Origin of the sequence: Cellulosimicrobium sp. Marseille-Q4280, from assembly GCF_943181405.1 — a bacterium.
Taxonomy (GTDB): domain Bacteria; phylum Actinomycetota; class Actinomycetes; order Actinomycetales; family Cellulomonadaceae; genus Cellulosimicrobium.
In genome coordinates, this window is the sequence record NZ_CALPBY010000008.1 from 230,686 (window position 1) to 286,730 (window position 56,045).

Consider the following 56,045-nt stretch of genomic DNA (forward strand, 5'->3'; position numbering starts at 1 on the left):
CCGGACGCGGTGCTCCTGTCCGTGCGCGCCTTCGGCGGCTCCGGGGACGTCCCCGAGTGGGAGGTCCTCCACACGCTGTGGCGCCTCCTCCGATTCCACCGGCTCGGTCTGCGGGGCACGAAGGACTACCACCCGGTGGACGTCGTGGTCCTCGCGATGGGCTACTACCACGAGCAGCCCGAGGACTACGGCTACGACGGTCCGCTGCGCCGCGTCCTGCGCGCCCTGCGCAAGGCCGGCGTCGTGGTGGTCGTCGCTGCCGGGAACGACGGGACGACGCGACCGATGTTCCCTGCTGCGTGGACGCCCAGGGTCGACCGCACCGTCGACGGGGCCGTGCCCCGGAAGCCCGCGGACCTCAAGCCCGACTACACCCCGATCGTCGCCGTCGGCGCGACGAATCCCGACTCGACCGTCGCGGTGTTCAGCAACGACGGTCCCTGGGTCACGGCCGTGAAGCCCGGTGCCGCCGTCGTGAGCACCATGCCGACGACCATCGACGGTCCGGTGACGCCGTCCGTTCGGCTCCCGGAACGCCTCGGCCCGGGTGTGCGCGCGTCCGTCGACCCCGACGACTTCAAGGGGGGCTTCGCGACCTGGAGCGGTACCTCCTTCTCCGCGCCCTATCTCGCCGCGGAGATCGCTCGAGAGATCCTCGAGGAGCGTGCGCGACGGACGAGCGAGGCGGAGAAGGCCGAGGCCGCGCCGGAGTCCGCCGCGGCTGCCCAGGACGCCGTCAGGCAGCGCACGGCGAGCGCGTGGGATGCTGTGCGACGTGTACCGGGACTGTTCGCGCAGGGGGTCACCACCGCCTGACCACGGGCGGGGGGCGGTCGGATGAACGACGACGTGCGTCGTGGGTTCACCGACCGCCTCCGGGGCGCGCAGGAGATGAACGCGCTCTCGAAGGTGCGCCCCGCCTCCCGCGAGTTCCGTCGCCTCGTCCGCGACGTGGAGCGGTGGGAGGGGGCCAACGGGGCGACCCGTTGGTCCCGGGAGGTCCGGGTCCGTGCGCTCGTGGGCGAGGCCGCCTGCGCCTACGCGCTCACGGGGAGCGTGGACGCGGGCCGAGACGTGCTGGCGACGGCGCAGGCTGCGGCAGGTCCGCTGGACGGCCGGCTCCGTGGTCTGGTCCACGGCCAGCACGGCGTGCTCCTGCTCCGCTCGGGCGACAGCAAGGCGGCGGTCCGTCCGCTGACCGTGGCGCTCGATCTCGCGGACCCCGCCGACCACCGTGACCTGACGGTGCTGAGCCTGAACCGCGGGTCGGCGCTCGTCGACCTCGGCGTCATGGACGCGGCGCTCGCCGACTACGAGCGCGCGCTGGAGCACGCGCGCCTGCTCGACAACGATTACTACGTCTCCTTCGCGATGCACAACATCGGGTACATGCACCACGTGCGGGGCGACATGCCCGCGGCCCTGAAGTACTTCGACGACTCCGTGACGTACCTGCCTGAGGGACCGGACGGCGTCGCGCTCGTCGGCAGGGCACGCGTGCTCTACGAGGTCGGGCTGCTCTCCGAGGCCGAGGTCGCGCTGGAGGAGGCGGCTTCTCTCCTCGCCGGGGACGGGTTGGCCCAGGAACGCGCGGAGGCGCTGCTGGACCGTGCCCGATGCCTGGTGGGACTCCGGCGGTACGACGACTCGCGGGCCCTCGCGGGCCAGGCCCGCCGGCTGTACGTGCGGGCGGGCAACACCACGTGGGGCCTGTATGCCCGGGTCGTGGAGCTGGAGGCGATGCTCGCCGCGGACCGCACGGAGCAGGTGTCGCGCACGCGTGTGTCCCGGCGCATCGACCTCGCCCTCGAGGTCGCGCGCGAGGGCGACGCCCGCGGCGCGGTCGCTCGGTTCGGGGTCAGCGTGCCGGCCCGGCTCCAGGCCGCGGAGTGGTCGATCCTCGCCGGCCGCCTGGACCATGCCCAGGACGTCCTCGCCGAGATCCGGCGGCTCCCCGAGTGGGCCCCGTTCCCCGTCCGTGTGCAGCACCAGGTCGTCCGAGCGCAGCTGGCGTTCGCCCGCGGTGACCGCCGCAACGGGGTCCGTGCGGTCCGGCACGGTCAGCGGGCGATCGCCGAGCACCGGGCGCGGCTCGGCTCGGTCGACGCGGTGACGGCGACGGCGGTCCACGGCGTGCGGCTCGGGAACCTGGACGTCGACGCGGCGCTCGGCACGGGCCGGCCGGCCGACGTCTTCGACGCGGTGGAGCGAGGGCGCGCGACGTTCGCGGGATCCGGGCGCGTGCGGCCACCCGCCGACCCGGAGCTGGCCGCGCTGCTCACCGCCGCGCGCCGCGAGGTCGAGGCGGCGCGGGACATCGGGTCCGACGGCGAGGGAGCGGCCCAGCTCCGGCGCCAGCAGCACCTGCGAGAGGCGAGGCGACTCCAGGACGACGCGCGGCGACGGTCCTGGCGGCACGAGGGCGAGGCCGGCACCCCGACGCCGACGACGACGCGCGAGCTGCGGTCGGCGCTCGCCGACAGCGGGTCCGGGGCCGTCGTCGCGGACCTGGTGCTCTCGGGCGGCGACGTGATGGCGGTCAGGGTGTCGCGGGACGGCTCGCGCCTCCTCCGCCTCGCACCGCTCGGCGACGTCGCCGAGCGGGTGCGGCGGGCGCGCGCGGACTTCGCGGTGCTCGCCAACGCTCTCATCCCCGTCCCGATGCGGACGGCGGCCGTGTCGTCGCTCCAGCGTTCGCTGACCTGGCTCGACGACGCGCTGGTCGCTCCGCTCGCGGCGGACGGCGACCTTCACATCGCGGCGCGGAACCTCCTGCTCGCCGTGCCGTGGGCGTCCCTGCCGTCCAGGAAGGGACGTCGGACCTGGGCGAACTCGTGGGTCGACCTCCAGCAGGGCCTCCCCGTCCGTCGCCAGGGCGAGGCGCTCGTCGTGGCCGGACCGGGACTGCGGTTCGCCGCCGCAGAGGCGAAGCTCGTGGCGGGCGTGTGGGAGGACGCGCACCTGATCTCGGGGGAGGGCGCGACCTGCAGCGCCGCGGTGGAGAGGCTCCCCGACGCCGGCGTCGTGCACCTGGCCGCGCACGGCACGCACGACATCGACAACCCGCTGTTCTCGTCGCTCCGTCTCGCCGACGGGCCGCTGTTCGCCCACGAGCTCGACGGCATCGACCTGAGAGGGGTGGTCGTCGTCCTGTCGGCGTGCGAGGTGGGCCTGTCGACGCCGCGCATCGGCGGGGAGTCGCTCGGGCTCACGAGCGTCCTGCTACGACTCGGCGCGCGAGCGGTGATCGCCAGCGTCGGCCCGCTGCGCGACGACGTCGCGGCGCGGGTCATGCCGGCCCTGCACGCCGAGCTGCGAGACGGCGCGATGCCCGGGACCGCGCTCGCGCGCGCCGTCGCGGACGAGCCGGAGCCCGTGCCCCTCGTCTGCTTCGGGCCGCTCGTCGTGTGAGCCGTCGTGTCGCCGCTGCGTCCTCCACGACGCCGCCGAGCGAGGCCGTCGTCCTGCTCGGGCCGCGGTTTGGACCACGCGCCGTCGTCCCGTACGATGGACGCGTACCCAAGACCGCCGGTCGTCCGACGCTGCCCGCAGACTCCTCTGCAGGACGTGAAGGCCGAAGTCCCACCACGAGGTGGAGGCCAGCGCAGGTAGCGAATCGACGACGTCCGCCCGGCCCCGCCGTGCGAGCGACACCGAGCCCCGCGCCTGCGCGGGGCTCGTTCTCGTTCCGGGGCCACGCCGGTGGTACCACCACCGGAAGGATTGCCATGGCGAGGCCGGACAAGGCAGCCGCAGTCGTCGAGCTCTCGGACAAGTTCCGCGACTCGAACGCTGCCGTGCTGACCGAGTACCGCGGGCTCACCGTCGCGCAGCTCAAGCAGCTGCGTCGGTCGCTCAGCGGCAACGCAACCTACGCCGTGGTGAAGAACACGCTGACCGCCATCGCGGCCAAGGAGGCCGGTGTCGAGGGACTCGACGCCGACCTGCAGGGCCCGTCGGCCATTGCCTTCGTCACCGGGGACCCGGTCGAGGCAGCCAAGGGTCTGCGTGACTTCGCCAAGGCGAACCCCGCGCTGGTCATCAAGGGCGGTGTCCTCGACGGGCGCCCCCTGACCGCTGCGGAGGTCACGAAGCTCGCGGACCTCGAGTCCCGCGAGGTCCTGCTGGCCAAGGCGGCCGGCGCGATGAAGGCCAAGCTGTTCCAGGCCGCGTACGTCTTCACCGCGAACACCGCCCAGGCCGCCCGCGTCATCGATGCCCTGCGTCAGAAGCAGGAATCGGAGGGCGCTGCCGCCTGATCCCGTGCCGGTCCTCTGACTGGTTCGTGATCACGACAGCGCAAGCACACACCCCGCTTCTGGCAGGCCCGCCACGGGCCGTGGCCGAGCACCAACCGAAAGGAACGCCATCATGGCGAAGCTCAGCACCGAAGAGCTCATCGAGCAGTTCAAGGACCTCACCCTCATCGAGCTCAACGAGTTCGTGAAGGCCTTCGAGGAGACCTTCGAGGTCACCGCGGCCGCCCCCGTCGCCGCTGCCGCCCCGGCCGCTGCCGGTGGCGCTGCCGCCGCCGAGGAGGCCGAGGAGAAGACGGAGTTCGACGTCGTCCTCGAGGCCGCCGGCGACAAGAAGATCCAGGTCATCAAGGAGGTGCGCGCGCTCACGTCCCTCGGTCTCAAGGAGGCCAAGGACCTCGTGGACGGCGCCCCGAAGCCCGTCCTGGAGGGCGCGACCAAGGAGGCCGCGGACAAGGCCAAGGCTGCCCTCGAGGGCGCCGGCGCCACGGTCACCGTCAAGTGATCTCGCCGGTCCCGTCCTGACGGGACCGGTCGTCACGCCGCACGAGGCCCGCACCCCGCTGGGGTGCGGGCCTCGTCGTGTCCGTCGACGTGCCGGGGCGCGGCGGCCGGCAGCCGGCCGCGGCGCGCGCAGGGCGCCGACCGGCTTCCCGGATGGGCGTGGTGTGTGCCACCATGTGCGGGTCGACGATGCAGAGCAGCAGGACAGCACAGGACAGCACCACACAGCGGAGCCGACGAACGGCCGGGCACCAGTGCCCGGAGAGCGTGCGGCGGGCGACGAGGCCCGCCGGAGGAGTACCGGGCAGGGTGCCGGACGGCGCCGGGTCGAGCCCGGCAGGTCGGTGCGCGGTCGGGGTGGACGTGCACGCTCGCAGGGGGTATGCTAACGCTTTGCGCTGTCCTGTGCCCACGATCTCAGATACCCCCGACCCCCTCGACGACGTACGTGCGCGTCCGCGAGGAGTCGTGGCGGCGGTGATCGCGACCAGCCGGGTGGTGCAGCGTTCTTTCGATCTGCAGGGAAGGACCCCTCTTGGCTGCCTCGCGCACCCCTTCTGCTCCGTCCGCCGACGCCATCGCGAACCGCACCGCTTCTCGGCGCGTCTCCTTCGCCAAGATCTTCGAGCCCCTCGAGGTCCCCGACCTGCTGGGCCTCCAGACCGAGAGCTTCGACTGGCTCCTCGGCAACGAGGCGTGGCAGGCCCGCGTCGCCGCGGCGAACGCGGCCGGACGCCAGGACGTCCCCGCGACGTCCGGGCTCGAGGAGATCTTCGAGGAGATCTCGCCGATCGAGGACTTCGGTTCCTCGATGTCCCTCTCGTTCTCCAACCACCGTTTCGAGCCGCCGAAGTACACGGCCGACGAGTGCAAGGAGAAGGACTTCACGTACGCCGCGCCGCTGTTCGTCACCGCGGAGTTCGTCAACTACAACACCGGTGAGATCAAGAGCCAGACGGTCTTCATGGGCGACTTCCCGCTCATGACCGCGCGCGGCACCTTCATCATCAACGGCACCGAGCGCGTCGTCGTCTCGCAGCTCGTCCGCTCGCCCGGCGTGTACTTCGAGCGCACGGCCGACAAGACGAGCGACAAGGACATCTTCTCCGCGAAGATCATCCCGTCGCGCGGCGCGTGGCTCGAGTTCGAGATCGACAAGCGCGACGCCGTCGGCGTGCGCGTCGACCGCAAGCGCAAGCAGTCCGTCACGGTCCTCCTCAAGGCCCTCGGCCTCACGGAGTCCGAGATCCGCGAGGAGTTCTCGGACCTCCCCTCGGTGCTCGACACGCTCGAGAAGGACCACGTCCACACGCAGGACGAGGCGCTCGTCGACCTCTACCGCAAGATCCGCCCGGGCGAGCCGCCCACGGTCGAGGCCGGTCGCGCGCTGCTCGAGAACTTCTACTTCAACCCGAAGCGCTACGACCTCGCGAAGGTCGGTCGCTACAAGGCGAACAAGAAGCTCGGCATCGACGCGCCGCTGACCGACTCGACGCTGTCCGTCTCGGACGTCGTCGCGACGATCAAGTACCTCGCGGCCCTGCACGCCGACCACGCGACCATCCCGGGCAAGCGCGCCGGCGAGGCCGTGGACGTGCGTGTCGAGACCGACGACATCGACCACTTCGGCAACCGTCGCATCCGCGCCGTCGGCGAGCTCATCCAGAACCAGGTCCGCACGGGCCTGTCCCGGATGGAGCGCGTCGTGCGCGAGCGCATGACGACGCAGGACGTCGAGGCGATCACGCCGCAGACGCTGATCAACATCCGCCCGGTCGTGGCGTCGATCCGCGAGTTCTTCGGCACGTCGCAGCTCTCGCAGTTCATGGACCAGAACAACCCGCTCGCGGGCCTGACGCACAAGCGTCGCCTCTCCGCGCTCGGCCCGGGCGGTCTGTCCCGCGACCGCGCCGGCATGGAGGTCCGTGACGTCCACCCGTCGCACTACGGCCGCATGTGCCCGATCGAGACCCCTGAGGGCCCGAACATCGGCCTCATCGGCTCGCTCGCGTCCTACGGCCGCATCAACCCGTTCGGGTTCATCGAGACGCCGTACCGCAAGGTCACCAACGGCAAGGTCACCGACCAGGTCGAGTACCTGACCGCCGACGACGAGGACCGTCACGTCATCGCGCAGGCGAACCAGGTGCTCAACGCCGACGGCTCCTTCGCGGACGAGCGCGTGCTCGTGCGCACGAAGGGCGGCGAGGTCGAGATCGTCCCCGGCGCGCAGGTCGACTACATGGACGTCTCGCCGCGCCAGATGGTGTCGGTCGCGACCGCGCTCATCCCGTTCCTCGAGCACGACGACGCCAACCGCGCCCTCATGGGTGCGAACATGCAGCGCCAGGCCGTGCCGCTGGTCCGTTCCGAGGCCCCGCTCGTGGGCACCGGCATGGAGTGGCGCGCCGCGGTCGACGCCGGTGACGTCATCGTCGCGACCAAGCCCGGTGTCGTCACCGAGGTCTCCGCGGACCTCATCGTCGTCGCGAACGACGACGCGACCACCACGAGCTACCGCGCCGCGAAGTTCCGCCGCTCGAACCAGGGCACGAGCTACAACCAGCGCGTGCTCGTCGACGAGGGCCAGCGCGTCGAGGTCGGCTCCGTCCTCGCGGACGGCCCGGCGACGGACGAGGGCGAGCTCGCGCTCGGCCGCAACCTCCTCGTGGCGTTCATGTCGTGGGAGGGCCACAACTACGAGGACGCGATCATCCTCAGCCAGCGTCTCGTGCAGGACGACGTGCTCTCCTCGATCCACATCGAGGAGCACGAGGTCGACGCGCGCGACACCAAGCTCGGCCCCGAGGAGATCACGCGGGACATCCCGAACGTCTCCGAGGACGTCCTGGCGGACCTCGACGAGCGCGGCATCATCCGCATCGGTGCCGAGGTCGGCGCGGGCGACGTCCTGGTCGGCAAGGTCACGCCGAAGGGCGAGACCGAGCTGACCCCGGAGGAGCGCCTGCTCCGCGCGATCTTCGGCGAGAAGGCGCGCGAGGTGCGCGACACGTCGCTCAAGGTGCCCCACGGCGAGTCCGGCACGGTCATCGGCGTGCGCGAGTTCAACCGGGAGGACGGCGACGAGCTGCCCGCCGGCGTGAACCAGCTCGTGCGCGTCTACATCGCGCAGCGCCGCAAGATCACGGACGGCGACAAGCTCGCCGGCCGTCACGGCAACAAGGGCGTCATCTCCAAGATCCTGCCCGTCGAGGACATGCCGTTCCTCGAGGACGGGACGCCGGTCGACGTCGTCCTCAACCCGCTCGGTGTCCCCGGCCGCATGAACGTCGGCCAGGTCCTCGAGACGCACCTCGGGTGGATCGCGAAGCAGGGCTGGGACATCAGCCTCGCCGAGGACACCGTCAGCAAGGACGGCTCGAAGTGGAAGACCCACGTCCCGGACATCGCGGCGTCGTCCGAGCCCGGCCGGCCCGTCGCCACCCCGGTGTTCGACGGCCTCCAGGAGGACGCGCTCACGGGTCTGCTCTCGTCGACGATCCCGAACCGCGACGGCGACCGCATGGTCGGCGGCGACGGCAAGGCCCGTCTCTTCGACGGCCGCTCCGGCGAGCCGTTCCCGGAGCCGGTGTCGGTGGGCTACATGTACATCCTCAAGCTCCACCACCTGGTCGACGACAAGATCCACGCGCGCTCGACGGGCCCGTACTCGATGATCACGCAGCAGCCGCTGGGTGGTAAGGCGCAGTTCGGTGGTCAGCGCTTCGGCGAGATGGAGGTGTGGGCCCTCGAGGCGTACGGCGCGGCCTACACGCTGCAGGAGCTCCTCACCATCAAGTCCGACGACGTCCCCGGCCGCGTGAAGGTCTACGAGGCCATCGTCAAGGGCGAGAACATCCCCGACTCGGGCATCCCGGAGTCCTTCAAGGTGCTCCTCAAGGAGATGCAGTCGCTGTGCCTGAACGTCGAGGTGCTCTCGAGCGACGGCGTCCAGATCGAGATGCGGGAGTCCGACGACGACGTGTACCGCGCGGCGGAGGAGCTCGGCATCGACCTGTCGCGGCGTCCGAACGCTGCCGCGAGCGTCGACGAGATCTGATCTCGGGCAGGCGGGGGCGTCGGCCCGGTCCTCTGACCGGGCCCCGCTCCCGCCCTCCCCGCACCCCATTCGTTCCACCCCGTCTTGATGAAGCCGACGGCGACGGTCCCCTCGGAGGGACCGCGCCCCGGCAGACGAAGGAAGTAGGACACCTTGCTCGACGTCAACGTCTTCGACGAGCTGCGCATCGGCCTGGCCACGGCCGACGACATCCGTGCGTGGTCGCACGGTGAGGTCAAGAAGCCCGAGACCATCAACTACCGCACCCTCAAGCCCGAGAAGGACGGACTCTTCTGCGAGAAGATCTTCGGCCCCACCCGGGACTGGGAGTGCTACTGCGGCAAGTACAAGCGCGTGCGCTTCAAGGGCATCATCTGCGAGCGCTGCGGCGTCGAGGTGACGCGCTCGAAGGTCCGCCGTGAGCGCATGGGCCACATCGAGCTCGCCGCGCCCGTCACGCACATCTGGTTCTTCAAGGGCGTGCCCTCGCGCCTCGGCTACCTGCTCGACCTCGCCCCGAAGGACCTGGAGAAGGTCATCTACTTCGCGGCGTACATGATCACGTCGGTCGACGACGAGGGTCGCCAGGAAGACCTCCCGAACCTCCAGAACGAGATCGACCTGGAGAAGAAGGAGATCGCGGACGCCCGCGACAACGACATCAACGCCCGCGCCCAGAAGCTCGAGGCCGACCTGGCCGAGCTCGAGGCCGAGGGTGCGAAGGCCGACGCGCGCCGCAAGGTCCGCGACTCGGCCGAGCGCGAGATGACGCAGATCCGCAAGCGCGCGGACGCCCAGCTGGACCGCCTGGACCAGGTTTGGGACCGCTTCAAGAACCTCAAGGTCGCCGACCTCGAGGGCGACGAGATGCTGTACCGCGCCCTCCAGGACCGCTACGGCACCTACTTCGAGGGCTCGATGGGCGCCGCGGCGATCCAGAAGCGCCTCCAGGACTTCGACCTGGAGGCCGAGGCGGACTCGCTGCGCGAGACCATCCGCTCCGGCAAGGGCCAGCGCAAGACGCGCGCGCTCAAGCGCCTCAAGGTCGTCAACGCGTTCCTCACGACGACGAACTCGCCCACGGGCATGGTGCTCGACGCCGTCCCGGTCATCCCGCCGGACCTGCGCCCGATGGTGCAGCTCGACGGTGGCCGCTTCGCGACGAGCGACCTCAACGACCTGTACCGCCGCGTGATCAACCGGAACAACCGGCTCAAGCGCCTGCTCGACCTCGGTGCGCCGGAGATCATCGTCAACAACGAGAAGCGGATGTTGCAGGAAGCTGTGGATTCGCTCTTTGATAACGGCCGCCGTGGTCGCCCGGTCACGGGCCCCGGTAACCGTCCGCTGAAGTCGATCTCCGACATGCTCAAGGGCAAGCAGGGTCGTTTCCGTCAGAACCTGCTCGGCAAGCGCGTCGACTACTCGGGCCGTTCGGTCATCGTCGTCGGCCCGCAGCTCAAGCTCCACCAGTGCGGCCTGCCCAAGCAGATGGCGCTCGAGCTGTTCAAGCCGTTCGTCATGAAGCGGCTCGTGGACCTCAACCACGCGCAGAACATCAAGAGCGCGAAGCGCATGGTCGAGCGTGCGCGCCCGGTCGTGTGGGACGTCCTCGAAGAGGTCATCACGGAGCACCCGGTCCTGCTGAACCGTGCGCCGACGCTGCACCGTCTGGGCATCCAGGCGTTCGAGCCGCAGCTCGTCGAGGGCAAGGCGATCCACCTGCACCCGCTCGTGTGCGCCGCGTTCAACGCGGACTTCGACGGTGACCAGATGGCCGTCCACCTGCCCCTGAGCGCGGAGGCGCAGGCCGAGGCGCGCATCCTCATGCTCTCGAGCAACAACATCCTCAAGCCGTCGGACGGTCGTCCGGTGACCATGCCCTCGCAGGACATGATCATCGGCCTGTACCACCTGACGAGCGACAAGGCCGGCGCCCAGGGCGAGGGCCGCGCGTTCGCGTCCGTCGCCGAGGCCATCATGGCCTTCGACCAGGGATCGCTCGACCTCAACGCCCCGGTGAAGATCCGCACCACGGACCTCGTCCCGCCGGTCTCCGGCTTCGAGGCGCCCGAGGGCTGGGAGCCCGGTCAGCCGATCCTGTTCGACACCACGCTCGGTCGTGCGCTGTTCAACGAGACGCTGCCGGTCGACTACCCGTACGTGAACTCGGTGGTCGACAAGAAGCGCCTCTCGGCGATCGTCAACGAGCTCGCCGAGCGGTACCCGAAGGTCGAGGTCGCCGCCTCGCTCGACGCCCTCAAGGCCGCCGGCTTCCGCTGGGCGACCCGTTCGGGCGTCACGATCGCGATCTCCGACGTCGCCACCCCGACGGAGAAGGCCGAGATCCTCGAGCAGCACGAGGAGCGCGCGCTCAAGGTCCAGCAGCAGTACGACCGTGGTCTCATCACGGACGACGAGCGCCGTCAGGAGCTCATCGAGATCTGGACCCAGGCGACGGACAAGGTCGCGTCGGTCATGCGCGAGAACCTCGAGGCGAACGACCGCAACACGGTCTACCGCATGGTCGGCTCGGGTGCCCGTGGTAACTGGATGCAGGTCCGTCAGATCGCCGGTATGCGCGGTCTCGTGGCGAACCCGAAGGGCGAGATCATCCCGCGCCCGATCAAGTCCAACTACCGCGAGGGCCTGTCCGTCCTCGAGTACTTCATCGCGACGCACGGCGCCCGCAAGGGTCTGGCGGACACCGCGCTGCGGACCGCCGACTCGGGCTACCTCACGCGTCGTCTCGTGGACGTGTCGCAGGACGTCATCGTCCGCGAGGAGGACTGCGGCACGGAGCGCGGCCTGACGATGCCGATCGCCGAGGAGCTCGGGGGCATCCTCGTCCGCCACCCCAAGGTGGAGACGAGCGTGTACTCGCGCACCCTCGCGTCCGACCTGGTCGACGCCGACGGCAACGTCATCGGCAAGGCCGGCGACGACGCGGGCGACGTCCTCATCGACGCCGCCGTGGAGGCAGGCGTGCGCGAGGCGAAGGTCCGTTCGGTCCTGACGTGCGAGTCGCGCGTCGGCACGTGCGCCAAGTGCTACGGCCGGTCGCTCGCGACGGGCAAGCTCGTCGACATCGGCGAGGCCGTGGGCATCATCGCGGCCCAGTCGATCGGTGAGCCGGGCACCCAGCTGACGATGCGTACGTTCCACACCGGTGGTGTGGCGTCCGCGGACGACATCACGCAGGGTCTGCCGCGTGTCACGGAGCTCTTCGAGGCCCGCACGCCCAAGGGTGAGGCGCCCATCGCCGAGTTCCCGGGTCGCATCACGATCGACGACTCCGAGCGTTCGCGTCGACTCGTGCTCACGCCGGACGACGGCTCCGAGGAGATCGCCTACCCGGTGACCAAGCGTGCGCGCCTGCTCGTGCAGGACGGCGACCACGTCGGCGTCGGCATGCAGCTCGTGCAGGGTGCGGTGGACCCGAAGAAGGTCCTGCGCATCCTCGGCCCGCGCGCCACGCAGAAGCACCTGGTGGACGAGGTCCAGGAGGTCTACCGCTCCCAGGGCGTGGACATCCACGACAAGCACATCGAGGTCATCGTGCGGCAGATGCTGCGCCGGATCACGGTCCTGGACTCGGGCGACGCCCCGCTGCTCCCGGGCGAGCTGGCCGAGCGCGGCCGGTTCGAGGACGCGAACCGTCGCACCGTGGCGGAGGGTGGCCAGCCGGCCTCCGGCCGCCCCGAGCTGATGGGCATCACGAAGGCGTCGCTCGCGACCGACTCGTGGCTCTCGGCCGCCTCCTTCCAGGAGACGACCCGCGTGCTCACCGAGGCGTCGATGAGCGGTCGTCGTGACCCGCTGCTCGGCCTCAAGGAGAACGTCATCATCGGTAAGCTCATCCCGGCCGGTACCGGTCTTCCCCGGTACACGAAGGTCACGGTCGAGCCCACCGAGCAGGCCAAGACGGAGCTCTACCCGAGCTTCGGCTACGACGAGATCGACTTCCCGGCGCTCGGCATGGGCTCCGGCGAGGCGATCCCGCTCGAGGACCTGGACTTCGGCGACTACCGCTGACGTCCCGCACCAGCGGGGCGGCACCTGACGGGTGCCCGACGACGCAGGCCCGGCCTGCGTCGTCGGGCACCCGTCCGCGTTCCCCGCCCCGCCGGTCCCACCCAGCGCGTCCGGCCAGGACGCCGACCAGCGCCTTTGACTACCCCCCGGGTGGCAGGTAACCTGGTAAACCGTGCCCGCGCCGTCGGGCCCTCCGTGATGTCCCTGGCGGGACCGTGCTCAGCGAGCGATCGCCGGCGCACTGTCGCTCATCGCCACGCTGGATCTCCGGACGGGCCGATGTGAGTGCCCGGGCATTCCGGATCCGGTCCTGACAGCGCCTCGCGCCGCAGGGCAGGAGATGGACCATCGGGCCGGTGGTAGGTGGCTGCTGCAGCGTGTCGAGCGCTGCGGGTGCCTCGTGCGATCGGCTCCACCAGCCAGCACGACCACCACCGGGGATCGCCCCGGTACAGCTCGAGAAGACACGGAGACGTAGTGCCTACGATCCAGCAGCTCGTCCGCAAGGGGCGGACCTCGAAGGTGGGGAAGTCCAAGACTCCCGCCCTCAAGGGTTCCCCGCAGCGGCGCGGTGTGTGCACGCGCGTGTACACCACCACCCCGAAGAAGCCGAACTCCGCGCTGCGCAAGGTCGCTCGCGTGAAGCTCTCCTCCCAGGTCGAGGTCACGGCCTACATCCCCGGCGTCGGCCACAACCTGCAGGAGCACTCCATCGTGCTCGTCCGCGGTGGTCGTGTGAAGGACCTCCCGGGTGTGCGCTACAAGATCGTGCGCGGCGCGCTCGACACGCAGGGCGTGAAGAACCGCAAGCAGGCCCGCAGCCGCTACGGCGCCAAGAAGGAGAAGAGCTGATGCCTCGCAAGGGCCCGGCCCCGAAGCGGCCGCTCATCGTCGACCCCGTCTACGGGTCGCCCGTCGTCACGCAGCTCATCAACAAGGTGCTGCTCGACGGCAAGAAGTCCACCGCCGAGTCGATCGTCTACGGCGCCCTCGAGGGCGTCCGGGCGAAGACCGACGGCGACCCGGTCGTCGTCCTCAAGCGCGCGCTCGAGAACGTGCGCCCCGCGCTCGAGGTCCGCTCGCGCCGCGTCGGCGGTGCGACCTACCAGGTCCCCGTCGAGGTGCGCCCCACGCGTTCCACGACCCTCGCGCTGCGCTGGCTCACGGACTACTCGCGCGCCCGTCGCGAGAAGACCATGACCGAGCGCCTCATGAACGAGATCCTCGACGCGAGCAACGGCCTCGGCGCCGCGGTCAAGCGTCGCGAGGACATGCACAAGATGGCGGAGTCCAACAAGGCCTTCGCCCACTACCGCTGGTAGTCCGCCCGACCGGCCCCGTGGACTCGCGTCCCCGGGGCCGTCGGCGGGTCTCCGGCCGGCCACCCCGGTCCGAGCAGCGCCCCCGACTCAACCCACCTAGCGAGGGAAACAGACCGTGGCACTTGACGTGCTCACCGACCTGAACAAGGTCCGCAACATCGGCATCATGGCCCACATCGATGCCGGGAAGACCACGACCACCGAGCGCATCCTGTTCTACACCGGTGTGAACTACAAGATCGGTGAGACGCACGACGGCGCGTCGACGATGGACTGGATGGAGCAGGAGCAGGAGCGCGGCATCACGATCACGTCGGCCGCGACGACCTGCTACTGGAAGAACAACCAGATCAACATCATCGACACCCCGGGCCACGTCGACTTCACGGTCGAGGTCGAGCGCTCCCTGCGCGTGCTCGACGGCGCCGTCGCCGTCTTCGACGGCAAGGAGGGTGTGGAGCCGCAGTCGGAGACGGTGTGGCGCCAGGCCGACAAGTACAACGTCCCGCGCATCTGCTTCGTCAACAAGATGGACAAGCTCGGCGCGGACTTCTACTTCACGGTCGACACTATCGTGAACCGCCTCAAGGCGAAGCCGCTGGTCATCCAGCTGCCGATCGGCTCCGAGAACGACTTCACGGGCGTCGTCGACCTGCTCGAGATGAAGGCGCTCGTCTGGCACGGCGAGACGAAGCTCGGCGAGGCCTACGACACCGAGGAGATCCCCGCGGACCTCCAGGAGAAGGCCGAGCAGTACCGCGCGGAGCTCGTCGAGGCCGTCGCCGAGGCGGACGACGAGCTGCTCGAGAAGTTCCTCGGGGGCGAGGAGCTGTCGATCGCCGAGATCAAGTCCGGCATCCGCAAGCTCGTCATCGCCGGCGAGGCCTTCCCGGTCCTGTGCGGTTCCGCGTTCAAGAACAAGGGCGTCCAGCCCATGCTCGACGCGGTCATCGACTACCTGCCGTCGCCGCTCGACGTCCCCGCGATCGAGGGCCACGACGTCAAGGACGAGGAGAAGGTCGTCGAGCGTCACCCCGACGCCACCGAGCCGTTCTCCGCGCTCGCGTTCAAGGTCGCGACGCACCCGTTCTTCGGCAAGCTCACCTACGTCCGGGTGTACTCGGGCAAGGTCGCGCAGGGCGCCCAGGTGCTCAACTCGACCAAGGGCAAGAAGGAGCGCATCGGGAAGCTCTTCCAGATGCACTCCAACAAGGAGAACCCGGTCGAGGACGCGACGGCTGGTCACATCTACGCGTTCATCGGCCTCAAGGACGTCACGACGGGCGACACGCTGACCGACCCGGCGAACCCCGTCATCCTCGAGTCGATGACGTTCCCCGAGCCGGTCATCGACGTGGCGATCGAGCCGAAGACGAAGGCCGACCAGGAGAAGCTCTCGACGGCGATCCAGAAGCTCGCCGAGGAGGACCCGACGTTCCGCGTGAAGCTGGACGACGAGACCGGCCAGACCGTCATCGGCGGCATGGGCGAGCTCCACCTCGACATCCTCGTCGACCGCATGCGTCGCGAGTTCAAGGTCGAGGCGAACGTCGGCAAGCCGCAGGTCGCGTACCGCGAGACGATCCGCCGCACGGCGGAGAAGATCGACTACACGCACAAGAAGCAGACCGGTGGTTCGGGGCAGTTCGCGAAGGTCCAGGTCACCTTCTCGCCGCTCGACACGTCCGAGGGCGAGCTCTACGAGTTCGACAACGCCGTCACCGGCGGTCGGATCCCGCGCGAGTACATCCCCAGCGTCGACCAGGGCATCCAGTCGGCGATGCAGCACGGCGTCCTCGCCGGCTTCCCGCTGGTGGGCGTCAAGGCCACGCTGATCGACGGCGCCTACCACGACGTCGACTCGTCCGAGATGGCGTTCAAGATCGCCGGCTCGATGGTCCTCAAGGAGGGCGTCAAGCGGGCGGACCCGGTTCTGCTGGAGCCGGTGATGGCGGTCGAGGTGCGTACGCCCGAGGAGTACATGGGCGACGTCATCGGCGACCTGAACTCACGTCGTGGAATGATCCAGTCCATGGAGGACGCGACGGGTGTGAAGGTCGTCCGGGCCCACGTACCGTTGTCAGAGATGTTCGGGTACATCGGTGACCTCCGGTCGAAGACCCAGGGTCGTGCCGTGTACTCGATGCAGTTCGACAACTACGCCGAGGTTCCTCGGAACGTTGCCGAAGAGATCATCAAGAAGACCCGGGGCGAGTGAGACCCCACAGGTCGTAGTAGTCCCGCACAACCATCAACCTGTAGGCAACCGCAACGCCCCGTGGATGTAGGATCTTTCGGTCGACATTCGCAAACGTTCGGCACATCTACCCAAGTCCCAGGAGGACCCCAGTGGCTAAGGCCAAGTTCGAGCGGACCAAGCCGCACGTCAACATCGGCACCATCGGTCATGTCGACCACGGTAAGACGACGCTGACGGCGGCGATCTCGAAGACGCTCGCGGACACGTACCCGGACCTGCCGGCGAACGTCCAGCGCAACTTCGACGAGATCGACGCGGCTCCCGAGGAGAAGCAGCGCGGTATCACGATCAACATCGCGCACATCGAGTACGAGACGCCGAAGCGCCACTACGCGCACGTCGACGCCCCGGGTCACGCCGACTACATCAAGAACATGATCACCGGTGCCGCCCAGATGGACGGCGCGATCCTGGTCGTCGCCGCGACCGACGGCCCGATGGCCCAGACGCGCGAGCACGTCCTGCTCGCCCGCCAGGTCGGCGTGCCCTACCTGCTCGTGGCGCTCAACAAGTCCGACATGGTCGACGACGAGGAGATCCTCGAGCTCGTCGAGATGGAGGTGCGTGAGCTCCTCTCCGGTCAGGGCTACGACGGCGACGACGCTCCCGTCGTGCGCGTCTCCGGCCTCAAGGCCCTCGAGGGCGACGCGGAGTGGACCTCCAAGATCGTCGAGCTCATGGAGGCCGTCGACGAGAACGTGCCCGAGCCCGTCCGCGAGCTCGACAAGCCGTTCCTCATGCCCGTCGAGGACGTCTTCACGATCACCGGTCGTGGCACCGTCGTCACCGGCAAGGTGGAGCGTGGCACGCTCGACCTGAACTCGGACGTCGAGATCGTCGGCATCCGCTCCCCGCAGAAGACCACGGTCACGGGCATCGAGACGTTCCACAAGCAGATGGACCAGGCTCAGGCCGGCGACAACACCGGTCTGCTCCTGCGCGGCATCAAGCGCGAGGACGTCGAGCGCGGCCAGGTCGTCGTGAAGCCGGGTTCGATCACCCCGCACACGGACTTCGAGGCGCAGGTCTACATCCTGGGCAAGGACGAGGGTGGGCGTCACAACCCGTTCTACTCGAACTACCGTCCGCAGTTCTACTTCCGCACCACCGACGTCACCGGCGTCATCACGCTGCCCGAGGGCACCGAGATGGTCATGCCCGGCGACAACACCGAGATGACGGTCGCGCTGATCCAGCCGATCGCCATGGAGGAGGGCCTCGGCTTCGCCATCCGTGAGGGTGGCCGCACCGTGGGCTCCGGCCGCGTCACCAAGATCCTCAAGTGATCTGACGCTGCCTGTCGGCAGCACCGCCACGAGGGCCCGGCACCGCGAGGTGCCGGGCCCTCGTGCCGTCTGGCCCCAGGAACGGCCCTCCCTGGCCCGTCCCTGGTCGTCCCTGGCCCGTCCCTGGCCGTCCCTGGCCCGCCGGCCGGGGAGCCGGTGGAGCGCCGACGGGGGAGGGCGCGACGTCGGAGACGTCACAGCACTGCCCGCCCGCCCCGACTTGGACGTAGGCGGGTTCGTGTGGCAAACTGTTCAGGTTGCCTGCAACGGGCGCGCTCTTTCATGTGTCGAACAGTGTGTTGAACCGGTCCTCGCCCCGCGAGGACGGATCCCGGGCGGAATCAGCCCGGATCTGCGGGTTGAGCTCTCTGTCGACATGGATCGAGCACCCCGCGGAACACACGTTCCGACCAGGCTCGACAAACGTTGTGGTCCGATGCTGCGGCGTCGTGCGAGAGCACGGTGCGCGGTGGGCTCACATATCCAACGGCCCTGCGCCTCTCGGCGCGTGCGCCCAGGTGCGTCGTGAATACGCGACACGCCCGAGCGCGGGGGTCGGACAGCTAGCGGTTCGAGAGAGAGAGTCAGACGACGCCATGGCGGGACAGAAGATCCGCATCCGGCTCAAGTCCTACGACCACGAGGTCATCGACAGCTCGGCGCGCAAGATCGTCGACACGGTGACGCGCGCTGGTGCAACGGTCGTGGGTCCGGTGCCGCTGCCGACGGAGAAGAACGTCTTCTGCGTCATCCGGTCGCCTCACAAGTACAAGGACAGCCGCGAGCACTTCGAGATGCGCACGCACAAGCGGCTGATCGACATCATCGACCCCACGCCGAAGGCCGTCGACTCGCTCATGCGTCTCGACCTGCCTGCCGACGTGAACATCGAGATCAAGCTCTGAGGCTGGAGGACATCATGACTACCCCCCAGCAGAACACCCGACCGGTCACGGCCGTGCTCGGGACCAAGCTCGGGATGACCCAGCTCTGGGACGAGGCCGGGCGCCTCGTTCCGGTGACTGTCGTCGCGGTCGGCACGAACGTCGTCACGCAGCTCCGTACCGCTGACGTCGACGGGTATGCCGCCGTGCAGCTGGCCTACGGCCAGATCGACCCCCGCAAGGTGACGAAGCCCCTCAAGGGCCACTTCGAGAAGGCCGGCGTCACGCCGCGTCGTCACGTCGCCGAGATCCGGACCTCCGACGCGGCCGAGTACACGCTCGGTCAGGAGATCACCGCGGAGGCCTTCGAGGCCGGCGCCGTGGTCGACGTCGTGGGCACGACCAAGGGCAAGGGCACCGCCGGTGTGATGAAGCGTCACGGCTTCTCCGGCGTCGGCGCCTCCCACGGTGCGCACCGCAACCACCGCAAGGCTGGTTCGATCGGTGGCGCCTCGACCCCGTCGCGCGTCTTCAAGGGACTGCGCATGGCGGGTCGTATGGGCCACGACCGCCAGACCACCCAGAACCTGACCGTGCACGCGGTCGACGCCGAGAAGGGTCTGCTGCTCGTCAAGGGCGCGGTTCCCGGCCCCAAGGGCGGCGTCGTCCTCGTCCGTAGCGCCGCGAAGGGAGCGTGAACAACCGATGGCAACGCAGAACGCGCTGACCGTTGAGGTCCTCGACGCGAGCGGCAAGAAGGCCGGGACCGCCGAGCTCCCCGCCGAGGTGTTCGACGTCGTGACGAACGTCCCGCTGATCCACCAGGTCGTCGTCGCCCAGCGTGCCGCCGCGCGCCAGGGCACCCACGACACCAAGAGCCGCGGCGAGGTCCGCGGTGGTGGTCGCAAGCCCTACAAGCAGAAGGGCACTGGCCGCGCCCGCCAGGGCTCGATCCGCGCGCCGCAGTTCGCGGGCGGTGGCACGGTCCACGGGCCGACGCCGCGCTCCTACGACCAGCGCACCCCGAAGAAGATGAAGGCCGCCGCGCTGCGCGGTGCCCTCTCGGACCGGGCCCGCAACGGCCGCGTCCACGTCGTGACGGGCTTCGGCGTCGACGGTGCTCCGTCGACCAAGACCGCCCTCGCGACGCTCGCGAAGCTCTCCGAGCGCAAGCACGTCCTCGTCGTCACCGAGCGTGGTGACGAGCTGACGGTCAAGTCGCTGCGGAACGTCGAGCAGGTCCACCTCCTGGTGGCCGACCAGCTCAACACCTACGACGTGCTCGTCTCCGACGACGTCGTCTTCACGCAGGGCGCGCTCGACGCGTTCCTGGCCGGCCCGTCCACGGGTCGCTCCGCGAAGGCCGTCGCCACCTCCACCGAGGCGGACGAGACTGCTGCCGAGGAGGCTGCGAAGTGACCACCGTGACCAAGGACCCCCGCGACGTGATCCTCTCGCCCGTCGTCTCCGAGAAGAGCTACGGCCTCCTCGACGAGGGCAAGTACACGTTCGTCGTGGACCCGCGGGCCAACAAGACCGAGATCAAGATCGCCATCGAGCAGATCTTCTCCGTCAAGGTTGCGTCGGTGAACACGATCAACCGCAAGGGCAAGACGCGTCGCACGCGTTTCGGCCTGGGCAAGCGCAAGGACACCAAGCGTGCGATCGTCACCCTCCGCGAGGGCACGATCGACATCTTCGGCTGAGCCGACGAGAGCAGATTGAGGACAGATCCCCATGGGAATCCGTAAGTACAAGCCGACGACGCCCGGCCGCCGCGGCTCGAGCGTCGCCGACTTCGCCGAGATCACGCGCTCGCAGCCGGAGAAGTCTCTGGTCCGCCCGCTCTCCAAGAGCGGCGGTCGCAACAGCTCCGGCCGCATCACCACCCGTCACAAGGGTGGTGGCCACAAGCGCGCGTACCGCGTGATCGACTTCCGTCGTCACGACAAGGACGGCGTGCCCGCGAAGGTCGCTCACATCGAGTACGACCCCAACCGCACGGCGCGCATCGCGCTCCTGCACTACGCGGACGGCGAGAAGCGCTACATCATCGCGCCGAGCAAGCTCAAGCAGGGCGACGTCATCGAGAACGGCGCCGGTGCGGACATCAAGCCCGGCAACAACCTGCCGCTGCGCAACATCCCGACCGGTACGGTCATCCACGCCATCGAGCTCAAGCCCGGTGGCGGCGCGAAGATCGCCCGTTCGGCCGGCGCGTCGGTCCAGCTCGTCGCCAAGGACGGCCCGTACGCGCAGCTGCGCATGCCCTCCGGCGAGATCCGCAACGTCGACCTGCGCTGCCGCGCGACGGTCGGCGAGGTCGGCAACGCCGAGCAGTCGAACATCAACTGGGGCAAGGCCGGCCGCATGCGCTGGAAGGGCAAGCGCCCGACCGTCCGCGGTGTCGCGATGAACCCGATCGACCACCCGCACGGTGGTGGTGAGGGCAAGACCTCCGGTGGACGCCACCCGGTGAGCCCCTGGGGCCAGCCGGAGGGTCGTACCCGCCGCCCGAACAAGCCGAGCGACAAGCTGATCGTGCGTCGTCGACGTACCGGCAAGAAGCGCTGATAGGAGCCTGGAAACATGCCTCGTAGCCTGAAGAAGGGCCCCTTCGTCGACGGACACCTCCAGAAGAAGGTGGACGTGCAGAACGAGAAGGGGACCAAGAACGTCATCAAGACCTGGTCCCGCCGGTCGGTCATCACGCCCGACTTCCTCGGTCACACCTTCGCCGTGCACGACGGTCGCAAGCACACGCCGGTGTTCGTCACCGAGTCGATGGTCGGCCACAAGCTCGGCGAGTTCGCTCCCACGCGGACCTTCCGCGGCCACGTGAAGGACGACAAGAAGGGTCGTCGCCGCTGACCCGCGAGGGTCAAGGTGACGACTGGATTGTCGAATGACGGTCAACACACAAGAAGGCAGGACAGCAATGGAAGCCAAGGCGCAGGCGCGGTTCGTCCGTGTCACGCCCCAGAAGGCCCGGCGCGTCGTGGACCTCATCCGTGGCAAGCAGGCCTCCGAGGCCGTCGCGGTGCTGAAGTTCGCACCGCAGGCGGCGAGCGAGCCCGTCCGCAAGGTCGTGGAGAGCGCGATCGCCAACGCCCGGGTGAAGGCGGACCGTGCGAGCGTCGCGTTCGACGAGCAGGAGCTCGTCGTGCGTGAGGCGTTCGTCGACGAGGGCCCGACCCTCAAGCGGTTCCGCCCGCGCGCCCAGGGCCGTGCGAACCGCATCCTCAAGCGCACCAGCCACATCACCGTGGTGATCGCTCCGCGCGAGAACACGAAGGGAAGTGCCCGATAGTGGGACAGAAGGTTCACCCGCACGGGTACCGCCTCGGCATCACCACCGACCACCGGTCGCGCTGGTTCGCCGACAGCACCAAGCCCGGACAGCGGTACCGCGACTACGTCCGCGAGGACGTCCAGATCCGCAAGCTCATGAGCACCGGTCTCGAGCGCGCGGGCATCTCCAAGGTCGAGATCGAGCGCACCCGTGACCGTGTCCGCGTGGACATCCACACGGCGCGCCCGGGCATCGTCATCGGTCGCCGTGGCGCCGAGGCCGACCGCATCCGCGGCGAGCTGGAGAAGCTCACCGGCAAGCAGGTGCAGCTCAACATCCTCGAGGTCAAGAACGCTGAGATCGACTCCCAGCTCGTGGCCCAGGGGATCGCGGAGCAGCTCGCGAGCCGTGTCTCGTTCCGTCGTGCCATGCGCAAGGGCATCCAGTCCGCGCAGCGCGCCGGCGCGAAGGGCATCCGCGTCCAGGTCTCCGGCCGCCTCGGTGGCGCGGAGATGAGCCGGTCGGAGTTCTACCGCGAGGGTCGTGTGCCGCTGCACACGCTGCGCGCGAACATCGACTACGGCTTCTTCGAGGCCCGCACCACGTTCGGCCGTATCGGCGTGAAGGTGTGGATCTACAAGGGCGACATGACCGAGAAGGAGTGGGCCGCCCAGCAGGCGACCGCTGCTCCTCGCCAGGGCCGTGGCGGCCCGCGCGGCGAGCGCGGCGGCGACCGTGGCGGAGACCGCCGTGGTGGGCGTCGTCCCGAGCGTTCGGCCGAGCGGAGCGCAGCTCCCGAGGCGCCGGCCGCCGAGCAGGCCCCGGCCACGGAGCCCGCTCAGCAGGCCCCTGAGACCGGAACGGAGGCCTGAGTCATGCTGATCCCCCGCAGGCTCAAGCACCGCAAGCAGCACCACCCGTCGCGCTCCGGCGCGGCCAAGGGTGGCACGCAGATCTCCTTCGGTGAGTACGGCATCCAGGCTCTCGAGCCGGCGTACGTCACGAACCGTCAGATCGAGGCTGCTCGTATCGCGATGACCCGCCACATCAAGCGTGGCGGAAAGGTCTGGATCAACATCTACCCGGACCGTCCCCTGACCAAGAAGCCCGCCGAGACCCGCATGGGTTCCGGCAAGGGCTCGCCCGAGTGGTGGGTCGCCAACGTCAAGCCCGGCCGCATCGTCTTCGAGCTGGCCGGTGTCCCGGAGCCCCTGGCTCGTGAGGCCATGCGCCGCGCGATCCACAAGCTCCCGATGAAGTGCCGTTTCGTGGTGCGCGAGGGTGGTGGCAACTGATGGCTGTCGGAACGAAGGGGCTCGCCCCCACGGACCTGGATGCCTTCGACGACGAGAAGCTCGTCGCCGAGCTGAAGAAGGCCAAGGAGGAGCTTTTCAACCTCCGTTTCCAGTCGGCCACCGGCCAGCTGGAGAGCCACGGACGTCTCAAGGCCGTCCGTCGCGACATCGCGCGGATCTACACGATCCTGCGTGAGCGCGAGCTCGGTATCCGTACTGCACCGAGCGCCGAGTGAGTGAGGCTGGAATGAGCGAGAACGCAACGAACGCCCCGGTCGAGGAGGCGAGCGCCGAGGAGGCGCGCGCCTACCGCAAGACCCGCCGCGGCTACGTCGTCAGCGACAAGATGGACAAGACCGTCGTGGTCGAGGTCGAGGACCGGGTCAAGCACCCGCTCTACGGCAAGGTCATCCGTCGCACGAGCAAGGTCAAGGCGCACGACGAGCAGAACTCCGCCGGCGTCGGCGACCTCGTCCTGATCATGGAGACCCGCCCGCTGTCCGCGACCAAGCGGTGGCGCCTGGTGGAGATCCTCGAGAAGGCCAAGTAGTACCGGCCGTGGCGGACGGCTCACGTCGTCCGCCACGACCGATCTCGTGCCGCGCCTCGCGGTGCGGCAACCAGTGAGGACAGGAGCGGCGGGTCCACCGCCGCGACCTGGCCGGTTCACCCGCGAGGGACCCGGCACTGACAGCTATCCGTTCGGCAAGGCTCGCCCCGACCTCGGTCGTGGTGAGAACCGGCTCGACGACAGGAGTACATGACATGATCCAGCAGGAGTCGCGACTTCGTGTCGCCGACAACACGGGTGCCAAGGAGATTCTCTGCATCCGCGTTCTCGGTGGCTCGGGCCGTCGCTACGCCGGAATCGGCGACACCATCGTCGCAACCGTCAAGGACGCGATCCCGGGCGGCAACGTGAAGAAGGGCGACGTCGTCAAGGCCGTCATCGTCCGGACCGCCAAGGAGCGCCGTCGTCCCGACGGTTCCTACATCAAGTTCGACGAGAACGCGGCCGTGATCCTCAAGAACGACGGCGAGCCGCGCGGTACGCGCATCTTCGGCCCGGTCGGTCGTGAGCTGCGCGACAAGCGCTTCATGAAGATCATCTCGCTGGCTCCGGAGGTGCTCTGACCATGGCGAAGATCAAGAAGGGCGACCTCGTGGTCGTCATCGCGGGCAAGGACCGCGGCAAGCAGGGACGCGTGCTCGAGGTCCTCAAGGACAGCGACCGCCTGGTCGTCGAGGGCGTGCAGCGCGTCACGAAGCACACCAAGGTCGGCCAGTCGCAGCGCGGCACGCGGACCGGTGGCATCGAGACCGTCGAGGCGCCGATCCACATCAGCAACGTGATGGTCGTCGACCCGGAGACCAAGAAGGGCACCCGCGTCGGGTACCGCACCGAAGAGGTCGAGCGTGACGGCCGCAAGCGGACGGTTCGCGTCCGTGTCGCCAAGCGCTCCGGTAAGGACATCTGATGAGCACCGATATCGCAGCCCCCGAGGTCCCGCGCCTCAAGCAGCGCTACCGCGACGAGATCGTCGCCGGTCTGCGCGAGGAGTTCGGCCACGGCAACGTCAACCAGGTCGCCCGCGTCACGAAGATCGTCGTGAACATGGGTGTCGGTGACGCCGCCAAGGACTCGAAGCTCATCGAGGGCGCCATCCGCGACCTCTCCGCGATCACCGGCCAGAAGCCGCAGGTCACGAAGGCCCGCAAGTCCATCGCGCAGTTCAAGCTGCGCGAGGGCATGCCGATCGGCGCGCACGTCACGCTGCGCGGCGACCGCATGTGGGAGTTCCTCGACCGTCTGCTGTCGATCGCCCTGCCGCGCATCCGCGACTTCCGCGGCCTGTCGCCCAAGCAGTTCGACGGGCACGGCAACTACACGTTCGGCCTCACGGAGCAGTCGATGTTCCACGAGATCGACCAGGACAAGATCGACCGTGTCCGCGGTATGGACATCACGATCGTGACCACGGCGACGACCGACGACGAGGGCCGCTCACTGCTGCGCCGTCTCGGCATGCCTTTCAAGGAGAACTGACATGGCGAAGAAGGCCCTGGTCAACAAGGCGGCCGCCAAGCCCAAGTTCGCGGTCCGCGCCTACACCCGGTGCCAGAAGTGCGGTCGCCCGCACTCGGTGTACCGCAAGTTCGGCCTGTGCCGCATCTGCGTGCGCGAGATGGCCCACCGTGGTGAGCTTCCGGGCGTCACCAAGAGCAGCTGGTAACAACTACGTCGTAGGTCCTGGCGGGCCGCACCGCACGGTGCGCGCCCGCCGGGATACCACGCCGAGGAAGGGCTAGAGCCCAATGACGATGACCGATCCGATCGCAGACATGCTGACGCGTCTGCGGAACGCGAACTCGGCTTACCACGACACGGTCACCATGCCGTTCTCGAAGCTGAAGTCGCACATTGCCGAGATCCTCCAGGCCGAGGGCTACATCGCCGGCTGGAGCGTCGAGGACGCGAAGGTGGGGCAGAACCTCACCATCCAGCTCAAGTTCGGCCCGAACCGTGAGCGCAGCCTTGCCGGCGTGCGCCGCGTGTCGAAGCCCGGGCTGCGCGTGTACGCGAAGTCCACCAACCTGCCCAAGGTGCTCGGCGGCCTCGGCGTGGCGATCCTGTCCACGTCCTCCGGCCTCCTCACCGACAAGCAGGCCGCCACGAAGGGCGTGGGCGGCGAAGTCCTCGCCTACGTCTGGTAATCCGGAAAGGAGATACGCCATGTCTCGAATCGGCAAGATCCCCGTTCCGGTCCCGGCCGGAGTGGACGTCACCATCAGCGGCGCGCTCGTGACCGTGAAGGGCCCCAAGGGTTCTCTCGAGCACAACGTGCCCACCCCCATCCAGGTCGCCCAGGAGGACGCCACGCTCGTGGTGTCGCGCCCGGACGACGAGCGCGCGTCCCGCGCGCTGCACGGCCTCACGCGCACCCTTCTGGCGAACATCGTCGAGGGCGTCACGCAGGGCTACGAGAAGAAGCTCGAGATCGTCGGTACCGGGTACCGCGTGACCGCGAAGGGCTCGGACCTCGAGTTCGCCCTCGGGTTCAGCCACCCGGTCGTCGTGACCCCGCCCGCGGGCATCACGTTCGCCGTCGAGAGCCCCACCAAGTTCTCGGTGTCGGGCATCGACAAGCAGCAGGTCGGCGAGGTCGCTGCGAACATCCGCAAGATCCGCAAGCCCGAGCCGTACAAGGGCAAGGGTGTGCGTTACGCCGGCGAGGTCGTCCGCCGCAAGGTCGGAAAGGCTGGTAAGTAACGATGGCTCTGAAGGTTCTCGGCAAGGGCAAGGCGGTCGCGCGTCAGCGCCGCCACCTGCGCCTGCGCAAGAAGATCAAGGGCACCGACGCTCGTCCGCGCCTCGTGGTGACGCGCTCCACGCGCCACATCACGGCCCAGGTCGTCGACGACACGATCGGTCAGACGCTCGCGTCGGCCTCGTCCCTCGAGGCGGACCTGCGTGCGCTCGACGGCGACAAGAGCGCCAAGGCCCGCAAGGTCGGCGAGCTCGTCGCCGAGCGTGCGAAGGCCAAGGGCGTCGACTCCGTCGTGTTCGACCGCGGTGGCAACAAGTACCACGGTCGGGTTGCTGCGGTCGCCGACGGCGCACGCGAGGGCGGTCTGGCCCTGTGACGACGCCGACCATCCGTACACGGAAGCAAAGGATTCTCTGATGGCTGCAGGGCAGCGCAGCAACACCGGCGCCCCCACGGGTGCCGCCAACGAGTCGAGCGACCAGAACGCCCGCGGGGGCCGCGACAACCGTCGTGACAACCGCCGTGACGGTCGCCGGGGCGACGCAGCCGAGAAGAACGCCTTCGTCGAGCGCGTCGTCACCATCAACCGCGTCTCCAAGGTCGTCAAGGGCGGCCGTCGCTTCAGCTTCACCGCGCTGGTCGTGGTGGGCGACGGCGACGGCACCGTCGGTGTCGGCTACGGCAAGGCGAAGGAGGTGCCCGCGGCGATCGCCAAGGGTGTCGAGGAGGCCAAGAAGAACTTCTTCAAGGTCCCGCGCATCCAGGGCACCATCCCGCACCCCATCCAGGGTGAGGCCGCCGCCGGCGTCGTCTTCCTCCGTCCGGCCGCCCCGGGTACCGGTGTCATCGCCGGTGGTCCGGTGCGCGCCGTGCTGGAGTGCGCCGGCATCCACGACGTCCTGAGCAAGTCGCTCGGCTCGTCCAACGCGATCAACATCGTGCACGCGACCGTCGAGGCGCTGCGCAACCTCGAGCAGCCTGAGGCCGTCGCGGCTCGCCGTGGCCTCCCGCTCGAGCACGTGGCTCCGGCCGCGCTCCTGCGTGCCCGTGCAGCGGGGGTGAACGCCTGATGGCCAGGCTCAAGGTGACCCAGACGAAGTCCGCCATCGGCGGCAAGCAGAACCAGCGCGACACGCTGCGCACTCTGGGCCTCAAGCGGATCGGCGACACCGCCGTGAAGGAGGACCGCCCGGAGATCCGCGGCATGGTCGCGACGGTGGCGCACCTCGTCACCGTTGAGGAGGTCGAGTGACCATGGCTGAGAAGGCCACCAAGGAGACCGTCGAGGCTCCGAAGAAGAAGGCACCCGCCAAGAAGGCACCCGCCAAGTCTGCGGAGGCCGCTCCGGCGAAGCAGACCGAGGGTGCCGGCGGCACGCTCAAGATGCACCACCTGCGTCCGGCTCCCGGCGCCAAGAAGGCCAAGACCCGTGTGGGTCGTGGTGAGGCGTCGAAGGGTAAGACGGCGGGCCGCGGTACCAAGGGTACGAAGGCTCGTTACCAGGTCCCCGAGCGCTTCGAGGGCGGGCAGATGCCTCTGCACATGCGCCTGCCGAAGCTGCGCGGGTTCAAGAACCCGTTCCGCACCGAGTACCAGGTCGTGAACCTGGACAAGCTCGCCGCGCTGTACCCCGAGGGTGGCTCCGTCACCGTCGAGGACCTCGTGGCGAAGGGCGCGGTCCGCAAGGGCCAGCTCGTGAAGGTGCTGGGCACGGGCGAGATCACCGTCAAGCTCGAGGTCGCGGTCGACGCCCTCTCGGGCGCGGCCCGCGAGAAGATCCTCGCGGCCGGCGGTTCGGTCTCGGAGGACTGACACCACGGACAGGGCCGGTGGCGCGCACGCGCCGTCGGCCCTGTCCGTGTCTCGGGGCCGTCTCCGACGGGTCCCGGGGTACGGTCGCCGTCCCGTCGGGCAGCGGGGCGCGACTAGACTTCCCGTCGGCCGTCGTCGGTCTCCGACCGGCGGCCGGTCGACGCGGTGGACGACCGACCGATCCCGGTCGGCCGACACCGACTTGCCGTTCGACGCGGCGCAACGGTTAGGGTGCCTCTTGGCGCCGGTGCCGTGCGTCACACCTCGCCGGGCCTCCCGGCGACACGACATCCCGCCTCGGCGGGCCAGGAGGATAGGTGCTCAGCGCATTCGCCCGGGCTTTCCGGACGCCTGACCTGCGGCGCAAGCTGCTGTTCACGATCGCGATCATGGCGATCTTCCGTGTGGGTTCGTTCATCCCCACGCCGGGTGTGGACTACCCCAACGTGCAGCAGTGCATCGCGGAGACCGCCGAGGGCAACGACCTTCTCGGGCTCGTCAACCTCTTCAGCGGTGGAGCACTGCTCCAGCTGTCGATCTTCGCGCTCGGGATCATGCCGTACATCACGGCCAGCATCATCGTGCAGCTCCTGCGCGTGGTGATCCCTCGCTTCGAGGCCCTGCACAAGGAGGGCCAGTCGGGCACCGCGAAGCTCACGCAGTACACGCGCTACCTGACGATCGCGCTCGCGATCCTCCAGTCGACGACCGTCATCACGACGGCGCGCAACGGCCTGCTCTTCCAGGGCTGCTCGGTCGAGGTCATCCCCGACGGGAGCTTCGTCACGATGGCCCTCATGGTCATCACGATGACCGCCGGCACGGGCCTCATCATGTGGCTGGGCGAGCTCATCACGGAGCGCGGCGTCGGCAACGGCATGTCGCTGCTGATCTTCACGTCGATCGCCGCGAGCTTCCCGACCGCGCTGTGGTCGATCGCCGGTGGCGCCAACGGCCCCGCGAACTTCATCATCATGATCGCGGTGATCGTCCTCGTGATCGGGCTCGTCGTCTTCGTCGAGCAGTCGCAGCGCCGGGTGCCCGTGCAGTACGCCAAGCGCATGGTCGGCCGGCGCATGTACGGCGGGTCGAGCACGTACATCCCCATCAAGATCAACATGGCCGGCGTCATCCCCGTGATCTTCGCGGCCTCGCTGCTCGCGGTCCCGGGCCTCATCGCGCAGTTCGGCGACCAGACCGCCGGCTGGGTGATCTGGGTCAGCACGAACCTGGCCGACCCCGCCGCGCCGCTGCACATCGCGCTCTACGTCGCGATGATCCTGTTCTTCTGCTTCTTCTACACGGCGATCACGTTCAACCCGGACGAGGTCGCGGACAACATGAAGAAGTACGGCGGCTTCATCCCCGGCATCCGTGCCGGGCGTCCGACCGCCGAGTACCTCGACTACGTCATCACCCGCATCACCTCCGCGGGCTCCATCTACCTCGCGCTCGTCGCGCTCCTGCCGACGCTGGTCCTCATCGGGCTCGGCGTGAGCACGAACATCCCGTTCGGCGGCTCCTCGATCCTCATCGTGGTCGGCGTCGGCCTGGAGACGGTCAAGCAGATCGACTCCCAGCTGCAGCAGCGCCACTACGAAGGGTTCCTCCGTTGAGCAACGCCCCGACCGCACGCCTCGTGATCATGGGACCTCAGGGTGCCGGCAAGGGGACGCAGGCCGCCCGGCTCGCCGAGCGCTACGCGATCCCCGCGATCTCCACGGGCGACATCTTCCGGGCGAACATCAAGGGCGGCACGGAGCTCGGCCGCCTCGTGCAGGAGTACACGGCGAAGGGCGACCTCGTCCCCGACTCCGTGACCAACGAGATGGTGCGGGACCGCCTCGCGCAGGACGACGTCGCGCGCGGCTTCATCCTGGACGGCTACCCGCGCAACGCGGCCCAGGTCGTCGAGCTCGACGCGATCCTCGCCGACCTGGGCTGGTCGCTCGACGGCGTCGTCGAGATCACGGCCGAGCGTGACGAGCTCCTCGCCCGGCTCGCGAAGCGCGCCGAGATCGAGGGCCGCGAGGACGACACCGAGGAGGCCATCGCGCGCCGCCTCGACATCTACGCGGAGCAGACGGCTCCGCTCACCGCCGCGTACGACGAGCGCGGGCTGCTCGTCCGCGTGGACGGCATCGGCGAGATCGACGACGTCACCGAGCGCATCGTGTCCGCGCTCGAGCCGCTGGTCGGCTGACGGCAGAGCAGCACCGCACGCCACGCGGCAGGCCGTCCTGCGCGGGGCCGTGCGGGTGCCGGTCGGGAGAGGGAGCACGGTGTTCGGTCGCGAACGCATCGAGTACAAGACGCACGAGCAGGTCCAGGCCATGCGGCGTGCCGGGGTCGTCGTCGCCACGGCCCTCGAGACGGTGCGCGACGCCGTACGGCCCGGCATGACGACGAGCGACCTCGACGCGCTGGCCGCCGCGGTCATCGCCGACGCCGGTGCGACCTCGTCGTTCCTCGGCTACGAGGGGTATCCGGCGACGGTGTGCGTGTCGGTCAACGACGAGGTGGTGCACGGCATCCCCGGTGCGCGCGAGCTGCGCGCGGGAGACGTCGTCTCGGTGGACTGCGGGGCCGTCGTCGACGGCTGGCACGGGGACTCGGCGACGTCGTTCGTCCTCGCCGACGCGGACCCCGCCGACGAGGCGCTCGTCGAGGCCACGCGCCAGGCGATGTGGGACGGCATCGCGGCGCTCGCGAGGAGCGAGCGGCTCGGTGACGTCGGCGTCGCGATCGAGGACTCCGTCCGGGCGGCGGGGGAGCGGGACGGCGTCGCCTACGGGATCGTCGAGGAGTACGTGGGCCACGGGATCGGCTCCGCGATGCACCAGCCGCCGGACGTGCCGAACTACCGCACGCGCGACCGCGGGCCGCGGCTGCGGCCGGGCATGTGCCTCGCGATCGAGCCGATGGTCACGCGGGGGGAGCGTTTCACCCAGGTGTGCGAGGACGACTGGACGGTCGTCACCGACGACGGCTCGCGGGCCGCGCACTGGGAGCACAGCGTCGCGATCCTCGACGACGGCATCTGGGTCCTCACCGCCGCCGACGGTGGCGCGGAGGAGCTCGCCGCGCGCGGTGTGCAGGTCGCACCGCTCGGCGCCTGACGTCCCGACGCGTCGCGGCGGACCCGGGGCGCCCGCCAAGGGGGCGAGACCTCGCCGGCGACCGGTGTGACGGACTCGGGTTTCCCGACGCTTGCCGGATGCCGTAGGATAGACCGTTGGGTGTAGTCCGTGTTCACCGGTACGTCCGGCTCCGCCGTCCCGAAGGGCGCCGGTGCCGGCGTCGACGCGAGGCTCCACACGACAATCCACGCTCGCGGGCCTCGGGTCCTTCGCGCGTGGGACCGAGCAGTTCAGACGAGAGTTAGCGGAGGACATGGCAAAGAAGGACGGTGTCATCGAGATCGAGGGCAGCGTGGTCGAGGCCCTGCCGAACGCGATGTTCCGCGTGGAGCTGGCCAACGGGCACAAGGTTCTCGCCCACATCTCGGGCAAGATGCGTCAGCACTACATCCGGATCCTCCCCGAGGACCGTGTCGTGGTGGAGCTCAGCCCGTACGACCTGTCCCGCGGCCGGATCGTCTACCGCTACAAGTAGTCGTCACGCGTCCACCACTCAACCAGCCACCGCCTCCTGGCCACCGGGACCACCCGGTCGGTCGCCTGCGGGGGCGGAGCACCACTGAGGGAACACTGATGAAGGTCAAGCCCAGCGTCAAGAAGATCTGCGACAAGTGCAAGGTGATCCGCCGGCACGGTCGCGTCATGGTGATCTGCGACAACCTGCGGCACAAGCAGCGCCAGGGCTGAGCCCTCGCCTGCGCCACGGGTGACGGCCCTCGGGCCGGATCACCGGGCGACCGCCTGACGGCGGCGCCCACCAGCGCACCACCACGAACCCGCCCCGGAGGGCGGTCGCGACAGCGGCCGCACGACGGCGCGGGGGAACCCCCGGCCCGGAGGCCGGGGCCCGCGGCTCCCGCGGGAGGGCGGTGCGGAAGACCTCCGGACGAAGTACGAGGAGCCGAAAGGCACATGGCACGTCTCATCGGCGTCGACCTCCCCCGCGACAAGCGGCTCGAGGTTGCGCTCACCTACATCTTCGGCGTCGGCCGCACCCGCGCCCAGCAGACGCTGGCCGCGACGGGCATCAGCCCGGACGCGCGCGTGAAGGACCTCGGCGACGCCGAGCTCGTCGCGCTCCGCGACTACCTCGAGGGCAACTACAAGCTCGAGGGTGACCTCCGTCGTGAGGTGGCCGCCGACATCCGCCGCAAGGTCGAGATCGGCACCTACCAGGGCCTGCGTCACCGCCGCGGCCTTCCCGTGCGCGGTCAGCGCACGAAGACCAACGCGCGCACGCGCAAGGGACCGAAGCGCACCGTGGCCGGCAAGAAGAAGGCCCGCTAAGCAGCAGTCCGCCGGGCGGGCCCCGGCCGTGCGGTGACCCTCGCGTCACCGGGCGGCTCGGAGATCCCCGCGGTCCGACCACCTCAGACCAGGAGAGAAAGAGCACATGCCTCCCAAGACTCGCGCAGCCTCCGGCTCGCGCAAGCCGCGCCGCAAGGACAAGAAGAACGTCCCGCTGGGCCAGGCGCACATCAAGAGCACCTTCAACAACACGATCGTCTCGATCACCGACCCGACGGGCGCCGTGATCGCCTGGGCCTCGGCCGGGCACGTGGGCTTCAAGGGCTCCCGCAAGTCCACGCCGTTCGCCGCGCAGCTCGCTGCGGAGTCCGCGGCACGCCGCGCCCAGGAGCACGGCGTGAAGAAGGTCGACGTCTTCGTCAAGGGTCCCGGCTCGGGCCGCGAGACCGCGATCCGCTCCCTCCAGGCCACCGGCCTCGAGGTCGGCTCGATCCAGGACGTGACGCCGCAGGCGCACAACGGGTGCCGTCCGCCCAAGCGTCGCCGCGTCTGACGTCCTCGCCGTCGGCACGCACGCCGTCGACGGGTCTCCGGGTGCCTCGCGCACACCGGAGCCCCGTCGACGGCAGCGGTCCGTCCGGGCTCCGGCCCTGACGCACCGGCGGCACCCCTTCCCGACCGGGTGGACCGAGTCCCGGCCGGGGCCGCGCGCCCAGGCGCGCACCTCGCCTTGAACCGTGAAGCGTCATATGGCGGACGCTCACCGAAAGGAAATCACCAGTGCTGATCGCACAGCGCCCCACCTTGACCGAAGAGGTCATCTCGGAGAACCGTTCGCGCTTCTCCATCGAGCCCCTGGAGCCGGGCTTCGGCTACACGCTCGGCAACTCGCTGCGTCGCACGCTGCTGTCGTCCATCCCGGGCGCGGCGGTCACCTCCATCCGCATCGACGGTGTGCTCCACGAGTTCACCACCGTGCCGGGTGTCAAGGAGGACGTCACCGAGGTCATCCTCAACATCAAGAACCTCGTGGTCTCCTCGGAGAACGACGAGCCCGTCGTGATGTACCTGCGCAAGCAGGGCGCTGGCGCCGTCACCGCGGCCGACATCGTCCCGCCCGCGGGCGTGGAGGTCCACAACAGCGATCTGCACATCGCCACGCTGAACGACAAGGGCAAGCTCGAGATCGAGCTCACGGTCGAGCGTGGCCGTGGCTACGTCTCGGCGGCGCAGAACAAGTCGTTCGACGCGGAGATCGGCCGGATCCCGGTCGACTCGATCTACTCGCCGGTCCTCAAGGTGACCTACAAGGTCGAGGCGACGCGTGTCGAGCAGCGCACCGACTTCGACAAGCTGGTCGTCGACGTCGAGACGAAGCAGGCGATCTCGCCTCGCGACGCCCTCGCGTCGGCGGGCAAGACGCTCGTCGAGCTGTTCGGCCTGGCCCGTGAGCTCAACGTCGAGGCCGAGGGCATCGAGATCGGCCCGTCGCCGACGGACGCCGCGCTCGCCGCGGACCTGGCGCTGCCGATCGAGGAGCTCAACCTCACGATCCGCTCGTACAACTGCCTCAAGCGCGAGGGCATCCACCAGGTGGGCGAGCTCGTCGCTCGCAGCGAGGCCGACCTGCTGGACATCCGCAACTTCGGTGCGAAGTCCATCAACGAGGTGAAGGAGAAGCTCGCTGAGCTCGGCCTGTCCCTCAAGGACTCGCCGCTGGACTTCGACCCGTCGGCCGCCGCGTACTACGACGGCGACGAGGACGAGCCGACGTTCTCGGACACCGAGCAGCAGTACTGAGCCGGCGCGAGCCAGCGACTCCCACACCTCTAGCGCGCCCCGGGTCGCACCCGGGCCGCGATCACTTCCCAAGGAGCACATCCCATGCCTACCCCCACCAAGGGCCCGCGGCTCGGCGGTGGACCGGCTCACGAGCGTCTGATCCTCGCGAACCTGTCCACGGCGCTGTTCGAGCACGGCCGCATCACGACCACCGAGACCAAGGCGAAGCGTCTGCGTCCGCTGGCCGAGCGCCTCATCACCTTCGCCAAGCGCGGCGACCTGCACGCGCGTCGTCGCGTCTTGCGCGTCGTGCGCGACAAGTCCGTGGTGCACACGCTGTTCACCGAGATCGCGCCGCAGATGGCGGAGCGCAACGGTGGCTACACGCGCATCACGAAGGTCGGCACGCGCAAGGGCGACAACGCGCCCCTCGCGGTCATCGAGCTCGTGACCGAGCCCGTCAGCCCGAAGCAGGCCGTCGTCCGCGAGGCCGAGAAGGCCGCGGAGAAGGCCGGCAAGAAGAAGGCCGACAAGCCGGCGAAGAAGGCCGACGCCCCGGTCGAGGACGCGCCCGTCGAGGACGCTCCGGTCGCCGAGGACCAGGTCGAGGACGCTCCGGCTGAGAAGGCCGACAAGGCTGAGGAGACCAAGGAGGCCTGAGGCCACCTGTCGCTCCGTACGGAGGGCCCGGAACCGCACGGTTCCGGGCCCTCCGTCGTCCGCTGTGGCGCCGGTGGGATCCAGCCGCGGGCCGGGCCGAGCGGGATCTCGTGCGATGCCACCGTCCGGCACCTACGGTCGGGAGATGGACCCCGTCCGTGACGCCCCGCCCGTGCTCCTCGTGCACGGCTCGCGCACGTCGCGCACGATGTGGCGCGGCCAGCTCGCCGCGCTCGACCGCGCCGGCGTCCCGGCCCTCGCGGTCGACCTCCCCGGCCACGGCGCGCGGCGCGGCGAGCCGTTCACGCTCGACGGCGCGGTCGATGCCGTCGCGCAGGGTGTCGAGGACCTCGGCGGCCGGGCGCTCGTCGTCGGGCTGTCGCTCGGGGGGTACGTGGCGATCGAGGCGAGGGCGCGGCACCCCGGGCGCGTGCTGGGGCTCGTCGCAGCGAGCTGCTCGACCGTGCCGAGCACGAGGCTGCGCGCGGCGTGGCTCCTCGCCGCGGAGCGCATCGAGAGGCTGCCCGACGGCGGGGCGGCTCTCAACCAGGCGCTCGTGGACCGGTCGATGCCGGCGAACGCCGCGGCCGACCTCGCGGCGGGTGGCTTCGCCCTCGACGTGATGAGCGCGATCCTGCGCGAGGTGGGCACCGCCGACCCGCTCGCCGCCCTGGCGGCGACCGACTCCCCGGTGTGGCTGGTGAACGGGCGATGGGACCACTTCCGGACGGGCGAGCGGTCGTTCCTCGCGGCCGCGCGTCGCGGGGGAGCGCGGGCCCGCCTCGTCGTGGTCCCCGGGGCGCGCCACCTCGTGAGCCTCGACCGCCCCGTCGCCTTCTCGCGTCTCCTGCTCGAGGCGGTCGCCGACGTCGCGCGCGACCCGGCGCACGACACCCCCATCCGCCCCGCAGGGGCCGCCCACGACCGTTCCCTGACGGCCTCAGGCGGGCGGTAGGTCCCACGCCCGGGCGCCCCCGACGAGGGCCGCCGAGTTCGGGACCACCACGACGTCGTCGCCCAGCCGGTCCAGCACCGTGGGGGTGATCTGCCGGGAGTTCCCGCCGCCGAGGTAGAGCCGGTCCCACCAGAACACGGGCCGCAGCCCGTCCACGACGGCCAGCACCCGGCGAGACCAGAGCGCGTTGCCCAGGCGCCGGCGCTCCGGCTCGCCGACGTACTCGTCGTATGACGTCCCGCGCCGCACGGGCGCGCGCGACCACTCCAGGTGCGGCGCGAGCCGGCCGCCGTGGAACAGCGCCGACCCGAGGCCGGTCCCGAGCGTGAGGACGAGCTCGAGCCCCGACGCCGCGACGACGCCCGCCCCGTGCACCTCGGCGTCGTTGAGCACGAGCGCGGGCACGCCGAGCCGGCGCGCGACGGCCGCCTGCACGTCGAAGCTCGTCCACGCCTCGACGAGAGCCGGGTCGACGCGCGAGCGGGGCCCGCTGCGCGTGACGTAGTGCGGGGTGTGCACGACGACACCCCGCCGGATCATCCCCGGCATGCCGACGGTCGCGCGGTCCGCGTGCGGGAGCCTGCCCGCGATGTCCGCGACGGTCTCGACGAGCAGCTCCGGTGGGAGCGGGTACGGGGTCGGCACGCGGACCGCCGCCGCGTGGGCCGTGCCGGAGGAGTCCAGCACGTTCGCCTTGATCCCACCGCCGCCGCAGTCGACGGCGAGCGTCCTCAGGTCGGTCATGCGTCGCAGCGTAGGCGCGCGCAGCAGGGTGCGCACCGCACGACGGGGACCGCGCCGCGCGGTGCGGGACCACGCGTCCCGGGACCGGCGGCTACCGTGAACCCCTGTGAACGCCCTCCCGCCCGACGCGCCAGACGCGCCCGACGCGCCCCACGCGCCCGCCGTGCGCGTCCGGCTCGACCTCGCCTACCAGGGCACGCACTTCGCCGGGTGGGCGCGGCAGCCGGGTCTGCGCACCGTGCAGGGTGCCCTGGAGGACGCGTTCGCGACCCTCCTGCGCGGTGACGCGCCGCGCCTCACCGTCGCGGGCCGCACGGACGCGGGGGTGCACGCGCGCGGACAGGTCGCGCACGTGGACCTCACGACGGCGCAGTGGGAGTCGCTGCCAGGCCGGTCCGACCGTGCACCCGGGGAAGCGCTCGTCGCGCGCCTCGGCGGCGTGCTGCCGGGCGACGTCGTGGTACGTCGCGCGGCGCCCGCGCCCGACGGCTTCGACGCGCGGTTCTCCGCGCTGCACCGCGCGTACACGTACCGCGTCGCGGACGACCCGGCGCTGCGCGACCCGTTGCGCCGCGAGTGGACGCTGTGGAACCGGCGGCCCCTCGACGTCGCAGCGATGGACGCCGCCGTGCGGCCCTTGCTCGGCGTGCGGGACTTCGCCGCGTTCTGCAAGCCCCGTCCTGGCGCCACCACGATCCGCGAGCTGCAGCACCTGTCGTGGTCACGACCGACCGAGGGCCCGGACGCCGGGCTGGTCGTCGCCCACGTCCGGGCGGACGCGTTCTGCCACAACATGGTCCGCGCGCTCGTCGGCGCGTCGCTCGCCGTGGGGGAGGGGCGGCGCGACGTCGCGTGGCCCGCCGCGCTCCTGGCGAGCCGACGGCGGGACGGCGGGGCCGGCGTCGTGCCGTCTCACGGGCTCGTGCTCGAGGAGGTGACCTACCCGCCCGACGAGGAGCTCGCGGACCGGGCCGAGCGCATCCGTGCGGTCCGCAACGAGGAGGACGTGTGGGACGCCGCCGACGGGTCGTGACCGGTCGGCGGCGCCCCGCCGGTCACGGCTCCTCGACGATGTGCACCGCGGCCTCCTCCGCGCTCGCGCCGGCTCCGGAGATGCCCTCGTCGTCGGCGTAGGTGTCGTTCTGGCGGCCGTCCAGCGCGTCCGGGTCGGCGGTCAGCCTGCCGGCTCGGGACGTGTCGGGCCGGTCGAGCGGGTCGCCGTCCCACTCCTCCGGCTCCTCCTCGGACAGGCGCTGGTCGAGCGACTCGCCGTGCACCTCCTCCCACGCGGTCTCGCCGAAGTGATTGGTGCGCGGGCGGTCGGGCGGGGAGTACCCCTCGTCGAGCACGTCGTCGACGCCGCGGTCGAGCAGCGTGTCCTCGGCCTGGAGCTGGTCGTTGTCGCCCTCGGCCCCGGTCTCCGGGTCAGGGCTGGTGCCTGTGGTCTCGGTCATGCCCCCACCGTCGCACCTCGTGACGACCGTCGCAGCACGACGGCGCCCCGCCCCTTCGCGGACGTGGCGGCCGCGCGTCGTCAGGGCCAAAGGACGTGACCGCGGCGCGTGCCACGGGCGACCATGGCGGGGTGGGACACCTCGACATCAGCGACATCACCTATCACCTGCCCGACGGCCGGACGCTCCTGGACTCCGTGAGCCTGCGCGTCGCGGACGGCGCGAAGGTCGCCCTCGTGGGCCCGAACGGGGTGGGGAAGTCGACCCTGCTGCGGATCGTCACGGGCGACCTGGCTCCGCACGGAGGGACCGTCGTCCGCAGCGGCGGCCTCGGTGTGATGCGGCAGCAGGTCGCCCGCGAGGACGACGAGCGCACGGTGCGGGAGCTGCTCGTCGAGCTCGCCCCGACCGTGGTGCGCGAGGCCGCGCTCGAGCTCGCGGCCGCCGAGCTCGACATCATGACCGTCGACGACACCGCCGCGCAGATGCGCTACGCGCAGGCGCTCGCGGACTGGGCGGACGTCGGCGGGTACGACGCGGAGACGACGTGGGACCGGGTGACCGACGAGGTGCTGTCGATCCCCTTCGAGCGGGCGCAGTGGCGCGAGCTGCGGACGCTGTCGGGCGGGGAGCAGAAGCGGCTCGCGCTCACGGCGCTGCTGGGCGGCCCCGAGCAGGTCCTGCTGCTCGACGAGCCGGACAACGCGCTCGACGTCCCGACCAAGCGCTGGCTCGAGGACCGGCTCACCGAGTCGCCGAAGGCCGTGCTCTACGTGTCGCACGACCGCGAGCTGCTCGCCCGCACGGCGACGCAGGTCGCGACGCTCGAGCCGACGCCCGGCGGCGGCACGGTCTGGGTCCACGGCGGCGGGTTCACCACCTACGCGCAGGCGCGCGAGGACCGTCGCGAGCGGCTCGCCGAGCTCGCGCGCCGCTGGGACGAGGAGCACCGCAAGCTCGTCGACCTCGTCCAGACGCTCAAGACGAAGGCGGCGTTCAACGACGGGCTCGCGAGCCGCTACCAGGCGGCGCGCACGCGGCTGCGGAAGTTCGAGGAGGCCGGTCCGCCCGAGGTCCTCGCGCGCGAGCAGCGCGTCAGCGTGCGTCTCCGGGGCGGGCGCACGGCCAAGCGCGCCGTGACGTGCCACGCCCTCGAGCTCACCGGGCTCGTGCAGCCGTTCGACCTCGAGGTGTTCTTCGGCGAGCGCGTGGCGGTGCTCGGGTCGAACGGCTCGGGCAAGTCGCACCTCCTCCGCCTCCTCGCCGCGGGCGGGAGCGACCCGGAGCCCGGCCTCGTGCCCGACGCCGCGCCGTCCGGGCTCCCCGGTGCACCCGGCGACGCGGTCGCCCCGGCGCCCGTCGCCCACACCGGGCGGGCCGTCCTGGGGTCGCGGGTGCGACCGGGGTGGTTCGCCCAGAACCACGACCATCCCGGACTGCGCGGGCGCACGCTGCTGGAGATCCTGCACCGCGGCGAGGGCAACCGGGCGGGGAGGGGACGCGAGGACGCGAGCCGCGCGCTCGACCGGTACGAGCTCGTCGCCCAGGCGGAGCAGCGCTTCGAGACGCTGTCGGGCGGCCAGCAGGCGCGGTTCCAGATCCTGCTCCTCGAGCTCGACGGCGCGACGCTCCTGCTGCTCGACGAGCCGACGGACAACCTCGACCTGCACTCGGCGGAGGCGCTGGAGGCCGGTCTCGCGGCGTTCGAGGGCACGGTGCTCGCCGTGACGCACGACCGCTGGTTCGCCCGCGGGTTCGACCGGTTCCTCGTCCTCGGGGGCGACGGCCGGGTCGTCGAGACGCCCGAGCCGGTGTGGGACGTCGAGCGGGTGGACCGCGTCCGCTGACCAGGCCCGCTGACAGGGCCCTGCGAGCTGGTGCACGCGGGCGGACGCGGGCGGTCATGGGTGGACACGGCACGGTCCGGGAGGCACCGCGAGATCCCTATCCTGGAGAGCATGGCCGTCCACAAGATCGTGCTCTTCTATGCCTTCGCGCCGCTCGCGGACCCGCGCGCCGTGCAGCTCTGGCAGCTGGCGCTCGGCGAGCGCTGGCACCTGACGGGCCGCGTGATCGTCTCCGAGCACGGCATCAACGCGACGCTCGGCGGGACGGTGGAGGACCTCAAGCAGTACGTGAAGACGACGCGCCGCTACTCCGGCTTCGAACGGATCGACGTCAAGTGGTCCGACGGCACCGGACGCGACTTCCCCCGGCTCTCGGTCAAGGTGCGGCCCGAGCTCGTCGCGTTCGGGGCCGCCGACGAGCTGAAGGTGGACGAGCACGGCGTGGTCGGCGGCGGCGAGCGGCTCAGCCCGCAGGCCCTGCACGACCTCGTCGACGCGCGCGGCGACGAGGTCGTGATGCTCGACGGGCGCAACGCCTTCGAGGCCGCGATCGGGCGGTTCCGTGGCGCGGTGGTCCCCGACGTGGAGACGACGCGAGAGTTCGTCGCCGAGATCGACTCGGGTCGCTACGACGACCTCAAGCAGCGGCCCGTCGTCACGTACTGCACCGGCGGCGTGCGGTGCGAGGTGCTGTCGGCGCTCCTGCGCTCGCGCGGTTTCGAGGAGGTGTACCAGCTCGACGGCGGCGTGGTGCGCTACGGCGAGGTGTTCGGGTCCCGGGGACTGTGGGACGGGTCGCTCTACGTGTTCGACGAGCGCATGCATGTCGAGCTCGGCCCGGGGTCGACCCCGCTGGGGGAGTGCACCGTGTGCGGCGCCGCGACGGCGAGGTACGAGAACTGCGCGGACCCCGGCTGCCGGACGCTGCGGCTGTTCTGCGACGGCTGCGTCGGGGCCGCGCGGTCCGGCCGCTGCGAGGTGTGCGTCGCGGAGCGGCCGACCGCCACCGCGGCCGCCCGTGGCTGAGGACGCCGCCGTCCGGCCGCTTTGACCACGACCCGTCCACGCAGGTACTCTGGTGAGTCGTTGTGCTCTTCTCACGACACCCGTGTCGCTAGCGCGCCCACTCGCTGCCGGCCAAGGAGCGGGTGTCGACCGAGCCCGCCGCGCAACGACAACGCCCTCTCGGCCGCCCAGCTTCAGCGACCGAAGAAGACACCTGACAGAAACGAAGGCTACGACCGTGCGTACGTACACCCCGAAGCCCGGCGACATCCAGCGCAACTGGTACGTCATCGACGCGACCGACGTCGTCCTGGGCCGCCTGGCCACCCACGTGGCCACCCTGCTGCGCGGCAAGCACAAGCCGACCTTCGCTCCGCACGTCGACGGCGGTGACTTCGTCATCGTCATCAACGCCGGCAAGGTCGCCCTCAGCGGCAACAAGCGCGAGCAGAAGATGGCCTACAACCACTCGGGCTACCCGGGTGGTCTCCGTGCCACCGCCTACGGCGACCTGCTCGACAAGCACCCCGAGCGTGCCGTCGAGAAGGCCGTGCGCGGCATGGTGCCGAAGACGAGCCTCGGCCGCGCCCAGCTCGGCAAGCTGAAGGTCTACGCGGGTGCCGAGCACCCGCACGCCGCTCAGCAGCCCCAGCCGTTCGAGATCACCCAGGTCGCGCAGTAATCGCCGCCCAGGCGTAGCCGACAGAGAGACGCGAGGACACACCCGTGGCCGAGACCACCGTCGAGACCGACACGCTGGGTGACGAGACCCCCAGCACCTACACCTCTGAGTCCGCAGCCCCCACGGGCCGCGGCCAGAGCATCACCGCCCCCGGGCAGGCCCTGGGCCGTCGCAAGGAGGCGGTCGCTCGCGTCCGCCTCGTGCCGGGCACGGGCCAGTGGAAGGTCAACGGGCGCACGCTCGAGGACTACTTCCCGAACAAGGTCCACCAGCAGCTCGTCAACTCCCCGCTGAAGCTGGTCGACGTCGAGGGCCGCTTCGACATCGTCGCCCGCATCTCGGGTGGCGGCACCTCCGGCCAGGCCGGTGCGCTGCGCCTCGGCATCGCGCGGGCGCTCAACGCGATCGACGCGGAGAACAACCGCCCGGCGCTGAAGAAGGCCGGCTTCCTCACTCGCGACGCGCGCGTCGTCGAGCGCAAGAAGGCCGGGCTCAAGAAGGCCCGCAAGGCCCCGCAGTACTCCAAGCGCTGATCCGCGCCGTGTGATCGTCGGCCCCGGTGGACTCGTCCGCCGGGGCCGACGGCTTTTGTCAGGACTGTTGACGATGCCCGGCGCGGGCGAGGTAGGGCGACGGCGCGGTCGACGCGCGGACGCCGTGAGAGAAGGACTTCATGGGACGACTGTTCGGGACCGACGGCGTGCGAGGCCTCGCCAACGGCAACGTGACGGCCGAGCTCGCGCTCGACCTCGGCGTCGCCGCGGCGCGCGTGCTCGCGGACGGACCGGAGGGCCACCGTCCGCGCGCGGTCGTCGGACGCGACACGCGGGTGTCCGGAGAGTTCCTCGGGGCGGCGCTCGCCGCGGGGCTCGCGAGCGCGGGGGTCGACGTGCGCGACGTCGGTGTACTGCCGACCCCCGGCGTCGCCTACCTCGCGAGCGCGATGGACGTCGACTTCGGCGTCGTCATCTCCGCGTCGCACAACCCCATGCAGGACAACGGGATCAAGTTCCTCGCGCGCGGCGGCGTGAAGCTCGACGACGCGGTCGAGGACGCGATCGAGTCGCTCATCGGCCAGGAGTGGTCGCGCCCCACGCACGGCGACGTCGGCCGGCTGTCCCGTGACGCAGGCCGCGCCGGCAGCGCGTACGTCGAGCACCTCATGGCGAGCATCGGCGCCGACGAGGACGCCAAGCCGCTCGCCGGCCTGCGGATCGCCGTGGACTGCGCCAACGGCGCGGCGAGCGACGTCGGTCCGGCGGCGCTGCGCGCGGCCGGTGCGGACGTCGTCGTCATCAACGCGAGCCCCGACGGTCACAACATCAACGCCGCGTGCGGCTCCAACCACCCGGAGCAGCTCCAGGCCGTGGTCGTCGCGTCGGAGGCCGACTTCGGTGTCGCGTTCGACGGCGACGCGGACCGCTGCATCGCGGTCGACCACGGCGGTGCCGTCGTCGACGGCGACCAGATCATGGGGGTGCTCGCGCTCGCGCTCAAGGCCGAGGGCGCCCTGCCGGACGACACGCTCGTCGTCACGGTGATGAGCAACCTCGGTCTCCTCCTCGCGATGCGCGACGCCGGGATCCGTACGGTGCAGACCGGCGTCGGCGACCGGTACGTCCTCGAGGAGATGCGCGCGCACGGCTACGGCCTCGGCGGCGAGCAGTCCGGGCACATCATCATGTCGCGGTACGCGACGACGGGCGACGGCGTCCTCACCGCGCTGCAGCTCGCGGCGCGCGTCAAGGCGACCGGTCAGAAGCTCGCGGACCTGGCCGGAGTGGTCCAGCGGCTGCCGCAGACGCTCGTCAACGTCCCCGGGGTCGACAGGTCGCGCGCGGCGAGCGACGAGGCTCTGCTCGCCGCGGTCGCCGACGCCGAGGCCACGCTCGGGGAGACCGGGCGTGTCCTGCTGCGCCCGTCGGGCACGGAGCCCCTCGTGCGCGTGATGGTGGAGGCCGCGACGCAGCAGCAGGCGGACGCCGTCGCCGGCGGGCTCGCCGACGTCGTCCGCGAGCGACTGGCGCTGTGAGGCGGCGGACGGCCGTGAGCCGGCAGGGTGCAGGGGCGACTGCGGACGAAGGGGTGCGATGAGCGTGCGGTACGGGGTCGACGAGGCGCTGCGGGCGCACGTGCTCGGCCTGCTCGACACCTTCGACGACGGGCTCCTGCCCATCGTGCAGGCCGGTCACCCGGTGCTGCGCACGCCCGCCGTCCCGTACGCGGGTCAGCTCGGCGACGCGCTCCCGGCGCTCCTCGACGCGATGCGGGCGACCATGCACGCCGCCCCCGGCGTCGGGCTCGCCGCCCCGCAGATCGGGCTGGGTCTCGCGCTCGCGGTCGTCGAGGACCCGGGCTCGCCCGACCCGGACGACGAGCGCGAGCGCCCTGCGCTGCCCTTCCGCGTCCTCGTGAACCCCCGCTACGAGGCGGTGGGCGAGGACGCGCGGACGTTCGTCGAGGGGTGCCTGTCGGTGCACGGATGGCAGGCGGAACGCACCCGTGCGCGGTCCGTGCGGCTGACCGGCGAGGACGAGACCGGTACGCCGGTCGACGAGGTCCTCACCGGATGGCCCGCGCGGATCGTCCAGCACGAGACGGACCACCTGCGCGGCGAGCTGTATCTCGACGGTGCCGACCTGCGGACGCTCTCGTCCACGCTCGCGGCGGCACGCCTGCCCCAGGCCCGCGCGGACGCCTGAACCGGACCCGGTCGCGCTCACCCGGTCGTGGTCCCCCCGACGTACCCGTACCCCGGCCGATCTCCCTCGACAGGATGACGACGGCGCGTCACCCGCGCGGAAGACTCGTGGTCACCGCCGCGACCGGCGGGAGTCCTCAGGGTTCTCTCGGGGGAATTCCTGATGGACGACGACGGGACGCTCCGTAGGCTGGACGTGGCACCGGACGCCACTTCCGGTGCCACCACAGCCGCCGCCAGCCTGGCCTCCCCGCCAGCCGACGAACGAGGACCCCGTGACCGAGGCCGTGTCGACCTTCCTGGAGAATCTGGAAGCCTGGATTCTCGCTCTCGCGGCGTCCGGGTGGATCTACCCCGCACTGCTCGGCTTCGCCACCATCGACGGCTTCTTCCCGCCGATCCCCAGCGAGTCGGTCGTCATCACCCTCGCCGTCTCGGCGCACGCGACCGGCTCGCCGAACCTGCTGCTCGTCCTCGTCATCGCCGCGGTCGGCGCGTGGACGGGCGACCAGATCGCCTTCTCGCTGGGCCGTGCCATCGGCACCGAGCGCATCGCCTTCCTCCGGACGGCGCGCGGTCGCAAGGCGGTCGCCTGGGCGGAGCGCGCGCTCGCGCACCGAGGTGCGTCGTTCATCCTCGCCGCGCGCTACATCCCGATCGGTCGCGTCGCGGTCAACATGACCGCGGGCGCCGTGGGCTACCCGCGTCGCCGGTTCATGGCCTTCTCCGCGATCGCGGCCGTGACCTGGGCGCTGTACTCCGTCCTCATCGGCCTCGTCGCCGCGCAGTGGCTCGGCCACGAGCCGCTGCTCGCGATGGTCGTCGGCGTCGTCATCGGGATCGCCGCCGGGTTCGTGATCGACCGGATCCTCATGGTCCGCTCCCGGCGGCGCGGCGTGATCCCCGTGGCCCTCATGGACGCGGCGCCGACGACGGACGCTGCCACGGCGCCGTCGGGCACCGCCGTGGCGAGCACCCCGGGGGACGTCGGGGCGACGTCGGGCTCCGGCGTGGCGAGCGCCCCGGGAGAGACCGATGCGGCGTCGGGCACGACGGCCGGCGGTGCCGGGAGCCTGCCGCGCTGACGCCGTGGGCGTGCGCACGTGTCACAGCTTGCGCAGGCGCACCCGCTGGACCGAGTGGTCCGATCCCTTCGTGAGCACGAGCGTCGCCCGACCGCGCGTCGGCAGGATGTTCTGCTCGAGGTTGGGCGCGTTGATCGAGTCCCAGATCGACCGCGCCCGCTCCACGGCCTGCTCGTCCGTGAGGTCCGCGTAGCGGCGGAAGTACGACTCCGGGCGCGCGAACGCGGTGCGGCGCAGCGTGAGGAACCGGTCGACGTACCACTGGCGCACGTTGCGCGTCCGGGCGTCGACGTAGATCGAGAAGTCGAAGAAGTCCGAGACGGCGACGGTCGACTCGTCGTGCGCGCTCGGCCGTGCCGGCTGCAGGACGTTGAGCCCCTCGACCACGAGCACGTCCGGCTTGCGGACGACCGCCTCGGCGCCGGGCACGATGTCATAGGTGAGGTGGTCGTAGACCGGCGCCCGGACCTCGTCGTGCCCCGCCTTGACCTTGGAGAGGAAGCGGATGAGCGCCCGCCGGTCGTAGGACTCGGGGAAGCCCTTGCGGTCCATGAGGCCCCGGCGCTGCAGCTCCGCGTTCGGGTACAGGAACCCGTCGGTCGTGATGAGCTCGACCCGCGGCGTCTCGGGCCAGCGCGCCAGCATCTCGCGCAGGACGCGCGCCGTCGTGGACTTGCCGACGGCCACGGACCCCGCGACGCCGATGACGTACGGCGTCGACCCCGTGTCCTCGCGCAGGAATGTCGACGTCGCCTCGTGCAGCCCCGCCGTCGCGGTGACGTAGAGATTGAGCAGGCGCGAGAGCGGCCGGTACACCGCGTCGACCTCCGCGAGGTCGATCGGGTCGCCGAGGCCACGCAGGCGCGTCACGTCGGCGTCGGTCAGCGGGAGCGGCGTGGACTCCGAGAGGCGGCTCCACGCCGCGCGGTCGAGGTCGACGTACGGCGACGACGGACTGGCGATCAGGCGGGTCAGGGCGTCGGTCGACTCGGGCGCGGGGGAGGACACCGTCCGATTCTGCCGGATTCCCGGTGGTGCGCGTGCCCTGAAGCCTCGGTCGAGTCGGTCGGGTCGGTCGGGGCTGGGTCGCGCGCCGTCGCCTGCGCGGACGGCGTGCTCGGGCTGCCGCGCCGTCGCCCTGGTCTGTCCGGTCCGGATTCAGGAGCGCGGCTCTGACGCCCTTCGCACGTCGTCCGCTCCGGCGGCGGCCCGCTCGTCGTCCGGGTCCCGCCCGCACGTCGTGCGCTCCGGCGCCGACCTGCTCGTCGTCCGGGTCCCGCCCGCACGTCGTGCGTTCCGGCGCCGACCTGCTCGTCGTCCGGGTCCCGGCCCGCACGTCGTGCGTTCCGGCGACGGTCGCTCGTCGTCCGGGTCCCGTCCCCACGTCGTGCGCTCCGGCGACGGTCGCTCGTCGTCCTGGTCGCGCGGTGCGGTGTGGTGCTCTCAGTGGGGACGACGGCGGGGTGGCAGCTCGACGGGGGCGCCCGGGCCCGGGAGGGCGAGGTCGGGGACCCGGTCCATCAGGGCGCGGGCGTCGGCGGGGGCGTGGGCGTGGACGTCGTTGTCGAAGTACAGCTCGACGTCGTGGCCGTCGGCGTGCCAGCGGCGGAGGCGCTCGGCCCAGGAGTCGAGCACGTGCGGTCGGTAGGCGCTCGTGTAGAGCTCGGTGTCGCCGTGGAGGCGCACGTAGACGAGCGGGGCGGTCACCGCCTGGATCAGGGGCCAGCGCCCGGCGCCGTCGGAGATCGCGAGGGCGATGCCGTGCTCGCGCAGGAGGTCGAGGGCCGCCGGGTCGGCGAAGGACGCGTGCCGGGGCTCGAGCGCGTGGACGAGCGGCCGGTCGACCTCGGTCGTCGTCCACGGGTCGCCGCGGAGGCGGTCGTCGTGGTCCTGCGCGAGGCGGGCGGCGTCGGACGTGGTGCGGGGGAGCTGGTCGAGGAACGACTCGAGCGTCGGACGGTCGAAGGTGGTGCGTTCCGGCAGCTGCCACAGCACGGGCCCGAGACGGTCCCCGAGGGCGAGGACGCCGCTCGCGAAGAAGTTGGCGAGCGGCGTCCGGACGTCGCGCAGGCGCTTCATGTGGGTGATGAACCTGCCGCCCTTGACCGCGAACGTGAAGCCGGGCGGCGTCTGCTCGCGCCAGGCCGTGAACGACGACGGTCGCTGGAGCGAGTAGAACGTGCCGTTGAGCTCGACGGACGGGAACGCGGACGCCACGTGCTCGAGCTCGCGGCGCTGCGGAAGGCCGGGCGGGTAGAACCGGCCGCGCCAGTCCGCGTACCGCCATCCGGACAGGCCGATGCGGACGGAGGGCATGGGGTCACTGTGCACCGCGCCGGCGTGGCTCGCCGTCCGGAATTACGCAGGACGGCTCACGAAGAACGGCGAGATCGCGGCGCTCCGAGGGAGCACCGGCCGTCGTTAGACTCGTGCACCATGTGCGGAATCGTGGGTTACGTGGGCCCTGGAACCATGGTGGGAGAGGCGTCGGGGCGACCCCTCGACGTCGCCCTCGAAGGACTCGGCCGGCTCGAGTACCGCGGGTACGACTCCGCGGGGGTGGCGCTCGTCGGTCCGGGGATCGACGCGGTCGCGTTCGCGAAGAAGTCGGGCAAGCTGGCGAACCTGGTCGCCGAGCTCGGCGAGCACCCGCTGCCGGCGTCGACGGCCTCGATCGGGCACACCCGGTGGGCGACCCACGGCGGTCCGACCGACACCAACGCGCACCCGCACCTGGCGGACGGCGACCGGCTCGCCGTGATCCACAACGGGATCGTCGAGAACTTCGCGATCCTCAAGGCGGAGCTCGTCGCCGAGGGCGTGACGTTCCGGTCGGAGACCGACACCGAGGTCGCGGCGCAGCTGCTCGCCCGTGCCTATCGCGCGACGAAGGACCTGACGACCGCGATGGGTCAGGTCGCCCGTCGGCTCGAGGGCACCTTCACGCTGCTCGCCGTGCACGCGGACGTCCCCGACACCGTGGTGGGCGCGCGGCACGACTCCCCGCTCGTCGTCGGGATCGGCGAGGGCGAGAACTTCCTCGGCTCGGACGTCGCGGCGTTCATCTCGCACACCAAGGAGGCGCTCGAGCTCGGGCAGGACCAGATCGTCACGATCACGCCGACCTCGGTCGAGGTGACGGACTTCGACGGGAACCCGGCCGAGGCGAAGCGCTTCACGGTCGACTGGGACGCCGCCGCCGCCGAGAAGGGCGGTTTCTCGTCCTTCATGGACAAGGAGATCCACGACCAGCCGCACGCCGTCGGCGACACGCTGCTCGGCCGGACCGACCCGTCCGGGAAGCTCGTGCTCGACGACCTGCGCATCGACGAGGCGGTGCTGCGCTCGGTCGACAAGATCATCGTCGTCGCGTGCGGCACGGCCGCGTACTCCGGTCACGTCGCCAAGTACGCGATCGAGCACTGGTGCCGCATCCCCGTCGAGGTCGAGCTCGCGCACGAGTTCCGCTACCGCGACCCGATCGTCGACGAGAAGACGCTCGTCGTCGCCGTGACGCAGTCGGGCGAGACCATGGACACCCTCATGGCCGTGCGCCACGCGCGCGAGCAGGGCGCCAAGGTCATCTCGATCGTCAACACGCACGGGTCGACGATCCCGCGCGAGTCCGACGCCGTGCTGTACACGCACGCAGGACCCGAGATCGCGGTCGCGTCGACCAAGGCGTTCCTGTCGCAGATCACCGCGGCGTACCTCCTCGGGCTCTACCTCGCGCAGCTCCGCGGCAACAAGTTCCCCGACGAGATCTCCGCGATCCTCGACGACCTGCGCGACATGCCGCGCAAGATCCAGACCGTCATCGAGCGTGGCGAGTACGTGCGCGCCACGGCCCGGTCGATGAAGGACGCGTCGTCGGTCCTGTTCCTCGGTCGGCACGTCGGGTTCCCGGTGGCGCTCGAGGGCGCGCTCAAGCTCAAGGAGCTCGCGTACATCCATGCCGAGGGTTTCGCGGCCGGCGAGCTCAAGCACGGACCGATCGCGCTCATCGACGAGGGCCAGCCGGTGTTCGTCATCGTGCCGTCGCCGCGCGGCCGCGAGGGCCTGCACTCGAAGGTCATCTCCAACATCCAGGAGATCCGGGCGCGCGGTGCGCGCACGCTCGTCATCGCGGAGGACGGCGACGACGCGGTGCGTCCGTACGCCGACGAGATCTTCTGGATCCCGGAGTCGCCCACCCTGCTGTCCCCGTTGCTCGCGGTCGTCCCGCTGCAGATCTTCGCCATGGCGCTCGCCACGGCGAAGGGGCTCGACGTCGACCAGCCGCGCAACCTCGCGAAGTCGGTCACGGTCGAGTAGCCAGGACGTCGCTGACCAGGTGACCGTGGCCCGTCCGGTCGACCGGACGGGCCACGCGCGCACGGTCGGCGGGCGGGGGGACGGCCGGCGGGAGCGGGGACCGCATGGTCGGTGCCAGGTCGCGCCGTAGGGTGAGCGCATGATCATCGGGGTGGGGATCGACGTCGTCGACGTCGCGCGGTTCATGGAGTCGATCGAGCGGACCCCGCGGCTCCGGGACAAGCTCTTCACGCCGGCCGAGCGCGACCTCCCGCCGTCGTCGCTCGCGGCGCGGTTCGCCGCGAAGGAGGCGATCGCGAAGGCGCTCGGCGCCCCGGGCGGCATGCAGTGGCACGACGCGACCGTGCACCGCGTCGTCGGCGGCCCCCCGGAGGTGGAGATCACCGGGACGGTCGCGGCCCGCGCCGAGGAGCTCGGCATCCGGACGTTCCACCTGTCCATCTCGCACGACGCCGGCATCGCCTCGGCGATGGTCGTGGCCGAGGGCTGACGCCTCCGGCGCGCCCCGCCGACCAGGCGGTGGCGATCCGTCCGCGCGTCGGACGGGCCGCCGTCGCCCGGTGGCGGGGGACGGGGTCAGTCCTGCAGCGCCGGGATGACCTCGCGCTCGAAGAGCTCGATGCCGCTGCGGTCGTAGGCCGCCTCCGCGAAGTACGTGATGGCGTACGACAGGCCGAGCCCGCGCAGCTCCGTGAGCTTCTCGACGATCTGCTCCGGCGTCCCGACGAGCGGTCCGCGGCGCGCCTTCTCGGCCTCCTCCGGGGCGCGCTCGGGCAGCGTCAGCGCGTAGTGCTCCTCGATCCACGCGATGCGGTCGTCGACCTCGGCCTCCGTCGCGCCGACGACCACGTTGTAGTTCGCGCTGCGCGTGATCTCCTCGAACGGCCGGCCGATCGCCTCGCAGTGCCCGCGCAGCACCTCCGACTTGTGCGCGAAACCCGCGGGCGAGCCGTCGAAGTTCGTGTACTGCGCGTGTTCCGCCGCGATGCGCAGCGTCTTCCTCTCCCCGCCGCCCGCGATCCACAGCGGCGGACCGTCGACCTGCAGCGGCAGCGGGGCGAGGCGAGCGCCGTCGACCTGGAAGTGCGTGCCGTCGAGCGTCGCGACGCCGTTCGTCCACAGCTGCTTGAAGATCTGCACGCCCTCGTCGAGGGCGGCGAGGCGCTCGCCCGCGCGCGGGAAGCCGTAGCCGTAGGCGCGCCACTCGTGCTCGTACCAGCCGGCGCCGATGCCCATCTCGACGCGTCCGCCGCTCACGACGTCGACCGTCGCCGCGACCTTCGCGAGGTAGGCCGGGTTGCGGTAGGCCATGCACGTGCACATCTGGCCGAGGCGCACGCGCTCGGTCGACGCCGCGAACGCCGCCATGAGCGTCCACGCCTCGTGGGTCGCCTCGTCCGTCGGTTCGGGGACGGTGTGGAAGTGGTCGTACACCCAGACCGACTCCCAGGCGTGCGCCGCACCGGGCAGGCCGTCGCCCGCGAGCGCGGTGTCGGCGTGGCGCGCGAGGGACCGCATGGTCTCCCACTGGTCCGCGGGGTCGATGCCGACGAGGTCGAGCCGCCAGCCCTGGGGGATGAAGAGTCCGAAGCGCATGACCGTCACCCTAGGGGCTGCCGTGCGCGCTCGCGCCCGGCCTCGCTCCTGTCCCACGGGGCGGACGCGGCGGGACATGGGCAGGATGAGCGGCATGATCGAAGCCTGGTCCGTCGACGACGTCCGTGCCGCCGAGCAGCCGCTCCTCGAGGCCGGCGTCCCGCTCATGGAGCGCGCCGCGTTCGCGCTCGCCACCGTCGTCGCGCGCGACGTCGCCCGCGCGAGGTCCGTCGTCGGGCCCGACGGCGGTCGGCGCGACGGGCGCGTGACGGGCGCCCGGGTGGTGCTGCTCGTCGGGTCGGGCAACAACGGCGGCGACACGCTCTTCGCGGGCGCGCACCTCGCGCGCCGTGGCGCGCTCGTGACCGCCGTGCTCACGAGCGAGCGGGTGCACCGTGAGGGCCTGGCTGCTCTGCGCCGCGCCGGCGGGACTGCGCGCGACGTGCCCGGCCGGGTACCCGGCGACGTGCTCGGACCGGTGGTCGACGAGGTGCTGCGCGCCGACGCGGTGCTCGACGGCCTCGTCGGCATCGGCGCGACGGGCGCACTGCGCGGGGTCGCGGGCGAGCTCGTGGGCCGGCTCTCGGACGCGCTCGCCGCGGCGCCTCGACGCCCGCGGGTCGTGGCCGTGGATGCGCCGAGCGGCATCGGGGTCGACGACGGGACCGTCCCGGGACCGGTGCTGCGCGCCGACCGCACGGTGACCTTCGGCGCCGCGAAGCCGGGTCTCCTGCTCCCGCCCGCGACGCTCGAGGTCGGCCACGGCGCGGTCGTGGACCTCGGCCTCACGCTCGGCGCGTCGGCCGGTCCCACCGCCTCCGGCACAGCGGCCGGTCCCCGGGGTGTGCCCACCGTTCGGCGCCTGGAGCCCGCGGACGTGGCGGCGCTGTGGCCCGTCCCCGGCCCGACGGACCACAAGTACACGCGCGGTGTGCTCGGCGTCGTCGCGGGTACCCCGACCTATCCCGGCGCGGCCGTGCTCGTCTCGACGGCCGCGGTCCGCACCGGTCCCGGCATGGTCCGCTACGCCGGGCCGGACGACGTCACGCGTGCCGTGCTCGCCGCGCGCCCCGAGGTCGTCCCCGGCGAGGGCCGCGTCCAGGCGTGGTCGCTCGGTCCCGGAGTCCCGGCAGCGCCGGGGCCGGGAGACGACCCGGTGGACGACGGCGGACAGCACGACCGCATCCGGCGCGCCCTCGCGGCCGCGACCGGTCAGGACGCCGAACCGTCCGCGGACGAGCAGCCGGGGAACGCGTCGCCCACGGACGAGCGGCCGGACGCAGGTCCGGGGGGTCGTCGGCCGGGTGATGCCCCGAGGCCGCGCGTGGCCGCCGTCGTCGACGCGGGCGCCCTGTCCCTGCTGCCCGGGCGGTGCCCTGCGTCCGTCGTGCTCACGCCCCACGCGGGCGAGCTCGCGACGCTCCTGTCGGCCCGTGGGCAGGACGTCGCCCGGGCCGACGTCGACGCCGAGCCGTGGCGGTGGGCGCGCCGTGCCCACGAGCTCACGGGCGCGACGGTGCTGCTCAAGGGGTCGGCGACGGTCGTCGTCGGACCGGGCGTGACGTACTCCCAGGCGGACGCGCCGTCATGGCTCGCGACCGCGGGCGCGGGCGACGTCCTCTCGGGGATCCTCGGCGTCCTGCTCGCGGCGCACCTCGACCGGGTCCTCGCCGAACCGGCGCTCGCGGCCGAGCTCGCCGCCGCTGCCGCGCTCGTGCACGGGCTCGCCGCCGAGAGGGCCAACCCCGGCGGACCCGTCGCGGCGCTCGACGTCGCGGACCAGGTGCCCCACGTCGTCGCGGAGCTCCTCGCCGCGCGCTGAGGCGCTCACCGCTGTCGAACCCGTGCTCTGCACGGTTAGGCGAGCGCCGTCGTCGACGGCCGTCTGTCATCCGCCGCTCGTCGTCCGTCGTCCTGGCGACGTGCCGAGGGCGTCACGACGCGCCGGTACCGTGGACGGGTGGTTCCCCTCCCCGTGCGTGACGGTCTCAACCCGACGCGCCTCGTCCTGCCGCACGACGCCGCGAGCGTCGCGCGCTGGACGCGCACGCTCGACTACGTGCGGCACCGTTTTCCCGACGACGCCGCGCGCCTCGCCGAGAAGGTCGCGGCGGGCGAGGTCGTGGACGGGGGCGGTCGGCCGGTCGACGACCGCACGCCGTACGCGCCGCGCGGGTTCGTGTTCCTCTACCGCGACCCGCCCGTCGAGCCCGACGTGCCGTTCGAGATCCGCGTGCTCCACCGTGACCGGGACCTGCTGGTCGTCGACAAGCCGCACTTCCTCGCGACGATCCCGCGCGGTGCCCACGTCGAGCGCTCGGTCCTCGTGCGCCTGCGGCGCGACCTCGACCTGCCGGAGCTCAGCCCGGCGCACCGACTCGACCGCGTCACGGCCGGTGTCCTGCTCCTCACGATCCGCCCGCAGGTCCGCGGCGCGTACCAGGAGCTCTTCGCGCGGCGCGAGGTCCGCAAGACCTACGAGGCGGTGGCTCCGTCCGACCCGTCGCTCGACCTCCCGGCCACGGTCCGCAGCCGGATCGTCAAGCACCGTGGTGTGATGCGCGCCGAGGAGGTGCCGGGCGAGCCGAACGCCGAGAGCCGTGTCGACCTCCTGGAGACCGACGCGGCTCGCGGGCTCGCGCGCTACCGGCTCGAGCCGCACAGCGGCAAGACGCACCAGCTGCGCCTGCACATGAACCGCCTCGGCGTGCCGATCCTGCACGACAACTTCTACCCCGAGCAGTACGACGTCGCGCCCGACGACTACTCGCGGCCGCTGCAGCTCGTGTCGCGCTCGCTCGAGCTCGTCGACCCCCTGGACGGCCGTCCGCGTCGGTTCGAGACCGACCGGGTGCTCGACGCCTGGTGAGCGACGGGTGAGAGAATCGTCGACCGTGAGCGACACCCAGCGCACGACCGTCGCCGGTGGACCGGCGGGAGGCCCCGGCGGACCGGACGCACGCGCCTACCCGGCGCGCGCCGTCGTCGACCTCGCCGCGGTCCGTGACAACGTCCGCGCCCTCGCGGGCTACGCGCCGGGGGCGCAGGTCATGGCCGTGGTCAAGGCCGACGCGTACGGCCACGGGCTCGTGCCGAGCGCGCTCGCGGCGCTCGCGGGCGGCGCGACATGGCTCGGGACCGCCCAGCCGAGCGAGGCGCTCGCGCTGCGTGCGGCGGGCGTCGGCCCCGACCGCGCGCGGCTGCTCACGTGGCTCTACCCGCCCGGCGCGCCGCTGCGCGAGCTGCTCGACGCGGACGTCGACGTGTCCGTCGCGGCGCTGTGGGCCCTCGACGAGGTCGTCGCCGCGGCGCGCGCCTCGGGGCGCACGGCCCGCGTGCACGTCAAGGTCGACACGGGCCTGGGGCGCAACGGGATCATGCCTCCCGACCTGCCCGCGGTGCTCGACGCGGCGGCCCGTGCGTCGGCCGAAGGCCTCGTGCGCGTCGTCGGGGTCTGGTCCCACCTCGCGTTCGCGGACGAGCCGGGGCACCCGAGCGTCGTCGCGCAGGCCGAGGTCCTCGACGACGCCGTGCGCCTCGCCGAGGCGTCGGGCGCGGAGCTCGAGGTGCGCCACCTCGCGAACTCGGCCGCGAACCTCACCGCGCCGCGCACCCACTACGACCTCGTGCGCCCCGGGCTCGCGGTCTTCGGGATGTCGCCCGTGCCGCAGCTCGGGCCGCCCCAGGACTTCGGCCTGCGGCCCGCCATGACGCTCGAGGCGCGGCTCGCCACGGTCAAGCGCGTGGGGCCAGGGCAGGGCGTCTCGTACGCGCACGCCTACACGACGGAGCGCGAGACGGTGCTCGGCGTCGTGCCGCTGGGGTACGGGGACGGGATCCCGCGGCACGCCTCGGGTGGATCCTCGGGCCCGACGGCGGCGACCGGCACGTCGGCACCCGGCGGCCCGCTGCTCGTCGGTACAGGAGCGACGGAGCGGGTGCTGCGCGTGCGCGGCCGCGTGTGCATGGACCAGGTGATGCTCGACCTGGGCCCCGGTGCGACCGAGCGGGCGGGTGACGTCGTCACGCTGTTCGGCGCGGGCGCCGGCCTCGAGCGCGGGGGAGCGCCCACCGCGGAGGACTGGGCGCAGGCCGCGGGCACCATCAGCTACGAGATCACGACCCGGCTCGGCGCACGCGTCCCGCGGGTGCACGTGGGCCTGGACGTGCTCGACGACGCGGCGCGAGCCCTGCTGGCCCCACCGACGACCGACCCGCCCGCTCCCGAGAGGACCCCGGCACCGTGACCGAGCCCACCGCCGACCCGACCGACCCCGTCGAGGGACCGGCCCTCCACCTCGTCCTGCCCGACGCCGAGACCACGCGCGCGTTCGGCGCCGCGCTCGCGGGCCTCCTGCGCGCGGGCGACCTCGTCGTCCTCACGGGCGATCTCGGCGCGGGGAAGACCACGCTCACGCAGGGCATCGGCGCGGGGCTCGGGGTGCGCGGGCAGGTCGCGTCGCCGACGTTCATCGTCGCGCGCGAGCACCCGTCGCTCACGGACGGTCCGGCGCTCGTGCACGTGGACGCGTACCGCCTGGGCTCGCTCGACGAGGT

60 protein-coding genes (2 of these 60 only partly in view) are annotated in these 56,045 nt (G+C 71.2%); 55 read left to right on the top strand and 5 right to left on the bottom strand.

The window, feature by feature from the left end:
- The 41 genes from NFS20_RS19890 to NFS20_RS20090 form a co-directional block, all read left to right on the top strand.
- Positions 1-816: the 3' portion of a S8/S53 family peptidase gene (locus NFS20_RS19890; RefSeq protein ID WP_251153526.1), read on the top strand. It extends 990 nt beyond the left edge of the window; 816 of the gene's 1,806 nt are visible here — the last part of the coding sequence; its start codon lies beyond the left edge, outside the window; its stop codon occupies positions 814-816.
- Between the two features lie 21 nt (positions 817-837).
- A complete protein-coding gene (locus NFS20_RS19895) occupies positions 838-3,411 on the top strand; it encodes a CHAT domain-containing protein (protein WP_251153527.1) in 2,574 nt (857 codons plus the stop codon).
- Between the two features lie 317 nt (positions 3,412-3,728).
- Entirely contained in the window at positions 3,729-4,259 is a 531-nt protein-coding gene (gene rplJ / locus NFS20_RS19900; protein ID WP_251153528.1) for a 50S ribosomal protein L10, read from the top strand.
- Between the two features lie 112 nt (positions 4,260-4,371).
- Complete coding sequence (rplL, locus tag NFS20_RS19905; RefSeq protein ID WP_251153529.1) at positions 4,372-4,761, top strand: 50S ribosomal protein L7/L12; 390 nt, start codon at positions 4,372-4,374, stop codon at positions 4,759-4,761.
- 534 nt (positions 4,762-5,295) lie between these two features.
- Positions 5,296-8,820, top strand: a complete 3,525-nt coding sequence (gene rpoB / locus NFS20_RS19910; RefSeq protein WP_251153530.1) for a DNA-directed RNA polymerase subunit beta — start codon at positions 5,296-5,298, stop codon at positions 8,818-8,820.
- Positions 8,821-8,973: 153 nt separating this feature from the next.
- Positions 8,974-12,855: a DNA-directed RNA polymerase subunit beta' gene (locus NFS20_RS19915; RefSeq protein ID WP_251153531.1), complete on the top strand. Its 3,882-nt coding sequence runs from the start codon at positions 8,974-8,976 to the stop codon at positions 12,853-12,855.
- 477 nt (positions 12,856-13,332) lie between these two features.
- Positions 13,333-13,707, top strand: coding sequence for a 30S ribosomal protein S12 (rpsL, locus tag NFS20_RS19920; protein ID WP_021479869.1), 375 nt, complete (start codon positions 13,333-13,335; stop codon positions 13,705-13,707).
- Positions 13,707-14,177, top strand: a complete 471-nt coding sequence (gene rpsG, locus NFS20_RS19925) for a 30S ribosomal protein S7 (protein WP_251153532.1) — start codon at positions 13,707-13,709, stop codon at positions 14,175-14,177. The genes rpsL and rpsG overlap by 1 nt, the downstream gene beginning before the upstream one ends.
- 115 nt (positions 14,178-14,292) lie before the next feature.
- Complete coding sequence (gene fusA, locus NFS20_RS19930; protein WP_251153533.1) at positions 14,293-16,395, top strand: elongation factor G; 2,103 nt, start codon at positions 14,293-14,295, stop codon at positions 16,393-16,395.
- Positions 16,396-16,526: 131 nt separating this feature from the next.
- The gene (gene tuf, locus NFS20_RS19935; RefSeq protein ID WP_251153534.1) at positions 16,527-17,723 is read left to right on the top strand and encodes an elongation factor Tu; all 1,197 of its coding nucleotides are present in this window, start codon (positions 16,527-16,529) and stop codon (positions 17,721-17,723) included.
- A 596-nt stretch (positions 17,724-18,319) separates the two neighbouring features.
- Positions 18,320-18,628: a 30S ribosomal protein S10 gene (gene rpsJ / locus NFS20_RS19940; protein ID WP_012867945.1), complete on the top strand. Its 309-nt coding sequence runs from the start codon at positions 18,320-18,322 to the stop codon at positions 18,626-18,628.
- Positions 18,629-18,642: 14 nt separating this feature from the next.
- Positions 18,643-19,305: a 50S ribosomal protein L3 gene (gene rplC / locus NFS20_RS19945; protein ID WP_251153535.1), complete on the top strand. Its 663-nt coding sequence runs from the start codon at positions 18,643-18,645 to the stop codon at positions 19,303-19,305.
- Between the two features lie 7 nt (positions 19,306-19,312).
- Complete coding sequence (gene rplD, locus NFS20_RS19950) at positions 19,313-20,026, top strand: 50S ribosomal protein L4 (RefSeq protein ID WP_251153536.1); 714 nt, start codon at positions 19,313-19,315, stop codon at positions 20,024-20,026.
- Positions 20,023-20,313 carry a 50S ribosomal protein L23 gene (rplW, locus tag NFS20_RS19955; protein ID WP_251153537.1) on the top strand — a complete coding sequence of 97 codons (291 nt, stop codon included), beginning with the start codon at positions 20,023-20,025 and terminating at the stop codon, positions 20,311-20,313. Before rplD ends, rplW begins: the two co-directional genes overlap by 4 nt.
- A 31-nt stretch (positions 20,314-20,344) precedes the next feature.
- Positions 20,345-21,181 (top strand): 50S ribosomal protein L2, encoded by an 837-nt coding sequence (gene rplB / locus NFS20_RS19960; RefSeq protein WP_191612722.1) that lies wholly within the window; start codon positions 20,345-20,347, stop codon positions 21,179-21,181.
- Between the two features lie 15 nt (positions 21,182-21,196).
- Positions 21,197-21,478 (top strand): 30S ribosomal protein S19, encoded by a 282-nt coding sequence (gene rpsS / locus NFS20_RS19965; RefSeq protein WP_012867940.1) that lies wholly within the window; start codon positions 21,197-21,199, stop codon positions 21,476-21,478.
- A 67-nt stretch (positions 21,479-21,545) separates the two neighbouring features.
- Complete coding sequence (gene rplV / locus NFS20_RS19970) at positions 21,546-21,917, top strand: 50S ribosomal protein L22 (RefSeq protein ID WP_251153538.1); 372 nt, start codon at positions 21,546-21,548, stop codon at positions 21,915-21,917.
- On the top strand, positions 21,917-22,771 hold the full coding sequence (rpsC, locus tag NFS20_RS19975) for a 30S ribosomal protein S3 (RefSeq protein ID WP_251153539.1): 855 nt from the start codon (positions 21,917-21,919) through the stop codon (positions 22,769-22,771). The genes rplV and rpsC overlap by 1 nt, the downstream gene beginning before the upstream one ends.
- Positions 22,772-22,774: 3 nt before the next feature.
- Positions 22,775-23,194: a 50S ribosomal protein L16 gene (rplP, locus tag NFS20_RS19980; RefSeq protein WP_069386374.1), complete on the top strand. Its 420-nt coding sequence runs from the start codon at positions 22,775-22,777 to the stop codon at positions 23,192-23,194.
- Positions 23,194-23,430: a 50S ribosomal protein L29 gene (gene rpmC, locus NFS20_RS19985; RefSeq protein WP_069386375.1), complete on the top strand. Its 237-nt coding sequence runs from the start codon at positions 23,194-23,196 to the stop codon at positions 23,428-23,430. Before rplP ends, rpmC begins: the two co-directional genes overlap by 1 nt.
- Positions 23,431-23,441: 11 nt before the next feature.
- On the top strand, positions 23,442-23,744 hold the full coding sequence (gene rpsQ / locus NFS20_RS19990; protein WP_251153540.1) for a 30S ribosomal protein S17: 303 nt from the start codon (positions 23,442-23,444) through the stop codon (positions 23,742-23,744).
- Between the two features lie 215 nt (positions 23,745-23,959).
- The gene (gene rplN, locus NFS20_RS19995) at positions 23,960-24,328 is read left to right on the top strand and encodes a 50S ribosomal protein L14 (protein ID WP_079572436.1); all 369 of its coding nucleotides are present in this window, start codon (positions 23,960-23,962) and stop codon (positions 24,326-24,328) included.
- A 2-nt stretch (positions 24,329-24,330) separates the two neighbouring features.
- The gene (gene rplX / locus NFS20_RS20000) at positions 24,331-24,672 is read left to right on the top strand and encodes a 50S ribosomal protein L24 (protein ID WP_251153541.1); all 342 of its coding nucleotides are present in this window, start codon (positions 24,331-24,333) and stop codon (positions 24,670-24,672) included.
- Positions 24,672-25,241 carry a 50S ribosomal protein L5 gene (rplE, locus tag NFS20_RS20005; RefSeq protein ID WP_251153542.1) on the top strand — a complete coding sequence of 190 codons (570 nt, stop codon included), beginning with the start codon at positions 24,672-24,674 and terminating at the stop codon, positions 25,239-25,241. The genes rplX and rplE overlap by 1 nt, the downstream gene beginning before the upstream one ends.
- A 1-nt stretch (position 25,242) precedes the next feature.
- A complete protein-coding gene (locus NFS20_RS20010) occupies positions 25,243-25,428 on the top strand; it encodes a type Z 30S ribosomal protein S14 (protein WP_012867931.1) in 186 nt (61 codons plus the stop codon).
- Positions 25,429-25,510: 82 nt separating this feature from the next.
- Entirely contained in the window at positions 25,511-25,909 is a 399-nt protein-coding gene (gene rpsH, locus NFS20_RS20015) for a 30S ribosomal protein S8 (protein ID WP_251153543.1), read from the top strand.
- A 19-nt stretch (positions 25,910-25,928) separates the two neighbouring features.
- Positions 25,929-26,465 carry a 50S ribosomal protein L6 gene (gene rplF, locus NFS20_RS20020; RefSeq protein ID WP_251153544.1) on the top strand — a complete coding sequence of 179 codons (537 nt, stop codon included), beginning with the start codon at positions 25,929-25,931 and terminating at the stop codon, positions 26,463-26,465.
- Between the two features lie 2 nt (positions 26,466-26,467).
- On the top strand, positions 26,468-26,839 hold the full coding sequence (gene rplR, locus NFS20_RS20025) for a 50S ribosomal protein L18 (RefSeq protein ID WP_251153545.1): 372 nt from the start codon (positions 26,468-26,470) through the stop codon (positions 26,837-26,839).
- Positions 26,840-26,879: 40 nt separating this feature from the next.
- Complete coding sequence (gene rpsE / locus NFS20_RS20030; RefSeq protein WP_251153546.1) at positions 26,880-27,533, top strand: 30S ribosomal protein S5; 654 nt, start codon at positions 26,880-26,882, stop codon at positions 27,531-27,533.
- Positions 27,533-27,715, top strand: coding sequence for a 50S ribosomal protein L30 (rpmD, locus tag NFS20_RS20035; protein WP_021480439.1), 183 nt, complete (start codon positions 27,533-27,535; stop codon positions 27,713-27,715). Before rpsE ends, rpmD begins: the two co-directional genes overlap by 1 nt.
- 2 nt (positions 27,716-27,717) lie before the next feature.
- On the top strand, positions 27,718-28,275 hold the full coding sequence (gene rplO / locus NFS20_RS20040) for a 50S ribosomal protein L15 (protein ID WP_251153547.1): 558 nt from the start codon (positions 27,718-27,720) through the stop codon (positions 28,273-28,275).
- A gap of 317 nt (positions 28,276-28,592) precedes the next feature.
- Positions 28,593-29,891 carry a preprotein translocase subunit SecY gene (gene secY / locus NFS20_RS20045; RefSeq protein WP_251153548.1) on the top strand — a complete coding sequence of 433 codons (1,299 nt, stop codon included), beginning with the start codon at positions 28,593-28,595 and terminating at the stop codon, positions 29,889-29,891.
- 29 nt (positions 29,892-29,920) lie between these two features.
- Complete coding sequence (locus NFS20_RS20050; protein ID WP_251153603.1) at positions 29,921-30,478, top strand: adenylate kinase; 558 nt, start codon at positions 29,921-29,923, stop codon at positions 30,476-30,478.
- A 79-nt stretch (positions 30,479-30,557) separates the two neighbouring features.
- On the top strand, positions 30,558-31,394 hold the full coding sequence (map, locus tag NFS20_RS20055) for a type I methionyl aminopeptidase (protein WP_251153549.1): 837 nt from the start codon (positions 30,558-30,560) through the stop codon (positions 31,392-31,394).
- A 274-nt stretch (positions 31,395-31,668) separates the two neighbouring features.
- Complete coding sequence (infA, locus tag NFS20_RS20060; protein ID WP_012867920.1) at positions 31,669-31,890, top strand: translation initiation factor IF-1; 222 nt, start codon at positions 31,669-31,671, stop codon at positions 31,888-31,890.
- Positions 31,891-31,988: 98 nt separating this feature from the next.
- Positions 31,989-32,102: a 50S ribosomal protein L36 gene (gene rpmJ, locus NFS20_RS20065; protein ID WP_003956441.1), complete on the top strand. Its 114-nt coding sequence runs from the start codon at positions 31,989-31,991 to the stop codon at positions 32,100-32,102.
- Between the two features lie 225 nt (positions 32,103-32,327).
- Complete coding sequence (gene rpsM / locus NFS20_RS20070) at positions 32,328-32,702, top strand: 30S ribosomal protein S13 (protein WP_229243414.1); 375 nt, start codon at positions 32,328-32,330, stop codon at positions 32,700-32,702.
- A gap of 106 nt (positions 32,703-32,808) precedes the next feature.
- On the top strand, positions 32,809-33,216 hold the full coding sequence (gene rpsK / locus NFS20_RS20075; protein WP_251153550.1) for a 30S ribosomal protein S11: 408 nt from the start codon (positions 32,809-32,811) through the stop codon (positions 33,214-33,216).
- A gap of 227 nt (positions 33,217-33,443) precedes the next feature.
- Complete coding sequence (locus NFS20_RS20080; RefSeq protein ID WP_251153551.1) at positions 33,444-34,463, top strand: DNA-directed RNA polymerase subunit alpha; 1,020 nt, start codon at positions 33,444-33,446, stop codon at positions 34,461-34,463.
- An 84-nt stretch (positions 34,464-34,547) separates the two neighbouring features.
- Complete coding sequence (rplQ, locus tag NFS20_RS20085) at positions 34,548-35,105, top strand: 50S ribosomal protein L17 (RefSeq protein ID WP_251153552.1); 558 nt, start codon at positions 34,548-34,550, stop codon at positions 35,103-35,105.
- Between the two features lie 145 nt (positions 35,106-35,250).
- Positions 35,251-36,060, top strand: coding sequence for an alpha/beta fold hydrolase (locus tag NFS20_RS20090; RefSeq protein WP_251153553.1), 810 nt, complete (start codon positions 35,251-35,253; stop codon positions 36,058-36,060).
- On the opposite strand, the gene NFS20_RS20095 is transcribed toward NFS20_RS20090, so the two are convergent.
- Positions 36,046-36,804 carry an ROK family protein gene (locus tag NFS20_RS20095; protein WP_251153554.1) on the bottom strand — a complete coding sequence of 253 codons (759 nt, stop codon included), beginning with the start codon at positions 36,802-36,804 and terminating at the stop codon, positions 36,046-36,048. The two genes, NFS20_RS20090 and NFS20_RS20095, sit on opposite strands and share 15 nt — an antisense overlap.
- Positions 36,805-36,910: 106 nt before the next feature.
- Between NFS20_RS20095 and truA the strand changes: the two genes are divergently transcribed.
- The gene (gene truA, locus NFS20_RS20100; protein ID WP_251153555.1) at positions 36,911-37,837 is read left to right on the top strand and encodes a tRNA pseudouridine(38-40) synthase TruA; all 927 of its coding nucleotides are present in this window, start codon (positions 36,911-36,913) and stop codon (positions 37,835-37,837) included.
- Positions 37,838-37,859: 22 nt separating this feature from the next.
- Here truA and NFS20_RS20105 read toward each other — a convergent pair whose 3' ends face one another.
- Positions 37,860-38,258 (bottom strand): DUF5709 domain-containing protein, encoded by a 399-nt coding sequence (locus NFS20_RS20105; protein ID WP_251153556.1) that lies wholly within the window; start codon positions 38,256-38,258, stop codon positions 37,860-37,862.
- A 131-nt stretch (positions 38,259-38,389) separates the two neighbouring features.
- Between NFS20_RS20105 and NFS20_RS20110 the strand changes: the two genes are divergently transcribed.
- The 7 genes from NFS20_RS20110 to NFS20_RS20140 all read left to right on the top strand — a co-directional run bounded on the left by NFS20_RS20110 (position 38,390) and on the right by NFS20_RS20140 (position 45,578).
- On the top strand, positions 38,390-40,105 hold the full coding sequence (locus NFS20_RS20110) for an ATP-binding cassette domain-containing protein (protein WP_251153557.1): 1,716 nt from the start codon (positions 38,390-38,392) through the stop codon (positions 40,103-40,105).
- Between the two features lie 111 nt (positions 40,106-40,216).
- Positions 40,217-41,131: an oxygen-dependent tRNA uridine(34) hydroxylase TrhO gene (gene trhO / locus NFS20_RS20115; protein WP_251153558.1), complete on the top strand. Its 915-nt coding sequence runs from the start codon at positions 40,217-40,219 to the stop codon at positions 41,129-41,131.
- 217 nt (positions 41,132-41,348) lie between these two features.
- A complete protein-coding gene (gene rplM / locus NFS20_RS20120; RefSeq protein ID WP_251153559.1) occupies positions 41,349-41,792 on the top strand; it encodes a 50S ribosomal protein L13 in 444 nt (147 codons plus the stop codon).
- Between the two features lie 44 nt (positions 41,793-41,836).
- Positions 41,837-42,325 (top strand): 30S ribosomal protein S9, encoded by a 489-nt coding sequence (gene rpsI, locus NFS20_RS20125; RefSeq protein WP_251153560.1) that lies wholly within the window; start codon positions 41,837-41,839, stop codon positions 42,323-42,325.
- A gap of 140 nt (positions 42,326-42,465) precedes the next feature.
- Entirely contained in the window at positions 42,466-43,824 is a 1,359-nt protein-coding gene (glmM, locus tag NFS20_RS20130) for a phosphoglucosamine mutase (protein WP_251153561.1), read from the top strand.
- A 58-nt stretch (positions 43,825-43,882) separates the two neighbouring features.
- Complete coding sequence (locus tag NFS20_RS20135; protein ID WP_251153562.1) at positions 43,883-44,494, top strand: peptide deformylase; 612 nt, start codon at positions 43,883-43,885, stop codon at positions 44,492-44,494.
- 274 nt (positions 44,495-44,768) lie between these two features.
- Positions 44,769-45,578, top strand: coding sequence for a DedA family protein (locus tag NFS20_RS20140; protein ID WP_251153563.1), 810 nt, complete (start codon positions 44,769-44,771; stop codon positions 45,576-45,578).
- Positions 45,579-45,599: 21 nt separating this feature from the next.
- On the opposite strand, the gene coaA is transcribed toward NFS20_RS20140, so the two are convergent.
- Both coaA and NFS20_RS20150 read right to left on the bottom strand, forming a co-directional pair.
- On the bottom strand, positions 45,600-46,586 hold the full coding sequence (gene coaA, locus NFS20_RS20145; RefSeq protein ID WP_251153564.1) for a type I pantothenate kinase: 987 nt from the start codon (positions 46,584-46,586) through the stop codon (positions 45,600-45,602).
- A gap of 435 nt (positions 46,587-47,021) precedes the next feature.
- Entirely contained in the window at positions 47,022-47,894 is an 873-nt protein-coding gene (locus NFS20_RS20150; protein ID WP_251153565.1) for a DUF72 domain-containing protein, read from the bottom strand.
- Between the two features lie 120 nt (positions 47,895-48,014).
- On the opposite strand from NFS20_RS20150, the gene glmS reads away from it, so the two are divergent.
- Together glmS and NFS20_RS20160 are read left to right on the top strand one after the other, a co-directional pair.
- Positions 48,015-49,892: a glutamine--fructose-6-phosphate transaminase (isomerizing) gene (gene glmS, locus NFS20_RS20155; RefSeq protein ID WP_251153566.1), complete on the top strand. Its 1,878-nt coding sequence runs from the start codon at positions 48,015-48,017 to the stop codon at positions 49,890-49,892.
- 139 nt (positions 49,893-50,031) lie between these two features.
- Positions 50,032-50,382, top strand: a complete 351-nt coding sequence (locus NFS20_RS20160) for a holo-ACP synthase (RefSeq protein WP_251153567.1) — start codon at positions 50,032-50,034, stop codon at positions 50,380-50,382.
- Between the two features lie 86 nt (positions 50,383-50,468).
- Here NFS20_RS20160 and NFS20_RS20165 read toward each other — a convergent pair whose 3' ends face one another.
- On the bottom strand, positions 50,469-51,488 hold the full coding sequence (locus tag NFS20_RS20165) for an LLM class F420-dependent oxidoreductase (protein WP_251153568.1): 1,020 nt from the start codon (positions 51,486-51,488) through the stop codon (positions 50,469-50,471).
- 94 nt (positions 51,489-51,582) lie between these two features.
- On the opposite strand from NFS20_RS20165, the gene NFS20_RS20170 reads away from it, so the two are divergent.
- The 4 genes from NFS20_RS20170 to tsaE all read left to right on the top strand — a co-directional run.
- Complete coding sequence (locus NFS20_RS20170; RefSeq protein WP_251153569.1) at positions 51,583-53,310, top strand: bifunctional ADP-dependent NAD(P)H-hydrate dehydratase/NAD(P)H-hydrate epimerase; 1,728 nt, start codon at positions 51,583-51,585, stop codon at positions 53,308-53,310.
- Between the two features lie 138 nt (positions 53,311-53,448).
- Positions 53,449-54,357, top strand: a complete 909-nt coding sequence (locus tag NFS20_RS20175) for a pseudouridine synthase (RefSeq protein ID WP_251153570.1) — start codon at positions 53,449-53,451, stop codon at positions 54,355-54,357.
- Positions 54,358-54,382: 25 nt separating this feature from the next.
- Positions 54,383-55,735, top strand: coding sequence for an alanine racemase (alr, locus tag NFS20_RS20180; protein WP_251153571.1), 1,353 nt, complete (start codon positions 54,383-54,385; stop codon positions 55,733-55,735).
- A protein-coding gene (gene tsaE, locus NFS20_RS20185) for a tRNA (adenosine(37)-N6)-threonylcarbamoyltransferase complex ATPase subunit type 1 TsaE (protein ID WP_251153572.1) crosses the window boundary here: on the top strand, positions 55,732-56,045 show its 5' portion. 304 nt of this gene lie beyond the right edge of the window; the window shows 314 of its 618 coding nt (coding positions 1-314); its start codon is at positions 55,732-55,734; the stop codon falls past the right edge of the window. The genes alr and tsaE overlap by 4 nt, the downstream gene beginning before the upstream one ends.

Bases quoted from the DNA above. Each gene is read 5' to 3' on its own strand.
- NFS20_RS19895 (WP_251153527.1), top strand. From the start codon at position 838: ATGAACGACGACGTGCGTCGTGGGTTCACCGACCGCCTCCGGGGCGCG.
- rplJ (WP_251153528.1), top strand. From the start codon at position 3,729: ATGGCGAGGCCGGACAAGGCAGCCGCAGTCGTCGAGCTCTCGGACAAG.
- rplL (WP_251153529.1), top strand. From the start codon at position 4,372: ATGGCGAAGCTCAGCACCGAAGAGCTCATCGAGCAGTTCAAGGACCTC.
- rpsG (WP_251153532.1), top strand. From the start codon at position 13,707: ATGCCTCGCAAGGGCCCGGCCCCGAAGCGGCCGCTCATCGTCGACCCC.
- rpsJ (WP_012867945.1), top strand. From the start codon at position 18,320: ATGGCGGGACAGAAGATCCGCATCCGGCTCAAGTCCTACGACCACGAG.
- rplC (WP_251153535.1), top strand. From the start codon at position 18,643: ATGACTACCCCCCAGCAGAACACCCGACCGGTCACGGCCGTGCTCGGG.
- rplD (WP_251153536.1), top strand. From the start codon at position 19,313: ATGGCAACGCAGAACGCGCTGACCGTTGAGGTCCTCGACGCGAGCGGC.
- rplB (WP_191612722.1), top strand. From the start codon at position 20,345: ATGGGAATCCGTAAGTACAAGCCGACGACGCCCGGCCGCCGCGGCTCG.
- rpsS (WP_012867940.1), top strand. From the start codon at position 21,197: ATGCCTCGTAGCCTGAAGAAGGGCCCCTTCGTCGACGGACACCTCCAG.
- rplV (WP_251153538.1), top strand. From the start codon at position 21,546: ATGGAAGCCAAGGCGCAGGCGCGGTTCGTCCGTGTCACGCCCCAGAAG.
- rplP (WP_069386374.1), top strand. From the start codon at position 22,775: ATGCTGATCCCCCGCAGGCTCAAGCACCGCAAGCAGCACCACCCGTCG.
- rpmC (WP_069386375.1), top strand. From the start codon at position 23,194: ATGGCTGTCGGAACGAAGGGGCTCGCCCCCACGGACCTGGATGCCTTC.
- rpsQ (WP_251153540.1), top strand. From the start codon at position 23,442: ATGAGCGAGAACGCAACGAACGCCCCGGTCGAGGAGGCGAGCGCCGAG.
- rplN (WP_079572436.1), top strand. From the start codon at position 23,960: ATGATCCAGCAGGAGTCGCGACTTCGTGTCGCCGACAACACGGGTGCC.
- rplX (WP_251153541.1), top strand. From the start codon at position 24,331: ATGGCGAAGATCAAGAAGGGCGACCTCGTGGTCGTCATCGCGGGCAAG.
- rplE (WP_251153542.1), top strand. From the start codon at position 24,672: ATGAGCACCGATATCGCAGCCCCCGAGGTCCCGCGCCTCAAGCAGCGC.
- NFS20_RS20010 (WP_012867931.1), top strand. From the start codon at position 25,243: ATGGCGAAGAAGGCCCTGGTCAACAAGGCGGCCGCCAAGCCCAAGTTC.
- rpsH (WP_251153543.1), top strand. From the start codon at position 25,511: ATGACGATGACCGATCCGATCGCAGACATGCTGACGCGTCTGCGGAAC.
- rplF (WP_251153544.1), top strand. From the start codon at position 25,929: ATGTCTCGAATCGGCAAGATCCCCGTTCCGGTCCCGGCCGGAGTGGAC.
- rplR (WP_251153545.1), top strand. From the start codon at position 26,468: ATGGCTCTGAAGGTTCTCGGCAAGGGCAAGGCGGTCGCGCGTCAGCGC.
- rpsE (WP_251153546.1), top strand. From the start codon at position 26,880: ATGGCTGCAGGGCAGCGCAGCAACACCGGCGCCCCCACGGGTGCCGCC.
- rpmD (WP_021480439.1), top strand. From the start codon at position 27,533: ATGGCCAGGCTCAAGGTGACCCAGACGAAGTCCGCCATCGGCGGCAAG.
- rplO (WP_251153547.1), top strand. From the start codon at position 27,718: ATGGCTGAGAAGGCCACCAAGGAGACCGTCGAGGCTCCGAAGAAGAAG.
- NFS20_RS20050 (WP_251153603.1), top strand. From the start codon at position 29,921: ATGGGACCTCAGGGTGCCGGCAAGGGGACGCAGGCCGCCCGGCTCGCC.
- infA (WP_012867920.1), top strand. From the start codon at position 31,669: ATGGCAAAGAAGGACGGTGTCATCGAGATCGAGGGCAGCGTGGTCGAG.
- rpmJ (WP_003956441.1), top strand. From the start codon at position 31,989: ATGAAGGTCAAGCCCAGCGTCAAGAAGATCTGCGACAAGTGCAAGGTG.
- rpsM (WP_229243414.1), top strand. From the start codon at position 32,328: ATGGCACGTCTCATCGGCGTCGACCTCCCCCGCGACAAGCGGCTCGAG.
- rpsK (WP_251153550.1), top strand. From the start codon at position 32,809: ATGCCTCCCAAGACTCGCGCAGCCTCCGGCTCGCGCAAGCCGCGCCGC.
- rplQ (WP_251153552.1), top strand. From the start codon at position 34,548: ATGCCTACCCCCACCAAGGGCCCGCGGCTCGGCGGTGGACCGGCTCAC.
- NFS20_RS20090 (WP_251153553.1), top strand. From the start codon at position 35,251: ATGGACCCCGTCCGTGACGCCCCGCCCGTGCTCCTCGTGCACGGCTCG.
- NFS20_RS20095 (WP_251153554.1), bottom strand. From the start codon at position 36,804: ATGACCGACCTGAGGACGCTCGCCGTCGACTGCGGCGGCGGTGGGATC.
- NFS20_RS20105 (WP_251153556.1), bottom strand. From the start codon at position 38,258: ATGACCGAGACCACAGGCACCAGCCCTGACCCGGAGACCGGGGCCGAG.
- trhO (WP_251153558.1), top strand. From the start codon at position 40,217: ATGGCCGTCCACAAGATCGTGCTCTTCTATGCCTTCGCGCCGCTCGCG.
- glmM (WP_251153561.1), top strand. From the start codon at position 42,466: ATGGGACGACTGTTCGGGACCGACGGCGTGCGAGGCCTCGCCAACGGC.
- NFS20_RS20135 (WP_251153562.1), top strand. From the start codon at position 43,883: ATGAGCGTGCGGTACGGGGTCGACGAGGCGCTGCGGGCGCACGTGCTC.
- NFS20_RS20150 (WP_251153565.1), bottom strand. From the start codon at position 47,894: ATGCCCTCCGTCCGCATCGGCCTGTCCGGATGGCGGTACGCGGACTGG.
- glmS (WP_251153566.1), top strand. From the start codon at position 48,015: ATGTGCGGAATCGTGGGTTACGTGGGCCCTGGAACCATGGTGGGAGAG.
- NFS20_RS20160 (WP_251153567.1), top strand. From the start codon at position 50,032: ATGATCATCGGGGTGGGGATCGACGTCGTCGACGTCGCGCGGTTCATG.
- NFS20_RS20165 (WP_251153568.1), bottom strand. From the start codon at position 51,488: ATGCGCTTCGGACTCTTCATCCCCCAGGGCTGGCGGCTCGACCTCGTC.
- NFS20_RS20170 (WP_251153569.1), top strand. From the start codon at position 51,583: ATGATCGAAGCCTGGTCCGTCGACGACGTCCGTGCCGCCGAGCAGCCG.